Source organism: Streptomyces similanensis, from assembly GCF_039543625.1.
GTDB lineage: Bacteria > Actinomycetota > Actinomycetes > Streptomycetales > Streptomycetaceae > Streptomyces > Streptomyces similanensis.
Genome location: NZ_BAABKC010000014.1, coordinates 1 through 54,374, shown reverse-complemented (window position 1 = coordinate 54,374; position 54,374 = coordinate 1). Strand labels below are relative to the sequence as shown.

Below are 54,374 nucleotides of genomic sequence, written 5' to 3'. Positions count from 1 at the left end.
GAGCGCACACGCGGCACCCGGCGGCATGGCGGCACCCGGCGGAACGTACGACGCGGTGATCGTCGGCGGCGGGCACAACGGACTGGTCGCCGCCGCCTACCTGGCCCGGGCGGGACGGTCGGTGCTGGTGCTGGAACGGCTCGACCACACCGGCGGCGCGGCCGTCTCCACCCGCCCGTTCACCGGCGTCGACGCCCGCCTCTCCCGCTACTCCTACCTGGTCAGCCTGCTGCCCCACAAGATCGTCCGGGATCTCGGCCTGGACGTCCGGCTGCGCACCCGCACCATCTCCTCCTACACCCCCGTCGAACGGTCCGGCCGGCCCACCGGCCTGCTCGTCGGCGGCGGCGAGGACCGCACCCGCCGCTCCTTCGCCCGGCTCACCGGCTCCGACCGCGAGTACGCGGCATGGCGGCGCTTCTACGCCCTGACCGGCCGCGTCGCCGCGCGCGTCTTCCCCACCCTCACCGAGCCGCTGCCCACCCGCGCGCGGCTGCGCCGCCGGGTCGACGACGAGGAGGCGTGGCGCGTCCTGTTCGAGGAGCCGATCGGCGTCGCCGTCGAGGACCGCTTCGCCGACGACCTGGTGCGCGGCGTCGTCCTCACCGACGCCCTGATCGGCACCTTCGCCGACGCCCACGACCCGTCCCTGGCGCAGAACCGCTGCTTCCTGTACCACGTGATCGGCGGCGGCACCGGCGCCTGGGACGTACCGGTCGGCGGCATGGGCGCCCTGACCGACGCGCTCGCCGACGCGGCCCGCGCGGCCGGCGCGCACCTCGCCACCGGCCACGAAGCGCTGCGGGTGACCTCCGACGGCCGCGCCGCCGAGGTCGCCTACCGCACCCGTGACGGCGGCGAACGCACGGTCGGCGCCCGGCACGTCCTGGTCAACGCCTCCCCGCAGACCCTGGCCGCGCTGACCGGCGACGCACCGCCGCCGCCGGCCGAGGGCGCGCAGCTCAAGGTGAACATGCTGCTCAAGCGGCTGCCCCGGCTCCGCGACACCGCCGTCGACCCGCGCGAGGCGTTCGCCGGCACCTTCCACATCGCCGAGGGCTACCGCCAGCTGGCCGCCGCCCACGCCGAGGCCACCGCCGGCCGCCCGCCCAGCGCGCCGCCCTCCGAGATCTACTGCCACTCCCTGACCGACCCCACCATCCTCGGCCCCGACCTGGCCCGGCGCGGCTACCAGACGCTCACCCTGTTCGGCCTGCACACCCCCGCCCGCCTCTTCACCGCCGACCACGACGCCGTACGCGAGGAGCTGCTGAAGGCCACGCTCGCCCAGCTCGACGCCCACCTCGCCGAACCGCTCGCCGACTGCCTGGCCACCGACGCCGAGGGCCGGCCCTGCATCGAGGCGAGGAGCCCGCTGGACCTGGAACGCGACCTCCGGCTGCCCGGCGGCAACATCTTCCACCGCGCGCTGAGCTGGCCCTACGCCCAGGAGGGCGCCGGCCGCTGGGGCGTGGCGACCGGGCGGCCGAACGTGCTGCTGTGCGGCGCGGGCGCGGTGCGCGGCGGCGGGGTCAGCGGAGTGCCCGGGCACAACGCGGCCATGGCGGTGCTGGAGGAAGGGCGGCCCTCGGCTGACTGAATGCCTCCGCCGTCGCTGGGCACTCCGACAGGCGAAGGACAACCCGCACGACCCGGCCGCCCGCGCGGCGGCCGCACCACCCCCCACGGGAGGTTCCCATGGCCGACCTCAGCCCCATCGACCTCCAGAAGGCGCTCAGCGGCGCCGACTATCCCACGGACAAGCAGCACCTGGTGGACCGGGCCCGCGAGAACAAGGCCAACGACAAGATCGTCAGCCGGCTCGACGGCCTCAAGCAGGACCACTTCGACGGACCGAACGAGGTGCAGAAGGCCGTCTTCAACGAGTGACGCCCCCGCTCGCCGCCGCAGGCCCGCCGCCCCGCCCGGGAAGCGGGCCTGCGCCGCGTTCCCGGCCCCTTCCGACTCCTTGACCTCGCCCCGCCGCGGGCCGAGGATCAGCTGCCATGACCCCTGGACACGGCAGCACGGTCGGCGCGATCCTGCGGCGCAGCGCCCGCCGCACCCCGGCGCGCGTCGCCGTCGAGTACGGCGAGCGCTCCTGGACGTACGCCGGACTCGACGACGCCGTCTCCCGCGCGGCGGCCGTCCTGCTCGGCGCGGGCCTCGCCCCCGGCGACCGGGTCGCGGCCTATGGACACAACTCCGACGCCTATCTGATCGCCTTCCTCGCCTGCGCCCGCGCGGGCCTGGTGCACGTGCCGGTCAACCAGAACCTCACCGGCGCCGACCTCGCCTATCTCGTCGGCCAGTCCGGCAGCGCCCTCGTCCTCGCCGACCCCGACCTCGCCGGACGGCTGCCGGCGGGCGCCGCCTCGCTGCCCCTGCGCGACACCGGCGACTCGCTGCTCGCCCGGCTCGCGGACGCCGTGCCGTACGACGGCCCCGAGCCGCGCGCCGAGGACCTGGCGCAGCTCCTGTACACCTCGGGCACCACCGCCCTGCCCAAGGGCGCGATGATGACCCACCGCGCGCTGGTCCACGAGTACCTGAGCGCGATCACCGCCCTGGACCTGCGGGCGGGGGACCGGCCGGTGCACGCGCTGCCGCTCTACCACTCGGCGCAGCTGCACGTCTTCCTGCTGCCCTACCTCGCCGTCGGCGCGACCAACGTCATCCTCGACGCCCCGGACGGCGACCGCCTCCTCGACCTGGTCGAGGCGGGCCGCGCGGACAGCCTGTTCGCCCCGCCCACCGTCTGGATCGCCCTGGCCGGCCGCCCCGACCTCGCCGCCCGCGACCTCGGCGGACTGCGCAAGGCGTACTACGGCGCCTCGATCATGCCGGTGCCCGTGCTGGAGCGGCTGCGCGCCCGGCTGCCGGAACTGGCCTTCTACAACTGCTTCGGGCAGAGCGAGATCGGCCCGCTCGCCCTGGTCCTCGGCCCCGACGAGCACACCGGCCGGATGGACTCCTGCGGCCGGCCCGTGCTCTTCGTGGACGCCCGCGTGGTGGACGAGCGGGGCGAGGACGTGCCCGACGGCACGCCCGGCGAGATCGTCTACCGCTCGCCGCAGCTGTGCGAGGGCTACTGGGACAAGCCCGAGGAGACGGCCGCCGCCTTCCGCGACGGCTGGTTCCACTCGGGCGACCTCGCGGTGCGCGACGCCGACGGCTACCACACGATCGTCGACCGGGTGAAGGACGTCATCAACTCCGGCGGCGTGCTGGTCGCCTCGCGCCAGGTCGAGGACGCGCTGTACACCCACCCGCGGGTCGCCGAGGCCGCGGTGGTCGGCCTGCCCGACGAGCGCTGGATCGAGGCCGTCACCGCGTTCGTCGTCCCGCGCGGCGAGGTCACCGAGCAGGAACTGATCGGCCACGCCCGCGAGGCACTCGCCGCCTTCAAGGCGCCCAAGCGGGTGTTCTTCGTGCCGGAGCTGCCGCGCAACGCCAGCGGCAAGATCCTCAAGCGGGAACTGCGCGACCGGTTCGCCGCACGGTCCTGACCCGCGGGGACGGCGCGCGGGGACGCCGCTCAGGAGCGCAGGTCCACGATCCGCCTGATCTTGCCCACCGACCGCTCCAGGGACTCCGGTTCCACGATCTCCACCGTCACCGACACCCCGACGCCGTCCTTCACCGCGGCCGCGATGGACCGGGCGGCCGTCTCACGCGCCGCCGGCACCGCGCCGGGACGGGCTTCGGCCCGGACGGTGAGCGCGTCGAGCCGGCCCTCGCGGGTCAGCCGGAGCTGGAAGTGCGGCGCGACGCCCGGGGTGCGCAGCACGATCTCCTCGATCTGGGTCGGGAAGAGGTTCACCCCGCGCAGGATCACCATGTCGTCGCTGCGCCCGGTGATCCTCTCCATCCGCCGGAAGACCCGCGCCGTGCCCGGCAGCAGCCGGGTCAGGTCCCGCGTCCGGTAGCGGATCACCGGCATCGCCTCCTTGGTGAGCGAGGTGAACACCAGCTCCCCTTCCGCGCCCTCGGGCAGCACCTCCCCGGTGACCGGGTCGACCACCTCGGGGAAGAAGTGGTCCTCCCAGACGTGCAGGCCGTCCTTGGTCTCCACGCACTCCTGGGCGACGCCCGGTCCGATCACCTCGGAGAGGCCGTAGATGTCGACCGCGTCGATCCCGAACCGCTCCTCGATCTCCCGCCGCATCCCCTCGGTCCACGGCTCCGCCCCGAACACGCCCACCTCCAGCGAGGTGGAGCGCGGATCGACGCCCTGCCGCTCGAACTCGTCGAGCAGGGTGAGCATGTACGACGGCGTCACCATGATGATCCTCGGCCGCAGGTCCTGGATCAGCCGCACCTGGCGGGCGGTCATCCCGCCGGAGGCCGGGACGACCGTGCAGCCGAGCCGTTCGGCGCCGTAGTGCGCGCCCAGGCCGCCGGTGAACAGGCCGTAGCCGTAGGCCACGTGGACCACGTCGCCGGGCCGGGCGCCGGCCGCGCGCAGCGAGCGGGCCACCATGTCCGCCCACATCGACAGATCGCTCTCGGTGTAGCCGACGACCGTGGGGCGGCCGGTGGTGCCGCTGGAGGCGTGCAGGCGGCGCACCCGCTCGCGGGGCACCGCGAACATCCCGTACGGATAGTGCTCCCGCAGGTCCGCCTTGACGGTGAACGGGAAGCGGGCCAGATCGGCGAGGGAGCGGCAGTCGTCGGGGCGCACGCCCGCCTCGTCGAAGGACTCCCGGTAGAACGGCACGTTCTCGTACGTGTGCCGCAGCGAGGAGCGCAGCCGCTCCAGCTGGAGGGCTCGCAGCGCCCCGGCGTCGAGCCGTTCCCCCGAGTCCAGCAGCTCCGTCGTACCCGCCATCGGGACTCTCCCTCAACAAACATGACAATACGGTCGACCGATCATTCGGTCGAGATGCTGGGGACCCTAATCCAGGCCACCCCCCGGCGGGCAAGAGGCCGGCGGAGAAAAACCCGGCAGGCCACAGCTGTCCCAAGGTCCCCCTCACGTGGCCTGTCGGCGGCTCGGCACGATCGCTAGGCTGACCCGCGGACGACGGAATCGGGAGGAGCACGGACGTGGCCGAGAGCACTGTCCAGCAGCACCCGCTCGCGGGATGGGACAAGCCGGAGCTGGACCTGAGCAACGCCGAGTGGCAGTCCAGCAGCCGTGGCCTGGGGGATGTCCAGATCGCCTTTGTCGAGGGATTCATCGCGATGCGCAACAGCGAGCGCCCGGAGAGTCCCTCCCTGATCTTCACCCCGGCGGAATGGGGCGCGTTCGTGTCGGGCGCCCGGGAAGGGGAGTTCGACCTCACCTGAGCGGACGCCGATCCGGGGGTGTTCACCGCGCTTTCGGGGACACGCGATCAATCAAGCCCCACCGGGGCGCCCGCCTGAGCAAGGCTGGAGCCGGCCCCGGAAGGGGGACGGTCGCCATCCGAAGGTGAGGAACCCATGAGCACCCCACCGGTCGTCGTCGCGGTCGACGGCTCCGACGACAGCCTGCGCGCCCTGGACTGGGCCCTGGACGCCGCCCGGCGCCGCGAGGCGCCGCTGCGCGCGGTCCATGTGCGCCAGTACGCCGCCTGGTACCAGCCGGACGTCCTGGTCGCCGGACCACCGCAGGGCGAGGACGACGACCCGGTGCTCGACCAGGCGCGCGCCCGCCTGGCGGACCGCGACACGGGCGCGGTGTCCGTGGAATACCTCGGCCTGGACGGACTGCCCGGCGCCCTGCTGCCCGAACTGGGCTCCACCGCCCAGCTGTTGGTGCTCGGCTCCCGGGGCCGCGGCGGCTTCGCGAGCCTGCTGCTCGGCTCCAACGGACTCGCCGTCGCCCGCGACGCCGACTGCCCGGTCGTCGTGGTGCCCCGGACCGACCGCGCGACGCCCGGCGAGGCGCCGCACGCACCGGGAGCGCGGATCGTCGTCGGCGTCGACGCCGACGGCCCCGACGAGGCCGTGCTCGCCTTCGCGTTCACCGAGGCGGCGCTGCGCGGCGCCCGGCTCCAGGCGGTCGCCGCCTATCCGTGGCCCGTCCAGCCCTGGCTGGTGCCCGGCGAGGTCGCCCCGCCGGTCGTCGACCAGGACGCGGTGGAGCGCGACACCCGGGCCCTCGTCGAGGACTTCCTCGCCGCGCACCGCACCCGGCACCCGGACGTGGCCGCCGACGTCACCGTGACGCCCGGCGACGCGGCCGGCCAACTGGTCGCGGCCGCCCAGGGAGCCGATCTGGTCGTCGTCGGCCGCCACCGCCGGCGCCTGCTCTCCCCGGCCCGGATGCTGGGCTCGGTCACCCACGCCGTCCTGCTGCACGCGCCGAGCCCGATCGCGGTCGTCCCCCCGGCGCCCCCGCAGGAGTGAGCGCGACCGCCGCCCGGGCGACGCGGCCCGGCCGGGGCCCCGCGGGCGGCGGCGACCGCCCCCCGGTCGGGCGCCGCCCGCACGTCGCGCCGACCGCCCGGACACGTACCATGGCGGCATGTCGTTCCTCCGTCGCCGCAGCGCCACCCCCGCCGGGCCCGACTTCGACGTACTGGCCATGGACCCGGGCGACTGGCCCGGCAATCTCGGCGCCGGGCTGCTGCCCGCGCCCGACGGCACCTGCCAGGGCGTCTTCCTGCGCTACGACCTGTTCGGCGGCCGGGGCACCGCGATGATCATCGGGAACCTCCCCGAGGGCTCCCCGGCCCGTGAGGTCCCCGAGGGCGAGATCCCCTTCGAGGTCGCCCAACTGCTGCTGGCCCTGGAGAACGACGAGGAGGTCACCGTCGTCGGCACCGAGGACATGCCGGTGCTCCAGGGCGACAACCTGCTGATCGTGCGCCGCCTGAAGCTCTCGGAGAGCCGCGTCTCCTGCGTGCAGTTCGACCGCAGCGACGGCGTCCTGGTCACCATCGCCGCCTGGGACCGGCCCATCACCGACGACCTGTACGCCCTCCTCAAGCCGCTGCCGGCCGAGCTGTTCCAGCAGGGCTGACCGGACGACCACGACCACGACCGCGCGGGGCCGGCCTCCCACCGAGGCCGGCCCCGCGCGCCGTCACATCCCCGACGGCTCCACGCGCACGTCCGCCGCCCGGACGAACGCCACCCGGTGGCCGAACTGGATCTCGTAGTAGAGGTCCTTGCCGACGACCACCTTGTGCGAGTCCTCGGTGAAGGTGACCGAGTAGTCGTACTCGCCCGGCACCATGTCGCCGATCACGTACTTCTGCCCGGCGAGCAGCTTGTACGGCAACGGGCTGACCGACTGCACCGGCACGCCCGCCGGATAGGCCTCCTTCTCCGGATACGCCCGCCCGTACACCGGCACGCTGTCCGCGCCGGCCTTCGGCGTCACCACCAGACCGGCCGCGTTCACCGCGGTGGCCTGCTTCGCCGGGTTCTGGAACCATGCCTTCTGGCCCAGGTACCAGATCGCCGTCCAGTCGCCCTGCCGCCCGGCGACCGCGTACTGCTGCCCGGTCTCCACCCGCGAGGCCACGTCGTTCACGTCGGCGGTGGAGTCACCGCCGTCCGGCCGCAGGCCGATGTCCTTGATCAGCGGCGCGGAGACGTCGGGCTGCGAGTACAGCCGCACCTCGTTGGAGCCGTGCGCGGCGCACGGCTGTCCGGGCGCGTCGCAGCCGGTGTAGTCCGGCTGGTTGACGGCGTAGTCCGGACGGATGGTCACCAGACCGCCGTTCTTGCCGGCGGTCGCCGCGAACGGGCGGCCCAGCAGCTCGAAGTAGTGCCGCCAGTCCCAGTAGGGACCAGGGTCGGTGTGCATGCCGGGGATCGTGGAGGTGGTCGGGCCCGGCACCGTGTCGTGGCCGAGGATGTGCTGCCGGTCCAGCGGAATGCCGTACTTCGCGCCGAGGTACTTCACCAGCCGCGCCGAGGAGCGGTACATCGCCTCCGTGTACCAGGCGTCCGGCGCGGCCAGGAAGCCCTCGTGCTCCAGGCCGATCGAGGTGGCGTTGACGTACCAGTTGCCCGCGTGCCAGGCCACGTCCTTGGCCTTCACGTGCTGGGCGATGTGCCCGTCGGTGGAGCGCAGCGTGTAGTTCCACGACACGTAGGTCGGGTCTTGCACCAGGTTGATCACACCGTCCCAGGTGCCCTCGGTGTCGTGGATGACGATGTACCGGATGCGCTGCGACTTCGGCCGCTGCCCCAGGTCGTGGTTGCCGTAGTCGTCGGTACCGAACTCCTGGTACGGCGCCGGGATCCACTCGCAGGACACCGTGTCCGGGCACTCCGTGCCGGCCGCCGAGACCCGCCTCAGGCCGGTCCGGGCCAGCTGGGCGGCGGCCGGGGCGAGCCGCGGCCGGGCGGTCAGCACGACGCGCTGCCCGGTGTCCGTGGTGCGCTGCTCGCCGGAGCGGATCACCCCGTACACGTCGTTCGCGTACGCCGCCGCCGTGGCGCTGTCGTCCGCGCCCGAGTACCGGGCCACGGCGCCGTACCAGTCGGCCGGGTCCGCGCTCAGCGGTTCGCCGGCCTTCTTCTGGGCGGCGGCCAGCAGCGCCGCGCCGCCCTCGATGTTCGCCGCCTCGTCGGTGCGCAGCCGCTCGGCGGGCAGACCGGTCAGCCGGGCCGCCTCGGTGAGGGTCTTCAGCCGGGCGGGCAGCTGCGCGTTGGCGGGCACGCTCCGGGTCGGGTGCAGGGCCGGGCGGGCGCTGTCGCCGCGCGCGTCCTCGGCGCCCTCGCTGTGGTGCGGGGCGCGGGCCAGGGCGGTGCGCGCGTCGGTCAGGTGCATCGGGCCGTAGCCGCCGGTCACGCTCGGGGCGCCGCCGTGCCCGTCCCACCGCGACTGGAGGTAGGAGACGCCCAGCAGCACACTGAGCGGCACGTGGTACTCGGCGGCGGCGGAGACGAACGCCCGCTGGAGCCGGCCGGTGTCGTCCCCGGCGGCCGGCGCGGTCGCGCCGGCGGACGGGGCCGCGCCCAGCAGCGGCAGCAGCAGCGCGGCCGAGGCGACGGCGGCGGCCGCCGTCCGGCGGGTACGTCCGCCCACGCCGGGCGCGGGTCCGCGCTCCGGCGCGGATCTGCGGCCGGGGACGGGACCGGGGTCGGTGGCGGATCCTCGCAATGCAGCCTCCAGGGGCGCTCGGGCGGGGCGGGGCGTGCGGGGCCGGCGTGGATCAGTGGTACCGGCTGGCCGACGATCCGTCAATCATGCGCGCGAGAAGGCGATTTCCCATGTCAAGCGGGGTCCCGGCGAGTTTCCGGGCGGCGATGCGCGGGCCTGCGGGGCGTCAGTGGCGTACACCAATGGGCGCGTCAGGAGGGCCCCGCGAGAGAATTCCGTCCGGGAGGCCGAGGCCGGGCGTGACAAAGGTCCGCGGTGCGCCGCCGGGGGCGGGCGCGCCACGGACCTCCGTCACGCCTCAGCGGGTGCCGACCGCCGCGCGCACCGCCCGGCGGGCCATCTGGCAGTCGTCGTGCAGCCGCCGCAGCAGCAGCCGCTGCTCCTCCCCGGCCGACAGGGCGCCGGGGTGGGCGCCGGTCGGGGCGGTGTCGCTCATCGAGCGCTGCACGGCCGTCTCGTAGGCACGGATCTCGCGGGTCAGCACGAGCATCAGGTTCACCAGGAACGCGTCCCGGATCGCCGGGCCGCCCGCCTGGGCGAACTGGCTGATCTGCCGCCGCGCGCCCGGCGCGCCCCCGAGCACCGACCACAGCGTCGCCAGGTCGTAGCCCGGCAGGTACCAGCCCGCGTGCTCCCAGTCCACCAGCACGGGACCGGCCGGTGAGAGCAGGATGTTGGAGAGCAGGGCGTCGCCGTGGCAGAACTGGCCCATGCCCTGCCGGCCGGACGCCTGCGCGATGCCGTGCAGCAGCTTCTGCAGGTCGCCCAGGTCGCGGTCGGTGAGCAGCCCCGACTCGTGGTCGCGGGCGATGCGGTCGGCGTAGTCCAGCGGGGCGTCGAAGGTGCCCGCCGGCGGGCGCCAGGCGTTCAGCCGGCAGATCGCGCCGAGGGCCGCCCGGATGTCCGCCCGCGGCGGGGCCTCCACCGGATGCCGCTGGAGGGCGGCCACCCGGCCCGGCGCGCGCTCGACGACCAGGGTGCAGTTGTCCGGATCCGCCGCGATCAGCCGGGGCACACGGACCGGAGGCCGGTGCCGGACGAACGAGCGGTATGCCGCTATCTCGTGCCGGTACCGCTCGGCCCATTTGGGTGAGTGGTCCACTAAGCACTTGGCCACGGCCGTACTGCGCCCGGTGGTGCCGACCAGGAGGACGGACCGCCCGCTGCGGCGCAGCACCTGCACCGGCGCGAACTCCGGACAGATCCGCTGCACCGAGACCAGCGCCGCGCGCAGCTGGGCGCCCTGCGGGCCGGACAGGTCGAGCCGGCCGCTGAGCGGTCCGGCGCCGGGTCCCGGGGCGCGTCGTGGCCGGGCCACGCCGACACCGAGTGCGGGGGCCGCCGCCGGACGCGCGGGGTCGAGGTAGGGGACGCCGACGCCCTGGCGGGGGCGCAGCGGCCGGGGCGGGGCGGACACGGAGGACGATGCTGCGTACATGGGCGAGACAGATCCCTTCGTGTGCCTGCTGCTGACGCGCGCCGCCCGGCCCGGCTGCCCGGGTGCACCCTGGGGAATGTCCCTCGGCGACCGGGTCGGGGTGGCGCGTTCCTACCTGACACCCGTAGCCCAGTGGCACACCATCTGGCGCACCCTGGCGAACCCTGGCGAATAGTCGCCCGGCAACTCTCACCGGGTCTACTGTCAACTCAGCCGAGTACCTGGGGGCTTGACGTGACAGGACAACCCAACACCCGTCTCGCGGACCTGTTCGGCCTGGCCGGCTGGTCCAAGGGAGAGCTCGCGAGACTGGTCAACCGGCAGGCGGCGGCCATGGGCCACCCGCAGCTGGCGACCGACACCTCACGGGTCCGGCGTTGGATCGACATGGGAGAGATCCCGCGCGATCCCGTGCCCCGGGTGCTGGCGGCCCTGTTCACCGAGCGTCTCGGCCGTGTCGTGACCATCGAGGACCTCGGTCTGGTACGGCACGGGCGCACGGGGAAACGGCAGGGCGCCGGGGACGTGGAACATCCCGACGGCATGCCGTGGGCGCCCGAGCAGACCGCCGCGGTCCTCACCGAATTCACGGGAATGGACCTCATGCTCAACCGACGCGGCTTGGTGGGCGCGGGCGCCGCGCTCACCGCGGGCTCCGCACTCAGCGCGGCCATGCACGACTGGCTGCACACCGATCCGACCCTGAAGGCCGACGCCCCCCGACCGAACAGCCCCCTGTACGCGGACCCCGCCGGGTTCGACCGCTACGACGCCGCACCCGTCGGGGCGCAGGAGGTCGAGGAACTGGAACACTCGGTGGACGTGTTCCGGGCGTGGGACGCGGCCCGCGGCGGCGGGCTCCAGCGCAAGGCGGTGGTCGGCCAGCTCAACGAGGTGGGCGGCATGCTCGCCTACCACCACCCGCCCCACCTCCAGCGGCGCCTGTGGGGCGTCGCGGCCAACCTCGCCGTCCTGGCGGGCTGGATGTCGCACGACGTGGGCCTGGAGCCGACCGCCCAGAAGTACTTCGTCATCGCCGCGCACGCCGCGCGGGAGGGCGGCGACCGGCCGCGGGCCGGCGAGGCGCTGTCCCGCGCGGCGCGCCAGATGGTCCACCTGGGCCGGCCCGACGAGGCGATGGACCTGATGAAGCTCGCCCAGTCCGGCTCGGGCGACCGGCTCCAGCCGCGCACCAAGGCGATGTTCCACACCATCGAGGCCTGGGCGCAGGCGTCGATGGGCAAGGGGCAGGCCATGCGCCGCACCCTCGGCCAGGCGGAGGACCTCTTCGTCTCCGTCCGGGGCGAGGCGGAACCGCTCGACTGGATGCAGACCTTCAAGGACGAGGACCTCTACGGCATGCAGGCGCTCGCCTACCGCACGCTGGCGGAGTTCGACCCGGCCGCGGCCCCGCACGCCCGGCACTTCGCGGAGAAGGCCCTCGCGCTGCGGATCGACGGCCGTGAGCGGTCGAAGATCTTCGACCATCTGTCCATGGCCTCGGCGTGCTTCATCGCGGACGATCCCGAACAGGCGGTCGGCTACGCCCGCCTCGCCCTGATGGCGATGGGCTCGAACTCCTCCCAGCGCACCTGGGACCGGCTGCGGCAGATGTACCGGCTCACCGCCCAGTACGCGACCTATCCGAAGATCCACGAACTGCGGGAGGAGATCCGGCAGGTCATGCCCAAGCCGCGCACCAAGGGCGCGGGCAGCGCACCGGCGTAACGGCGCCCCGCCCGGGCGGAGCACGTCCGCCGACGCACCGCTCTACGGCAGCACCCTGGCGACCAGCACATCGAGGCCGTCGGCGTGCCCGCTCCCGCCGAACTCCGCCAGGACCACCCGCAGACAGTCCCGCGCGCTGCGCGCCGACCCGAGGCGGGGGGCCAGCGCGAGCAGGCGTCGTACGGTGTCCGCCTCGTCGTGTCCGGACGCCGGCCGGCCGGTGCGCAGCACGAGGACGTCGCCGACGCCCAGGGCCGTTCCGGCCTGCCCGGCGCCCGGCGGGGCGCTCTGCGGCGCGTCCAGCACCCGGCCCGTCCCGGCGCGGAACAACAGGGGAGCGGGGCCGCCCGCCCGCGCCCACTCCAGGGTGCGCGGGTCCGGGCGGTAGCGGCAGCAGACGGCGCCGGCGAGGGACGGCCCGGGGGCGGCGGTCAGCAACTGGCCGAGGCAGGCCAGTTGCCGGGCCGGGTCCGCGCCCGCCAGCGCCATGCCGCGCAGCGCCCCCAGCGGCATCGCGGGGTCCGCGGCGCCGCCCGGACCCGGGTCGGCGAGGGCGCCGGCGGTGAGCACGGTGGTGCCGTCGGACAGCTCCAGCGCGTCGCACCAGCCGCCCGCGACCGGGCCGCCGGGTGCGGCCGCCAGGTCGAGGGCGGGGCCGCCGGGGTGCGGGAGCCGGGGGAAGCCGCGCCACGGGGGGAGCGCGACCTCCTCCGGCTCGACCGCGAGCCGGTGCCCGTCGTGCGCCGGACGCCGGTCGCGGTGCAGCGAGTCACGGGTCTCGCGCACCGCCGACTGGCTCCGGCGCAGTTCGCTGACGTCCCGCAGCACCGCCCACATGGCGGCGGTGGCGCCGTCGGCGTCGAGCACGGGCTCGCCCATCAAATGCACCGTGCGGACCGCTCCGTCCGGCCGGACGACACGGAACTCGCCCTCCACCGGCCGGGCGTCGACCAGGCAGTCGGTGACCAGGGCGGTCAGCAGGGGGCGGTCCTCGTCGAGCACCAGGGAGGGCAGCTCGTCGAGGGTGCGGGCGGGTCCGGCCGGGTCAAGACCGAGGATCCGGTACAGCTCGGCGGACCAGCCGGCCTCGTCCGTGAGCAGGTTCCACTCCGCGCTGCCGACCCGGCTCAGCAGTGAACCGTGCGGCGCACCGGACGGCTCCGGGGCAGCGTCGGCCCCGGGGCCGTCGGGAGCGGCCGCGGCCGGCGAGAGCGGCGGACCGTCTCGCAGCTGCGCCAAGTGCGCGTCCAGATCGGCGAGCTGGTGCAGCGCCAGATCGCACAGGGCGCGCTCCCAGCGGCCCTGCGGGTCGGCGGTGTCGCCCGGCGCCTCCCGCCGTACGGCGACCACCTCGCCCTTCAGCCGGCGCGCCTGAGTGATCAGGGCGTCCACCGCGCCGCGCCCCGACGGCAGGGCCGACGAGGGGTCCGCGGACAGTGGGGACGGCATGACGCACTCCGATGCGGGGACGGTGGGCCGGGGCGGCGGGAGGGACCGTCACGACTGTCGCACAGCGGGCGACGGCCCGTAAGGGATTTGGCGACACCCGCGCCGGTGGTGCCTCTGGCATATGCCAGCGTCTTCCCGGCGTGGCTCCCCGGTCTCTTCGGCGTACGCGCCCGGACGGGCGGGACGTAGCGCCGGTACGTGATGCGACGGTCCGCGGGGGCGTCGGGGCGGACGCTCATGTAGGTGTTCGACGGCAACGTGTTCCGTCTCGACCGGTTCGCGGCGTCCCTCGACGGGAGGGTGACGCAGGTCACATCAATTGGACCCGGATCGGGCGTACTGCGAACGGCCCCTGCGGACTCCTAAGGAGACACGGCGAAACCGGCCGACCCATGACCCGTAGGGGGACCGAGCATGGACATCACCCTCGAACAGACAGCCGAAGCCCGTCTGATCACCCTGGACGAGCGGGAACTCGTCGCGTCCGCCACGCTGCGCTACGCCGCCGCCGACCCGCTGGCCGTGCACGTGGACTTCCCGCCCGAGGCGTCCGTCGACGGTGCGGAGGTCTCCTGGACGTTCGCCCGGTCCCTGCTGGAGGAGGGCCTCGCCCGCCCGGCCGGCACGGGGGACGTGCACCTGTGGCCCTGCGGCGCGGCCCGGACGGTGCTCGAACTGCACGCGCCGGCCGGCATGGCCCTCCTGCAGTTCGACACCGCGGCACTGCGCCGTTTCCTGTTGCGCAGCTACGCCGTGGTCGCCCCCGGCCAGGAGGACGTGGGCGCGGCCGTCGAACAAGGGCTCGACGCCCTGTTCGGCACGGTCTGAACGGCACGAGCGCCGCTCGGGGGAGGGGGTCGGCCGGGGGCCCGGACGGCTCGCGGCGGCGCGCAGCGGCGTACGACGGCTCACGGCGGTCCGCGGCGCGCACTCCGGGGGCGCACAGGGCCGGGCGCCCGGAGGGCGACTCCGCACGGCGTCGCCCGCCGGCCGCTCTCAGCGGCCGGCCGGTGCGTACAGGTCCGGCCGGGCGGCCAGGTCGATCGGCACCCGGCCGCCGTCCGTCAAGGAGCGGACCCCGGCCTCCGCGACCACCGAGGCGGCGTAGCCGTCCCACGCGCTCGGCCCGGTGACCCGCCCGCGCCGGGTGGCGTCCACCCATGCCTGGACCTCGCGGTCGTAGGCGTCGGCGAAGCGCACCAGGTAGTCCTGCGGCACCTCCTCGCGCGCGCCGCCCCGCGCGGTCACGACCATGCCGTGCTCCTCGCCGATCCGGGCGCTGCCCGTCTCGCCCACGGCCTCGCAGCGCACCTGGTAGCCGAAGCCGCAGTTGACGAAGACCTCCACGTCCACCAACGCGCCCCGCTCGGTCTCGAACAGCACGAACTGAGGGTCCACCAGCCCCGCGGGCGCGCCGGCGGAGGACGCCGGACGCAGCACGGTCACCGCGGTCAGCTCCTGGCCCAGCAGCCAGCGCGCCGCGTCGATCTCGTGCGCGACCGAGCTGTTGATCAGCATGGCGCTGGTGAAGTGCGGCGGCGAGGAGACGTTGCGGTGCACGCAGTGCAGCATCAGCGCGCGCCCCAACTCCCCGCTGTCCAGCAGCGACTTCAGCCGCAGGTACCCGGCGTCGTAGCGCCGCATGAAACCGATCTGGGCGAGCCGGCGCCCGAGTCGCGCCTCGGCCCGCGCCACCCGCAGCGCGCCCGCCGAGTCGGGCACCATGGGCTTCTCGCACAGCACCGGCAGGCCGCGCGCGAAGGCGGCGAGCAGCGCCTCCTCGTGCGCGGGCCCGGGCGAGGCGATCAGCACCGCCTGGACGCCGGGGGCGGCCAGCGCGGCCGCCGCCTCGGCGTGCACGGACGCCCCCTCGATCCCGGCGACGGCCGCGGCCGCCCGCGCGGTGTCGGGGTCCGCCACCGCGGCCACCCGGGCGCCGCTCACCACCCGGTCGAGGCGCCGTACGTGATCGGCCCCCATGTGCCCGGCACCCAGCACGGCCACGCCCAGCAGGTCAGCCATCCGCCGCTCCCTCCTCGCCGACGATCACCACGCCGTAGCGTAGACGCCGGACGGCGGGCGGCGGGAGCGGCCGTCAGTAGCGCAGCACGCCGGCGATGCCCTGCTCGTCGCCGAGCATGCCGTCCGGGACGAAGCGCACCTCGGCCCCGGTCTCCAGGCACCGTTCGACGATCTCGTCCACGATGTCCTCGCGGGCGTCGAGGTCGCCGCCCTCGGCCGGCACCAGGTGGGCGCCGGCGTCGTCGCGCACCGTCACCCGGTAGTTCTCCTCGACGGCCAGCAGCCGTACCCGGCCCTCCTGGGCCGTGCGCCACAGCTCGTCGACGCCGGCCGCGAACTCCTTGCGTCCCCGGGCCGCCTCCAGCTCCCGGGCCACGGCCTCCGTCCGCCGGCGGTTCTGCTCCTCACGCACCGGCGCGATCGCCCGCCACACGGCGTCGGGGGAGCCGTGCGCCAGGCCGCCGTGCGGCACGTGCACCGCCTGCCGGGCGACGCCGCCCAGCTCGTCCAGGACCGCCAGCGCCCCCGGCTCACCCGTGACGTACAGCGGGCGCGGGTAGCGGCGCAGCAGCGTGCTCATCGCGGCGTCCGCCTCGCGCAGGAAGCGGTACGTGCGCTCGTCGCGGAAGGCGCTCGGCGCGTCGCCGACCTGCTCCTGCCGTTCGGCGTCGAAGTTCTCCGCGAGGTCACGGGTGCGCGGGAAGCCGCCGACGCGATCCTCGGTGACCCGGCCGCCGCCGCCGCTCCACAGGGTCACGCGGTCGGCGGCGAGGGAGAGCACCCAGAAGGGGCGCTCGGCGGCGTGCGCGGAGACCAGGTTGCGGGTGAGGAAGGTGTCCGAGAGCACCACCCGCTCCGGAACGGTGCGGCCCAGCGACCACACCTGGTGCTCACCGGGGGCGGCGAAGATCAGCAGGCCGTCCTCGGCGTAGGTCAGGTCCACCTCGGAGAGTGCCTGGTCGAGTTGGCGTTCGACGTCGTAACGCCGTTCCCGGGTGACCGCCGGGTCGCTCTCCAGCTGCTTCTTGGCCTCGGCCACGGCGTTGCGCAGCCGGACCCGGTCCTGGTTGTTGTCGGGTTCCCGGCGGTGCGTCGGCGTCAGCACGGACACCGCGGGATAGCTGCGCGGGCGCCGCAGCTCGGCCAGGGTCGCGGGACTCAGATCGTGCTCCATGACAGCACCATAGGGCCGATTCGCATATCGGGCATTTGGAGTAATCGGGGCGGCCGTGCGGGGTAGTTGGTTGCGGTGGCCGCCTTGTCGCCCGAAGGCCGCGGCGAGGGCCGGATCGTAGGCGATCGGGGATGTTGGGTGAATCTTTGCCAATGGCCGAATTCTGGCGGCCCCTGCCTGGTGGGCGGCCGGATCGCGGGTGTCGCGGGAGCAAAGGGCGGCCGAAAGTGCGAGGCGCGCACGGGCGTTCCTGTTACGGCCGCGTTGACCGCCGGCCGCCGGAGGCACACGCTCGTCATATAGGTGCAGGATGCAACTGGTTCTCGCCAGGAGGTTGGACATGTGCGGCATCACCGGCTGGATCTCCTTCGACCGCGACCTGAGCGCCGAGGCCGCCACACTGAACGCGATGACCGAGACGATGGCCTGCCGCGGTCCGGACGACCGCGGCACCTGGACCGAGGGCCCCGCCGCCCTCGGACACCGCCGGCTCGCCATCATCGACCTGCCCGGCGGCCGCCAGCCCATGACCGCCGCCACCCCGGACGGCACGGTCGCGCTCGTCTACTCCGGGGAGGCGTACAACTTCACCGAACTGCGCGCCGACCTCGCCGGGCGCGGCCACCGCTTCACCACCGACTCCGACACCGAGGTCGTGCTGCGCGGCTACCTCGAGTGGGGCGACGCCGTCGCCGAGCGGCTCAACGGCATGTACGCCTTCGCCGTCTGGGACGGCCGGCACGACAAGCTCGTGATGATCCGCGACCGCATGGGCATCAAGCCGTTCTACTACCACCCGACCCCCGACGGCGTCCTGTTCGGCTCCGAGCCCAAGGCGATCCTCGCCAACCCGCTGGCCCGCCGCCGGGTCACCCTCGACGGCCTGCGCGAGCTGTTCACCTTCGTGAAGACCCCCGGACACGCCGTGTGGGACGGCATGCGCGAGGTCGAGCCCGGCACCGTCGTCACCGTCGACCGCACCGGCCCGCGCACCCGCGCCTACTGGACGCTTCGGACCCGTCCGCACCCCGACGACCGCGACACCACCGTCGCCACCGTCCGCACCCTGCTGGACGACATCGTGCGCCGCCAGCTCGTCGCCGACGTGCCCCGCTGCACCCTGCTCTCCGGCGGTCTCGACTCCTCCGCCATGACCGCGCTGGCCGCCCGGCAGCTGGCCGAGCGCGGCGAGAAGGTGCGCAGCTTCGCCGTCGACTTCGTCGGCCAGAGCGACCGCTTCGTCGCCGACGAACTGCGGGCCACCCCCGACACCCCGTTCGTCCACGACGTGGCCGAGGCATCCCACACCGACCACCAGGACATCGTGCTGGACTCGCAGACCCTCGCCGACCCGGAGGTGCGGGCCAGGGTGCTGCGCGCCCGCGACCTGCCGCTGGGCTTCGGCGACATGGACGCCTCGCTCTACCTGCTGTTCCGCAGCATCCGCGACCACTCCACCGTCGCCCTGTCCGGCGAGTCCGCCGACGAGGTGTTCGGCGGCTACCTCCAGTTCTTCGACGAGGAGGCGCGCCGCGCCGACACCTTCCCCTGGCTGGTCCGCTTCCACCGCGACTTCGGCGACGACGGCGACGTGCTGCGCCCGGACCTCGCGGCCGCCCTCGACCTGCCCCGCTACGTCGACGACAGCTACCGCGCCGCCGTCGCCGGCATCGAGCGCCTCGACGGCGAGAGCGACTTCGAGTACCGGATGCGGCGGATCTGCAACCTGCACCTGACCCGCTTCGTCCGCGTCCTGCTGGACCGCAAGGACCGGATGAGCATGGCGGTCGGCCTGGAGGTCCGCGTGCCCTTCTGCGACCACCGGCTCGTCGAGTACGTCTACAACGCGCCCTGGTCCCTGAAGTCGTACGACGGCCGGGAGAAGACCCTGCTCAGGGAGGCCACCGCGGACCTGCTGCCCAAGTCCGTGTACGACAGGGTCAAGAGCCCCTACCCCTCCACCCAGGACCCCGCGTACGCGCAGGCCCTCCAGGGCCACGTCAAGGAGCTGCTCGCCCGGCCGGGTCACCCGGTGTTCGACCTGGTCGACCGCGAGCGGGTGCGCGAGGCGGCCTACCGCGACGCCCCCGTCAGCACGCAGGCGGCCCGGCGCGGCCTGGAGAAGACCCTCGACCTCGCGCTGTGGCTGGACCTGTACCGCCCGGAGATCGTCACCGGCTGACCCGCCCGTCCGGCGCGCCCGCCCGTCCGGCGCGCCCGCCCGTCCGGCGCGCCCGCCCGTCCGGCGCGCCCGCCCGCCCGGCGCGCCTGTCCGCCCGGCTCGGCTCGCTGTCCGGCTCACCCGCCGTCGTCCGGCTCCGCGTCCGGTGGGCAGGAGCTGCCGTCGGGCGGCAGGGAGCCGTAGAGGAGGAAGTCGTCCACCTTCCGGTGCACGCACGTGGAGGACGCGTAGCCGGTGTGGCCGTCGCCCCGGTTGTCGAGCACCACGGCCGACGAGCCCAGCCGCCGCGCGGTCTCCACGGTCCAGCGGTACGGCGTCGCCGGGTCGCCGCGCGTGCCCACGAGCAGCATCTTCGCCGTGTGCACGTCCTTGACCTTCTCGCGGATGTACTCGGTGCCCCTGGGCCGGCCGTAGCACATCAGCAGCTCGTTGAGCCGGTACCGGCCGAAGACCGGCGAGGCCTGCCGGTAGTCGGCGGCCAGCCGGCCGAGGTCCGCGGTGAGCTGCGCGGCGGCTGGCCGGTCCGGGTCGTCCGCGCAGTTGATCGCCATGTTCGCGGCCGCCATGTTGTCCGGCGGCACCGCACCGCCGTCCGTCAGTCCGCCGCCCGCCCGGACCGCGTCCCGCTGCCGGACCGCCGGGCCCGGGGGAGCGGCGCCGAGCGGGGAGAAGGCCTGCACGCCCCTGGTGTCCCCGTCCTCGACCAGCGAGGCGATCGCCCGCTCCAGGGACGGCCACAGCGATCTGCTGTAGAGCGCCTGGCCGATCGCGCCCACCAGGTCCTGGCCGGACAGCTTGCCGCCGGAACCCGTGGGCACCGGGTTCTCGTCGAGCGACCGGACGAGTTGCAGCACCTGGTCGCCGGCCCGGCGCCGGTCCTGTCCGAACGGGCACGCGAGGTCCCGCACGCACCAGTCGAGGAAGTCGTCCAGCGCCGTCTGCTGGCCCTCGGCGGCGACCCGGCCCTGCTCGGCCAGGGGTTCGGTCAGCGTGTCCACCCCGTCCAGGGCCATGCGGCCCACCTTGCCGGGGAACTCGGCGGCGTACACCGCGCCGAGCCGGGTGCCGTAGGAGAAGCCGAGGTAGTTCAGCTTGTCGTCGCCGAGGGTCTGGCGTATGACGTCCAGGTCGCGGGCCGCGTCGACGGTGCCGATGTGCGGCAGGACCGGGCCGGAGTCGCGGGCGCACTCGGCCGCCACCTTCTTCCACTCGTCCAGCACCTTGCGCGCGGCCTGCGCGTCCGCGAGATCGGCGTCGTTCGTGCCGCCGCTGTCCGAGGCGGCCCCGCCGGCGTCCACCCCGCAGCTGACGGGGGAGGAGCGGCCGACGCCCCGGGGGTCGAAGGAGACCACGTCGTAGCCGTTGGTCAGGTCCATGAACTGCTTGCCGTCCGAGCCGAGCGAGGCGACGCCCGAGCCGCCCGGGCCGCCGAAGTTCAGCACCACCGAGCCCCGCCTGGCCGGGCCGGTCGCACGGTAGCGGGCCAGGGCCAGGTCGAGGGTGCCCGCGCCCGGGCGGGCGTAGTCGACGGGGACGGTCACTTTCCCGCACTGCATGTCCTCGGGCGCGCCGCCCTCGCACGCCGACCAGGCCACCTTCTGGCGGTAGAAGCGCTCCAGGCCCGGCTGTCCGCCGCTCGCGGCCGCCGCCGGGGCGAGCAGGGAGGATCCGAGAAGGGTGAGCGCGACGGCTCCGGCGCCCGCGCAACGCCGGGCCGCGCATCGCGACGACAGCTTCGCCCGCATCGTTGCCTCCAGGGACGCGCCGCCGCGGACCGGGACAACGCCCTCGCTCACCATAAGAGGACTCGGCACGGACCGCCTCCCGGCGAGACCTCGCCGGACCGGGGCACCTCCGCGTCGGCCGCCCGTGCGAGGTTCCACGCGGCATTCGAAATCCGGGACGCCCGAAAGGGTGAATGGCCGGGCGGCCATAACCCCGATCGTTCACCAGCGTTTTACCCGGTGCGGGCGAGCGCCCGCGACCAAGTCTGGAAGGCACAGAACCTATGAAACGGGTTACCCGAAACGGTGTGCTCGCCGTCGCCGCCGCCGCATCAGGCGCGATGGTGATGACGGTGCCGGTGTCCGCGGCGTTCGCCGCCGACGGCGGTGCCGCGGCGGACGGCGCGGCGGTGGGCTCGCCGGGAGTGCTCTCGGGCAACACCCTTCAGCTCCCGGTGCACATCCCGGTCAACGTGTGCGGCAACACGGTCAACGTGGTGGGGCTGCTCAACCCCGCCGCCGGCAACCACTGCGCCAACGCGTCCGCCGGGAGGGATCGGGCGCCCTCGGCCGACGGTGCGACCGCCCAGGCGAGCGGAAAGGATTCGCCCGGGGTGCTCTCGGGCAACGTCGTCCAGCTCCCGGTGCACGTCCCGGTGAACGTCACCGGCAACAGCGTGAACGTCGTGGGCGTGGGCAACCCGGCCACCGGCAACACCTCCACCAACGGCTCGGTGGACGAGCCGGCGCCCGCGCCGGTCACGCCGCCGGAGCGGACCGCGCCGAAGCCGAAGCCGCTGCCGCACCCGGTGGCCGCGCCGAAGACGGAGCCGTCCCTCGCCCACACCGGCGCGGACGCCACCCTGCCGGCCGCCGCGGCCAGCGCGGCGCTGCTGCTCGGCGGCGCCGTCCTGTACCGGCGCTCCCGTGCCGGGGCCAACCGCTGAGGCGGACCCCGGCCCCGGCATCGGCCCCACCGCACGCGTGACATGACCGGTGGGGCCCGCCCAGCCCCGGCCCGGCCTCCGGCCCAGGTCCCCGACAGGACCCGGACCGGAGGCCGGTCCCATGCCCGGCCAAGGCCCCCGTCCCCTTAATCCCGTTGCCCCCGGCACCCCCGTTTGCTGAAGTGGCCGTATGGATCACGCCGCCGTGCTCGCCCGCTATGACCAGGAACTGCGCGAAGGCGCCCGGCCCGACGGGCCCGGGGCGCGGATCGAGCGCGTCGGCGGTGTGGTGCGCCACGTCGGCGCCGGCGCCCGGGACTGGAACGGCGTGCTGTGGTCGGCGCTGGACGAGCAGGACGCCGACGCGGCGATCGCCGGGCAGATCGCCCGGTTCGGGGCCCTGGGCCGCGCCTTCGAGTGGAAGCTGTACGGGCACGACCGCCCCGCGGACCTCGGACAGCGGCTCTCGGCAGCGGGTTTCACACCCGAGCCGACCGAGACGCTGATGGTCGCCGAGATCGCGGACCTCGCTCTCGACGTCCCCCCGCCCGAAGGGGTCCGGCTGCGCGCCGTCACCGACGCGGCCGGCGTCGACGCGCTGGTCGCCGTGCACGAGCGGGCCTTCGGCGCCGACGGCTCCCGGCTGCGCCACCGCGTCCTCGCCCAACTCGCCGCCGCGCCGGAGACGTTGGTCGCCGTGGTCGCCCTGGCCGGTGACGAGCCGGTGAGCGCCGCCCGCACGGACCTGCCGCCCGGCACGGACTTCGCCGGACTGTGGGGCGGCGGCACCGTGGCGGCGTGGCGGGGCAGGGGCCTCTACCGCGCCCTGGTCGCCCACCGCGCCCGCGTCGCCGCCGAGCGCGGCTACCGCCACCTGCACGTCGACGCCTCCGACCTCAGCCGCCCCATCCTGGAACGGCTCGGCTTCGCCCCGCTGACCACGACGACGCCGTACACGTACGAGCCGTAGCCGCGGCCTGGTGAGCGCGCGGCCGCGGGCGCGGGGGCGTGCGGGCGGCCGTGGACGCGATGAGGGGCCGGTGGAACCGTTCGTGAACGGTTCCACCGGCCCCACGGGCCTTCGAACAGGGGCGCGGCCGGACGGGCGTCACCGTCTCTTCGCGTGCCGCGCCTCCTGCGACCGGTTCAGCGGCTGCCCGCCTTCGCCCGGTCCAGCGCGATCACGCCGACCGCGGCGAGAGCGATCTGGATGAGCCACTCGATCCAGTCGACGCCCTTGGTGTCGTCCACGCCGAGCGCGCTCGCGATGGCCGCTCCGATGAGCGCCGCCACGATGCCGATGAGGATCGTCCAGAGGATGCCGATGTGCTGTCGGCCCGGGACGACGAGCCGTCCCAGGGCACCGATGATGATGCCGATGACGATGGCACTGATGATGCCGCTGATCTCCATCTTCGCCCCTCTTCGTCGCACGCCCTTGCGGTGTTCGCATGCCCACTGGGGACACGGGCAATCCGTTCGTGTCATTGCCGGGACTTTCTGTTCACCGTTCAGCTATGCCATGTACCTTTCAATCAGTCGACGCGTGTAGAACACTCGACCCGCTCGGCCGGGTCTACGCGCGCAGATGCCGCACCCGCACCGCTCCCCGCCTCACCCCACTCGGAGGTTCGCCGGATGCTCGGATTCAGCAGGTCCCCCCACAGGCTCCCCACCGCCCTGGCCGCTCTCGGCCTGCTCGCAGCCTCGGCCGCCGTGCAGGCGTCCGCCGGCGCCGCGCCCGCCCACGCGGCCGCCGCCACCACCCACCGCGTTCTGTTCGACAACGCCCACGCCGAGACCGCGGGCAACGCCGACTGGATCATCTCCACCAGCCAGCCCGACCCGCTCGGCCAGGACCCCTCCCCGTCCGCCGAGACCGACTGGACCGGCGCCCTCTCCTCCTGGGGCGTGGCCCTCCAGAAGACCGGCGGCTACAGCCTCAAGACGCTGTCGTCCGGTTCGAGCCTCGCCTACGGCGGCTCGTCGGCGACCGACCTGGCGAACTTCGACACCCTGGTCCTGCCCGAGCCGAACACGGCGTTCACGGCGGCCGAGAAGACCGCGATCATGAACTTCGTGAAGAACGGCGGCGGGCTGTTCATGATCTCCGACCACAACGCGTCCGACCGCAACAACGACGGCAAGGACTCGGTGCAGATCCTCAACGATCTGATGAGCAACAACAGCGTCGACGCCACCGACCCGTTCGGCTTCTCCATCGACGCGCTCAACATCGACTCCGGCTACCCGGCGGCCGTGAACGACAGCGCCGACCCGGTTCTGCACGGCTCCTTCGGCACCGTCACCAAGAGCCTGTTCGCCAACGGCACCACGGCCACCCTCAAGCCGGCCGACAACTCCGCCGTCAAGGGCCTGGTCTACCGCAGCGGTTACTCCGGGAACACCGGGGCGTTCTTCGTCACCAGCGCCTTCGGCAAGGGCCGCGTCGCCTTCTGGGGCGACAGCTCGCCCATCGACGACGGCACCGGCCAGTCCGGCAACACCCTCTACGACGGCTGGAACGACCCCGGCGCCACCAACGCCGCCCTCGCCCTCAACGCCACCGCCTGGCTGGCCGGTTCGGGCACCACCACCGGCGGTGGCGGCGGCACCGGTTCCTGCACGGCCGCGCAACTGCTCGGCAACAGCGGGTTCGAGTCGGGTGCCTCCACCTGGAGCGCCAGCAGCGGCGTCATCACCAACTCGACCGCACAGAAGGCGCGTTCGGGCTCGTACTACGCCTGGCTCGACGGCAACGGCACCGCCACCACCGACACCCTCTCCCAGTCGGCGACCATCCCGGCCGGCTGCGGCGCGACGCTGAGCTTCTACCTCCACGTCGACACCGCGGAGACCACCGCCACCGCCTACGACACCCTCAAGGCGCAGGTCCTCAACAGCTCCGGCGCCGTCCTGGCCACCCTGGCGACGTACTCCAACCTCGACGCCGCCACCGGATACACCCGGCGCGTCCTCGACCTCGGCGGCTACGCCGGGCAGAAGATCACCGTGAAGTTCACCGGCACCGAGGGCTCCAAGCTCCAGACGTCGTTCGTCCTCGACGACACGGCGCTCGACGTCGGCTGACGCGCGACACGCAGAGGAACACCCGCCTGCCGGTCCGGCGCGGCGGGGCCGGGGGAGACTGCACCGACCTGGCCCCGCCGCCGAGGAAGCCATGACCGACCAGCCGAGCTATGTGTACGTCAGCTACGTCGAGAGCACACCCGAGGCGGTCTGGGACGCGTTGACGGACGCCGACCTCACCGCCGTCTACTGGGGCCACGGCAACGTCTCGGACTGGGCGCCGGGCTCCCGCTGGGCACACGTGCGCACTGACGGCTCCGGGATCGCCGACGTCGTCGGGACCGTCGTCACGGCCGACCGCCCGACCCTGCTGGTGACCACCTGGGCGCCGCCCGGGGACGAGGAGAACCGGCCCTCGCGGGTGACCTTCGCCGTCCGGCCCCACGGCGACATCGTCCGGCTCACCGTCACCCACGAGGACCTGCGGGACGCGGCGGACCGGGCGGCGGCGGCCCGGGGCTGGCCCGCGGTGCTGTCCAACCTGAAGTCCCTGATCGAGACCGGCACTCCACTGCCTCAGGACCCCTGGCTCGTCCCGCCGGACTGACCCCGCGCGGACGCGCGCACATGCTCTCGTCTTCTGCGGGCAGGCGGATTGTACGAGTCGCTCCGGTTCAGGGCAGCGGACGAGGACATGCGGAGGTGTCTGCCGGTATGGGTGCGAAGGTGTTGGAACGGTTTCCCGCAGGTTGTCCGCGCGGGTCGTGGCCGGCCGAGGAGTACGCGGCGCGGCGCCGCGCGGAGGGACAGCCCGCCACGGTGGTGATGGACCTGGAGGACGACGCCTTCCTGGTCGTGGTGCCCGCCGCGGAGGCGGACTGAAGGAGAGCGACGGCCCGCGCCCGGAGGCATGAGCCCTTCCTGAGGAGCCGCCGGGGGGATGAACCAGAGGTGGCCCTGCTCGTCCTCGGTGGCCGGGTCGAGCGTGGTGGACAGCTGGATTCCCTTGTCGTGGCTCTCCGCCTTCAGTTCGGCGGGTCGCAGGTAGCCGCCGTTGAAGGCGTGGACGAGCATGACCGGCCGGTTCGGAGTTCCCTTCCGCCGGCCCGCCGACCCTGATGCCCTGCGGTCGCTTCGACCGCAGGGCATCCGCCGTCCGGGTCGGAGACACGACCTGCCGGCCAGGGTGCCGCCGGTTCCCCAGGACCGGAGACCACCTGATCCGACCCCGAGTGACCCGCGGGAGCGGGGACACGTTGACCGCTCATGCGAAAGATCATCACTTGCGGCCTGTTGGCCGCCGCGGTCCTCTCCGCCGTCACACCCGCCTCCGCCGCTGACGACGACGGCGATCTCGGCCGTGGGGTCGACGCGCCGGACACCTGGAACTTCACCGCCGCCGACGTGTGCGTCCAGGAACTCGCCGTGGTCCCCGCCCTGAGCGACTGGACCGGAAACCACAAGAACAACTGCTCCGAATCCCATACCTGACGGGGTGTCGCGTACTACCTCTGGGACGTAGCACCGAGAAGATCACCGTCGGTGGCGCCCGGCCACCGTACGAACGCGTCTTCTTTCGCGAGTTCGCACTCGGGCGTCTGATCACCGGGACGTACACCCTCGCCTTCGCCGACGCGTTCAAGGCGGACGGCATGTGGGCCGACAAGGGTCAGGACCGGGTCGGGCCCGAGGGCCGCGCCGTCACTTCGCCGTCGGCGGCCGACCGGCCGCGCACTGCACCGCCCGCTGACCGTCAGGGCGGTGCGGACGTACGGCCCGGCCCCTCGGACCTCTGCGGCGCACGTCCGACGGGGACCGGCGGCCGGTCCGGTGCCGTGCCTCGTCAACGTGCTGTGCGCGGTACACCCGGAAGGTGATCTTGCCAACCCAACGCCTCTGTGACTTTCTGGAGTCATGCAGCGACCACTCGTAGTGGCCGCCCGGTGGACGGCGAAGGGATGACGATGAGCACTGCCCACGAGACCACCACAGGTGGCGAGCACGCGGATCCTCCGATTCGTACGGTCGCGGGTACGGGGGAGTCGGGGGCCAAAGGGGATGGCGAGTCCGCGCTTTCGGCCCAGTTGAACCGCCCGTGCGGGGTCGCCGTGGACGGCGCCGGCGCCCTTTATGTCTGCGACTACAGCAACCACCGGATCCGGAGGATCACGACCGACGGCAAGATCAGCACGATCGCGGGGAGCGGCACCGCGGGGACCAAGGGAGACAACGGCCCGGCCCTTTCCGTCCAGTTGAACTATCCGCGCGGCGTGGCGGTGGACGCCGAGGGCGCCGTCTACATCGCGGACGCCGAGAACCACCGGGTCCGGAAGGTGACGGCGGACGGGAAGATCAGCACGGTCGCCGGCACGGGCGCCAAGGGCTTCCTCGGTGACGGCGGGCCTGCCACCGCCGCCCGGTTGGACCGCCCGTTCGGGGTGGCGGTGGACAGTGACGGTGTCCTCTACATCGCCGATTACAACAACCACCGGGTCCGGAAGGTGACGGCGGACGGGAAGATCAGCACGGTCGCCGGCACGGGCGCCAAGGACTTCAGCGGCGACGGCGGCCCGGCCGTCTCGGCCCGGCTGAGAGGCCCGTACGGAGTGGCGGTGGACGGCGAGGGCAACCTGTACATCGCCGACGCCGAGAACCACCGGGTCCGGAAGGTGACGGCGGACGGGAAGATCAGCACGGTCGCCGGCACGGGCGCCAAGGACTTCGGCGGCGACGGCGGCCCGGCGGCCTCGGCCCGGCTGAACACCCCTGTGGGAGTGGTGGTCGACAGCGCGGGCACCCTCTACGTCTCCGACTACCACAACCACCGGATCCGGAAGGTGACGGCGGACGGGAAGATCAGCACGGTCGCCGGCACAGGCGCCGCGGACTTCGGCGGTGACGGCGGCCCGGCGGCCTCGGCCCGGTTGAACAGCCCGTACGGGATCGCCGTGGACTGCGTCGACACCCTCTACATCGCCGACCACGCCAACCACCGGATCCGGAAGGTCGCGTCGGCGAGGATGGCCGGGCTGCCCGATTCGGGCACCGTGGTCTCCTGGGCCAACGTCCGCAGCAGGCTGCGGATGGGAGTCCTGCGCGAGTCCGTCAAGGACGGGGCCGAAATCCACCAGTCGCTCGCCGCTCCCCGGGACCACCAGCGATGGCGGCTGGTCGTGGCGGGCCAGGACGAGGGTGACGTCCTCTACACGATCGAGAACGTGCGCAGCGGCAAGGTCCTGGAGGTCGTCGGGGCGCGGGAGGCGACCGGCGCGGCGGTCGCGCAGCGCGCCTACGAGGGCGGCGACGCACGCCACCAGCACTGGAGGCTGATCCCCGTGGGCTCCGTGAACGGCACCCCCGCGACGTACGAGATCGCGAACCGGAACAGCGGTCTGCTCCTGCGGACCGACACCAACGCCCGCGCGGCGATCACACAGGACGGGGCGGAGGGCGACCACCGGAACCGGCAGTGGCACCTGCTCCCCGTGTGACGCGCGAGGGGCCGGAGGGCGACTTCGCCCTCCGGCCCCTCGGGGGCCGGGTCCCTACTGGGAGGCGGACGGGTCCTCGGCGGTCGGCTTGGAGGCCTTGGGGGTCTCCGGGGCCTTGGGCGGCTTGCTGTAGTCGCTCTTCTTCGGCCTGCTCTCCAGGTCCTCGTCCTTCTGGAGGTCGCCGTGCTGCTTCACCGTCGCACTGGACTCCCGCATGCCGGCGGACGCCGCCGCGGACACCGAGCCGGGATCCTGGGCGTACCGGTCCTGTGCACCGGCCGACGCCTGCGTGGTCTGGATCAAGGAGCCGAGGAAGCCCAGAACGGCCCGCGCTTCGGGGGACTGCTCCTGCACGATCTTCGCCCGGGAGGAAGCCCCGTGGATCGCGCTGTCGAACAGGCTCGTGCTCGTGTCGTCGTACGTGTCGTCATCGGCGTCCTCGAAGTCGACGCCCGCCCCCGGCTGGGGCTTCGTGCTGTCGGTGGTCACGGAGAAGAGCCCCGCTCCCCTGCCCGCGAAGCCGAAGATGTTGTCGAACACCATGGTCATCACCCCTGGTCGTCGTTGTGGCGGCGCCGTCCGCCCGCCCGGTCAAGGCTGCTTGTGCAGCTCTCGTTCGCTGCCGGCCAGGCTCTCGGCGTCGAACATCGTGTGGTGGACGTCCAAGGCGGAGACGACCTCGGCCCACCCCTTCATACGGAAGCCGCCGCCCGCCAGGTTGATGTCGCCGATGTCGCGGGCGACCAGCCGTTCGAGGCCCGGGTGGTCCCCGGGCTGCGGGGGAGAGAGGACCGCCACCGGCACGTCGTACATCACCGCGAGCAGCCCGGAGAAGGTCACCGGGATCTCGTAGGAGTACTGCCTGCGGCAACGCCGCTGCGTGACCATGGTCTCCACGCGGCAGCCTGCCGGGACCTCGCCGGAGATCTGCGAGTGCGAGGCCCAGCTGGTGGTCAGGGAGCCGCCGACGGAAGCCGTGATCCCCAGCATCAACTGGGCGTTGAGCTCCGCGCTGCCGGTGGCGCTGCCCTGGGTCGTGAACGCCACCGAGTTCGTGACCGAGTTCGCCGCGGAGTTCGCCGCCGAGTTCTTCATGTTCGTCTCGGTGGCGTCCGCGATGTCCGTGCCGATGTCGTCCTTGCTGTTCTCCTTGGTCACCGTGTTCGTGTTCTTGTTCTCCTGGTCGTTCTGGACCTGTGTCTGGAGCTGCGACTGGAGGTCCAACTGCAGGTGGTTCTGGAGCATCAGCTGGAGCTCCGCGCCCACGCTGCCGCCGAAGGTGAACTGGGCTTCTCCGCCGAGCGACCACGTGACCTCGTTCGACACGGTGAAGTCGACCGAGTCGGTGAAGGTCATCGAGGACTTCTCGCTGCGGTTGACGTAGGTGCGCGAGGAGAACGTGTCGGGCGGGGGCTGGTCGACGTCACGCCGCTCCTCGATCAGCGGCTCCCCGAGGTTCATGTAGGCGAGCCAGCCCAGTTTGGACGCGGAGCCGGGGAAGGAGCCGAAGCTCGACTTGTTCACGGAGAACCCGACGGGCTTGTGCCGCACACCGTAGTCGTCGACGTAGACCAGGTCGGGGTGGTCCAGGACGGACTGCCAGTTCTGCTCGATGTCGAGTTCCCGCAGGTTCTTCTTCGTCAGCGGCCGGCGCTTGGCCCGTTCCAGGTTGTACGCGTTGGAAGGCATACCTCGTCCTCGACTGATCCGGTCGAACCGCGTTCGGTGAAGTGGGAATGGGAATCTGCGCACGTTCCGGAAAGGGAAGCTATCACGGCCGTCATGGGGCGAGAAGTTTTTTCTCTGAGCACGCTCAATCGGGTGACCAGGTTTCATCGATTGCCTTCGAGGGCGCGGTAGGGAAATTCGTGAGCGCTGCCGATCATCTGATCGGCAGCTTTTCTTCGTCCTGCTCACGAGTAATCTGACCTGCGGCGTTGACGAAGCGATGGATATTCATTTCGGCCATTCGCCAGTTTTCTGGCCATTTCTTCCGGGATCGGTTGCGTCCTCGGTAATGCCGCGTGATAGATCACTGGACTGAGCGCCCGACGCGTTGTCCTCCATATCCAGAACAGGTGAGGTTTCCGCGATGTACACCCAAGAACGCACGGCGATGGCGAATTTGGTGGTCGGCGGCCCGGTGGCGGTGAACAGTTATGACAACGCGATCGTGGCCGCACTGGTCGAGAACCGGCCGGTCATGCTCGTCCACGCCTTCAACGGCGGCTACCTGCGACCCGCCGAGCTGAAGGCGGAGAGCCACGACAAGGGGATCCAGCTGTCCACCACGCTCGATCCGGCCACCAAGGACGAGCAGGGCCACCTCTGGTACATCACCCCCGGCGGCTTCTTCGGTCAGCGACCGCTGTACTTCCTGGAGAGCGCCGCGGGCCAGGCGAAGCCCAAGCCCGCCGACGCGGCCGAGACCGAGGCCGGGCGCGGCGACGACGGCACGCCGAAGCCGCAGCGCAGGCGCGTCACCGCCCACCAGGAGGCCCCGAAGAGCACGGCCGACACCGTCCAGGTCGGCCTCCCCGGCAAGGTCGGCGACAAGTGGCGCGGGAAGAACGGCGCGGCCGAGGACACCCAGCTCTGGGTCGTCACGGTGACGCCGTGGGGCGGGATCACCTTCGTGCCCATCACCCACCCCGACGCCATCCTCGGGTTCAAGGACCACGCGGTGACGGCCGGCAGTGAGGCGCGCCTCACCTACAACTGGGGCGGGGACTTCACCGGGACGGTCATCAACACGTTCTACCCCCGGCTGCCCAGCGAGTGGAACGTCCCGTACCACCACGTCTTCACGTGATCCGCGGCCACCGCCGAGCCGTTCCCGTCCCGAGCCAACGTCCGCACCGCCTGGAAGAGGCACCACGATGCCCGTGCCCACGGAAGAACTGAAGCTGGAGATCGTCAACGCCGCCACGGGGAAGACCCTCGGCGGCAGGGCCGCGCCGGGCGCGGACGGGGCGCTCGTCGTCCGCGACTTCCCCGACGACGGCCCGTGCCCCGAGCGGTGGCGGCTCACCCCTGTGCAGGGCGCGCAGGACGATCAGGGATACGTGATCCTCAACGCGGTCAGCGGCAAGGCGCTCGACGATCCCGCCGCCGCGGACGGCGGTGTCCGCCAGTGGGACGCCGCCGACGGCAAGAAGGGCCAGCAATGGCACGTCGTTCCCGTCGAGGGCGAGGCGGGCCTCTACTTCATCGAGGGCGTGGCCCACGGCGCCGTCCTCGACCTCGCCGACCCCGGTGAGGACGACACCCGGGTCGTCCTGCGCGAGTACGACGACGGCGCGGAGAGCCAGCGGTGGCGGTTCGTCCCGGCCGGGCCCGAGCGCGTCAGCGACCCGGTCCTGCGCTGGGGGGCGCTGGATCACTGGAACGGCCGCCGGTCCTGGCGACTGGTCCGCTCGGCCTCGCTGCGGCCCGTTCCCGACGCGGCGCCCTCCTTCAGCGACGTGCTGCTGGTCCTGGAGCGGTTCGGCAGCGACCAGGCCGCCGGCGGGTGGAGGAGCGAGGGGGGCAACCGCTCTCCCGACGGGCGGCCGGGCTGGTGGGCCGGGCCCGGCGCGCGGTTCCTCGCCGACACCACGGGAGCGGGACGAGAGGACATCGTGGGCCTCAAGCCCGCGAAGGGGGCCGTGACGTCGTCCTCCAGGGGGGACGGGACGTTCGACGACGAACGTGTCCTGCACGAGGCCGCGCCCTCCTCGCATCCCACGGACCTGTGGACCCTCGCGGACACGACCGGCGAAGGCAGGACCGACGTCGTCGTGCTCGCCGACGACGGTGTTCGGGTCTCCTCCTCGGGCGAGGACGGGACGTTCGCGCCCCCGGGTGGCGAACTGGCGCTCAAGGCGTTCGGGCGCGGCGGGAAAGCGGGTGGCTGGCTCGTGGACAAGCATCCCCGTTTCCTGGTCGACACCACCGGGGACGGCCGGCTCGACGTCGTCGGCTGCCACGACGACGGCGTCTGGGTGTCGCTCCAGGACGAGGAAGGAAAGTTCGCCCCGCTCGCCGAGGAACCCGCCCTCAAGGCGTTCGGGCACGGCGAGAAGGCGGGTGGCTGGCTCGTGGACAAGCATCCCCGTTTCCTCGTGGACACCACCGGGGACGGCCGGCTCGACATCGTCGGCTGCCACGACGACGGCGTCTGGGTGTCGCTCCAGGACGAGGAAGGCACGTTCGCCGAACCTCTCTACGTCCTGGACGACTTCGGAGTCGACCAGGGGTGGAGCTCGGTCGAGGAGCACCCCCGGTTCCTGGTCGCGGCCACCGGCGGCGGGGCGCTGGACATCGTCGGGTTCGGCCCCCAGGGCGTCGTCGTGGCGCACGGGCGCGGCGACGGCACGTTCGAGCCCTCGAAGCTCGTCCTGAACGACTTCGGGACCTCCCAGGGATGGTCGAGCGGGAAGCACCTCCGGTTCCTCGCCGACGTCACCGGTGACGGCGCCCCGGACATCGTCGGCTTCGGCGACGAGGGGGTCTGGGTGTCGCACAGCCGTGGCGACGGCCGGTTCGAGCAGGCTCAACTGGTGTGCCGGGGCTTCGGATACGGCGACGCCGCGGGCGCCTGGAGGGTCGACCGCCACCCTCGGTTCCTCGCCGACGTCACCGGCGACGGACGCGTCGACATCGTCGGCTTCGGCGGTCCGGGGGTGTACGTGGCCCGGAACCTGTACCGCCGGTTCAGGACCCGGTGACCCCGGACGGACCTCCACCGCCGCACCACGGCCCGCCCGTCGGTCGCCGCGCCGAGCGGCACCGGCATGATCCTCGATTCGGCGGACCGGCCGGTCGGGACGGCGGCTTCGAAGGCTTCCGTCGCCCGGCGGACGACATGAGCTGCGTCGAGACACGTGAGCGATGCGTGAGCGGACGCCGACACGGCCCGGCTCCGTCCGGATCGCGCGGCGACGGACAGTCCGTCCGGCCCGGCTGTTCCGGACGGAACCACATCGGCCGACATCACCCGCCCGGCCCTGGCCAGGACGTGAAAACCGGTGGTCCGCGATGCGAGACCGGTCGGGTTCTTCTTGACTGTGTTCGGCGGTGGCTGCCACGATCGGCGACATGATGATGCGACTGGACCTCACGCGGCGACGCCATGTCGACCTCGCGCGCGTCTCCAGCGCCTCCTGTTGCCTCGCGGTCTGATCCGCCGCCCCTTCTCCCGCCCGGCGGCCACGGCCCTCGCCCGAAGGGCCGTCCTCCCGCCGCGCGTTCACCGTACCGCGCCTCTTCGCCGCACCGCCTGAATCCCGCGCCGTCCCGCGCGCTCGTCGCCCGGGGCCGGCCGCCGGGTCCGGCGGGTGCGGGAAAGCCGCGTCGTCCCGGGCGCCCTCGATTCCCCGTCGTTCTCCGCGAGCAGGAGTCCGCCGCCGTGCCCGCCCGCCCCGGCCTCACCGACGACGCCGGCCGGCGCGCCGCGCCCGGCCTGCCGGAACCGCCCCGCACCTCTCAGAAAGAGGATCACCATGGCCACGGTCCTGTCCGTCTCCGGCAGCCCCTCCGTCTCCTCGCGCACCCATCGCCTGCTGCGCCACCTCGACCAGCGGCTGACCGCACAGGGCCACGAGGTCATACCGCTCGACGTACGCACCGTCCCGGCCGAGGCGCTGCTCGGCGCCGACTTCCGGCACCCGGCGATCGTCGAGGCCACCGAACTGTTCGCCCGCGCCGACGGCGTCGTCGTCGGCACGCCCGTCTACAAGGCGTCCTACTCCGGGGTCCTCAAGGCCTTGCTCGACCTGCTCCCGCAGTACGCCCTCGCCGGGAAGACGGTGCTGCCGCTGGCCACCGGCGGCTCCGTCGCGCACGTCCTCGCCATCGACTACGCCCTGCGGCCCGTCCTGAACTCCATGGGCGCGGCGCACATCGTGCAGGGCTGGTTCACCCTGGACACGGACATCACCGTGCACGAGGACGGCGCGCTGACCGTCGCGCCCGCGGCCCACGAGGCGCTCGCCCAGGTGGTCGACCAGTTCTCGGCCGCCCTCGGCCGCACACCGCTGCTGGCCGCGGCGAGCTGAGCGACATGGCCGTACGGGTGCTCGCCGACGACGAGGAGGCTCGGCCGTCGCCGCCGGGCCGGCAGCCGGGTTCCGTCCGGACGCCGACTGCCGCGACCGCCGACGGCGGCTGCCGCGCGCCGAGTTCCCGAACCCGCACCCCCCGCTCCTCAGAAGTCGCGCGATCGGAGACCCCCGTGTCCCTCACCTTCCACTGGTTCCTGCCCACCAACGGCGACAGCCGTCACGTGGTCGGCGGCGGCCACGGCACCCCGGCCACCGCCTCGGGCCGCGACCGGCCGCCGACCGTCGCCTATCTGAGCCAGATCGCCCAGGCCGCCGAGGACCTCGGCTTCGTCGGCGCGCTCACCCCCACCGGCGCCTGGTGCGAGGACGCCTGGCTGACCACGGCGATGGTCAGCCGGCACACCGAGCGGCTGAAGTTCCTGGTCGCCTTCCGGCCCGGCTTCGTCTCCCCGACCCTGGCGGCCCAGATGGCCGCCACCTTCCAGCGGCACAGCGGCGGCCGGCTGCTGCTGAACGTGGTCACCGGCGGCGAGAGCCACGAGCAGCGGGCCTACGGCGACTTCCTCGACAAGGACGACCGCTACCGCCGCACCGGCGAATTCCTGGAGATCGTACGGAAGTTGTGGGACGGCAAGAGCGTCGACCTGGACGGTGAGCACCTGCGGGTCGAGGACGCGAGGCTCGCCCGGGTGCCCGACCCGGTGCCCGAGATCTACTTCGGCGGGTCCTCGCCGATCGCGGGCGAGATCGCCGCCCGCCACGTCGACGTGTACCTCACCTGGGGCGAACCGCCCGCGCAGGTCGCCGAGAAGATCGCCCGGCTCCGCGGGCTCGCCGCTGAGCGGGGCCGCACCCTGCGCTTCGGCATCCGGCTGCACGTCATCACCCGGGACACCGCCGCACAGGCGTGGGCGGAGGCCGACCGGCTGCTGGCGGGCTTCGACCCCGAGACGGTGCGGTCCGTGCAGGCCGGACTCGCCCGCAGCGAGTCCGAGGGGCAGCGGCGGATGCTGGCGCTGCACGGCGGCGGTCGCGACGGCCTGGAGATCCACCCCAACCTGTGGGCCGGCATCGGACTCGTGCGCGGCGGCGCCGGCACCGCCCTGGTCGGTGGCCACGACGAGGTCGCCGAGCGGATCAAGGAGTACCACGCCCTCGGCATCGACGAGTTCGTGCTCTCCGGATACCCGCACCTGGAGGAGGCGTACTGGTTCGGCGAGGGCGTGCTGCCGCGCCTGGCCGCCCAGGGCCTGTGGCGCCACCCGGCGGACCGGGAGGCGGCGCGGGCGGCGCCCGTGCCGTTCGCCGGCTGAGGACCGGTCCGCGGACGGTCGGGCGCGCGGACGCGCCCCGGCCCGCGACCGCCGGCGCGCCCGCGGCGGGCGGTGTGCGACACTCCGCCGATGACCTCGCAAACGATCACCGCGGACGCCGCGGGCACCTGGAAACTCGGCGACCACTCCGTCCACCGCATAGGGCTCGGCGCCATGCGCCTGACCGGCTCCGCCGCCTTCCACCTCGGCGTCCCGAGCGACCGCACGCGCTCGATCGCCGTGCTGCGCAAGGCGGTCGAACTCGGGGTGAACCACATCGACACGGCGGCCTTCTACTTCTCCGCGCTGCGCTCCGCCAACGAACTGATCAACAGCGCGCTGGCCCCGTACCCCGACGACCTGCTCATCGCCACCAAGGTCGGCCCGCACCGCGAGTACGACGGCGAGTGGGGCACCGCCGCCCGGCCCGAGCAGCTGCGCGGCCATGTCGAGGAGAACCTGCGCCAGCTCGGCCGCGACCACCTGGACCTGGTCTATCTGCGCCGGATGCGCCAGGACTCCGTCGCCGAGCACTTCGGCGCGCTCGCCGAACTGCGCGAGGCGGGGCTGATCCGGCACCTCGGCCTCTCCGACGTGCACCCCCGGCACCTGGCCGAGGCGCAGGCCATCGCGCCGGTGGTGAGCGTGCAGAACCGTCTCGGGCTCGGACTGCGCACCCCCGCCGCCGACGAACTCCTGCGCCGGTGCGGGGAGCAGGGGATCGCCTTCGTGCCGTTCTACGCGATCGCCGGGGAGCGCGGGGAGCTGGGCGCGGCCGAGAGCGGCGACGAGGTGATCGCGGCCGTGGCACGGGCGCACGGGGTGACGCCCGTGCAGATCAGGACCGCCTGGACCCTGCACCGGGGGCCGCACGTGCTGGCCATCCCGGGCACCGGCAACCCCGACCACCTGGTCGCGAACGTCGCCACCGGCGCCATCCGTCTCACCGACGCGGAGCTGGCCCGGCTGGACGCGCTGCACGCCGCGGCCGCCTGAGCCTTGCCCGCTGCCGGCTGTCCGCTGCCCGCTGTCCGCCGGGGCCCGGTCAGCCGAGCCGTTCGTGCAGGAAGGCGACGGTGTCGCGCCAGGCGCGGTCGGCGGAGCCGGGCTCGTAGGCGGGCCTGCGGTCGTTGAAGAAGGCGTGGCCGGCCGGGTAGCGGCGCAGGTCCGGGGCCGTCCCGGTCTGCTCCCGGATCGTCTCGCGCAGCTCCTCCACCTTCTCCGGGGGCACGCTCGCGTCCTGTTCGCCGTAGTGGCCCAGGACGCGGGCGCGCAGACCGGAGAAGTCCGGCAGCTCGCCCTGGATCACGCCGTAGAACGGCACGGCGGCGCTCACCCGCGGGTCGACGGCCGCCAGGTACAGCACGAAGCCGCCGCCCATGCAGAAGCCGACCGCGCCGACCGTGTCCGAGGTGACCTCGGGTCGGGACAGCAGGTGGTCCACCGCGCCGGCGAGGAGGTCGACGCCGCGGGCGACCGGGAGGGCCTTCATCATCCGCCCCGCCTCCTCGCTGTCGTGCGCCACGCTGCCGCCGTACAGGTCGGGGGCCAGGGCGACGAAACCCTCGGCGGCGAGCCGGTCGGCGACGTCGGCGATGTGGCCGGTCAGGCCCCACCACTCCTGGATGACGAGGACGCCCGGGCCGCGGCCGGAGGGCGGCAGCGCCACATAGCCGTGAGCGGTGGCCCCGGCGCTCGGGAAGGTGACGTTCTGGCGGGCCGGCGTCTCGGTGGTCGTGGGCCGCTCGGGCATCGTGCTCAGCTCCTGTGCGTTCTCGCGGCGGCGCGTGCGCCATGGGTGACGGACGGAATTCCCTCCCGGGAGTATCCCTACCGCGCCACGCCCGCCGCGCCACGCCCCCGCGCGCGAGGCGGCGAAGAGGCTCCGCGTCACCGTGCGGCCGCACGCCCGCGGGAACGAACTGGCGTCCGACAAGTTTTACGTATAACCTCACCCGTCAATCGCCCCTCCCGAAAGGCCCCGATGAGACGCGTCGCCCTGGTCACCCTCGTCGTCGACGACTACGACGAGGCCATCCGCTTCTACACCGAGGCCCTCGGATTCCGGCTCGTCGAGGACACCGGCCGCCCGGACGGCTCCCGCTGGGTCGTCGTCGCCCCCGGCCCCGCCGAGGACGGCCGGGACACCGGCACCGCACTGCTGCTCGCCCGCGCCAAGGGGGAGCGGCAGCGGACCCGGATCGGCGACCAGACCGGCGGACGGGTCGGGTTCTTCCTGCACACCGACGACTTCGCCCGCGACCACGCCCGGATGCGCGCGGCGGGCGTGACCTTCCTGGAGGAGCCGCGGCACGAGCCGTACGGCACCGTCGCCGTCTTCCAGGACCTCTACGGCAACCGCTGGGACCTGCTCCAGCCGGCCGCCGGCTGACCCGCCCCGCACCGCCCGCCACCACCCGACCCACCCACCTGCCCGAGGAAACACCCATGACCGCGCCCCGCGTCGAGACCGAAACCCTCCGCCGCCTCCCCAAGGCGGTCCTGCACGACCACCTCGACGGCGGCCTGCGCCCCGCCACCGTCGTGGAGCTCGCGGCCGCGGTCGGCCACCGGCTGCCCACCACCGACCCCGACGAGCTGGCCGCCTGGTACTACGAGGCCGCCAACTCCGGCGACCTGGTCCGCTACATCGCCACCTTCGAGCACACCCTCGCCGTCATGCAGACCCGCGAGGGCCTGCTGCGCACCGCCGAGGAGTACGTCCTCGACCTCGCCGCCGACGGCGTCGTCTACGCCGAGGTGCGCTACGCCCCCGAGCTGAACACCGACGGCGGGCTGTCGCTCGCCGAGGTCGTCGAGACCGTGCAGGAGGGTCTCGCCGCCGGCATGGCCAAGGCGGCGGCCGCCGGGACGCCCGTCCGGGTCGGCACCCTGCTGTGCGGCATGCGGATGTTCGACCGGGTCCGCGAGGCCGCCGACCTGGCCGTCGCCTACCGCGACGCGGGCGTGGTCGGCTTCGACATCGCCGGCGCCGAGGACGGTTTCCCGCCCGCCGACCACCTGGCCGCCTTCGAGCACCTGCGCCGCGAGAGCGTGCCGTTCACCATCCACGCCGGCGAGGCGCACGGCCTGCCCAGCATCCACCAGGCCCTCCAGGTGTGCGGTGCCCAGCGCCTCGGGCACGGGGTGCGCATCACCGACGACATCGTGGACGGCAAGCTCGGCCGGCTGGCCGGCTGGGTGCGCGACCGCCGGATCGCCCTGGAGATGTGCCCGACCTCCAACCTCCAGACCGGCGCCGCCACGTCGATCGCCGACCACCCGATCACCGCGCTCAAGGACCTCGGCTTCCGGGTCACCCTCAACACCGACAACCGCCTGGTCTCCGGCACCACGATGACCCGCGAGATGTCCCTGCTGGTCGAGCAGGCCGGCTGGGGCGTCGAGGACCTGCGCACCGTCACGGTGAACGCCGTCAAGAGCGCGTTCCTCCCGTTCGACGAGCGCAGGGCCCTCATCGACGACGTGATCCTGCCGGGTTACGCCGCCGCGCTCTGAAGCAGCCCCCTGAGGAAGGCGGCCTGTCCGACGTGCTGGAGATCGTCGGACAGGACGCTGACCAGGCGCGCGCCCAGGGTCACCGGCGGGTCCCAGTTCTCGTCCACGACGCGTTCGAGATCCTTGGCGGCCAGGCCGCGCAGCGCCCGCAGGCTCTGCTCGTGCACGGCGTCGTAGTACCCGGTCAGCAGGTCGCCGGAGTCGACCCGCACCTTGGCGACCTCGGCCGGGGTCTGCCCGTACCCGGTCTCCTCGCGGCCCAGGCCGAGCCCGAAGCGCTGCTCCCAGTCCTGCGCCAGCCACACCTGTTCGAGGTCGAACGCGTCCGCGAAGTGGTCGTCCTGGACCCGGGTGAGGTGCCACAGGAGCCAGGCCACGGAGTTGGCGTCCTCGGCGGGGCGCGCGTTCAGCAGGGTCGCGGACAGACCGTCGACCACGGCGTGGACTTCTTCCTGGATACGGCCGTAGCCGTCGATGAGGATGTCCTTTGCATGCATGCGTCCACCATCGCGCATCGCGGCCGCCCGCGCGTCCCGGATCCCGATCCCGATCCCGTCCCCGACCCCGATCCCGGCCGCCGTCGGGCCCGCCCACCGGACGGCGGGGTCAGGTAACGCCCACTGGGCGGCGGGTCAGGGAACGCTCACCGGACGACGGGTCAAGGCAGCGGGAACTCGCGGGCGAACGAGCCCTCGGCCTCCAGCAGCTCGATCAGCGCCCGGGCCGCGGGGCTGGTGGCCTGCTCGGCGGGCAGCAGCGCCACCGTCTCGTACGCCGTCTCGCCGACGCCCTTGAACGGCAGCGCGGTCAGCGCGGGCCGCTTGTGCCGGAAGTGCCGGGGGACCACGGCGATGCCCAGGTTCTCGTCCACCAGGTCGAGCAGGCTGTGCACGTCGTTGACCTCCAGGGCCACCGTGCGCCGGACGCCCGCCGCGGCGAAGGCCGCGTCCGTGGTGCGGCGCGGGCCCCAGTCCGGGTGGAAGTCCACGAAGACCTCGCCGCTCACGTCCTCGGGCCCCAGCGCCGCGCCCGCCGCCGCGAACCGGTGCCCCGGATGGCACAGCACGGTCGGCGGCTCGCCCGCCAGGGCCACCGAGCGCAACTGGTCGGTGTCCGGGCGGGTCCGGTAGGCGAACGCCAGATCGAGCCGTCCGGCCGCGACCCCCTCCGCCAGCGCCCCGGACCCGGCCTGCCGCAGCCGCACCTCCACGTCCGGGTGCCGCCGCCGGAAGGCAGCCAGCAGCCCGGCCACGTGCACCCCGGCGATGCACTGCTCGGTGCCCAGCGAGAGCGTGCCGCGCAGCACGCCCTGCACCGCGGCCACCGCCTCGTGCGCCGCCCGCACCTGCGCCAGGATCCGCTCCGCCTCGCCGAGCAGCGCCCGCCCGGCCTCCGTCAGCGTCACCCGGCGGGTGGTGCGCACGAACAGCGTGGTCTGCAACTCGCGCTCCAGGGCCCGGATCGACGCCGACAGACCCGACTGCGACACCATCAGGCGCTCCGCCGCCCGGGTGAAGTGCTGGTCCTCGGCGACGGCGACGAAGTGGTGCAGATGGCGCAGTTCCATGATTGAGAACTGTATCCGCTCAGTTCCATCGGATTCTTCTGTTGGACCACTGCCCGCAGGTCGCGCGAGAGTGGGACACCGGAACCGGCCCCGCCGGAACCGGTCATCTCTGTGCCGAACCCCTCATGGAGTCGCGTTGTACACCGCCCACCCCGACCGTTACGCCGACATGCCCTACCGGCGCACCGGACGCAGCGGCCTCAAGCTCCCCGCGCTGTCGCTCGGCCTGTGGCACAACTTCGGCCCGGACCGCCCGGTCGAGACCCAGCGCGCCATCCTGCGCCGCGCCTTCGACCTCGGCGTCACCCACTTCGACCTGGCCAACAACTACGGTCCGCCGCCCGGCGCCGCCGAGAGCGCGCTCGGCGAGGCGCTGCGCGCCGACTTCGCGCTGTACCGCGACGAGCTGGTGATCTCCACCAAGGCCGGCTACCTGATGTGGCCCGGCCCGTACGGCGAATGGGGCTCGCGCAAGTACGTGCTGTCCTCGCTGGACCAGAGCCTGAAGCGGATGGGCCTGGAGTACGTCGACGTCTTCTACTCGCACCGCCCCGACCCGGACACTCCGCTGGAGGAGACGATGGGCGCGCTGCACACCGCGGTGCGGCAGGGCAAGGCGCTTTACGTCGGCGTGTCCAACTACTCCGCCGCGCAGACCCGCGAGGCCGCCCGGATCCTCGCCGACCTGGGCACCCCGCTGCTCATCCACCAGCCGCGCTACTCGATGCTCGACCGGCGGCCCGAGCGGGAGGGCCTGCTCGACACGCTGGACGAGCTGGAGATCGGCTCCATCGCCTACTCCCCGCTGGAGCAGGGCCTGCTCACCGGCCGCTACCTCGACGGCATCCCCGAGGACTCCCGCGCGGCGAGCGACAGCCCCTTCCTCAACTCCGACGCGGTGACCGGGGAGCTGGTCGGACGGCTGCGGGCACTGGCCGAGGTCGCCGAGTCCCGCGGCCAGTCGCTGGCCCAGCTGGCGCTGGCCTGGGTGCTGCGCGGCGGCCGGGTGACCTCGGCCCTGGTCGGCGCGAGCAGCCCGCGGCAGCTGGAGGACAGCGTCGCCGCCATCGGCAACCTGGACTTCGACGCGGAGGAACTGGCCCGCATCGACGCCCTCGTACGTCCGTAGCGAGGGCCGACCGGTCCGCCGTCCGTAGCCAGGACGCACCGGTCCGCGCCGCCGGGCCCGAGTGACCCGGTTCCGCGCCGACGGCGAACGGCCGTCCACCCCCCGTGGGGTGGACGGCCGTTTCCGTGTCGCCGGCTCGGTTCACGCCCCGGCCGGCACCCGGTCCAGGAAGCCGAGCACGGACCGGATGCGGCCCTCCTCGTCCAGGGTGATCACGTCGAACCCGGCGACCGGCGCCGAACCGTCCGCCGCGCTCACCAGCTCCCAGGAGAAGCGCGCGGTGTCGTGGTGGCCGTCGACGCCGCCGCTGAGCCGGAAGGCGAAGCCGGGGAACTGGCCCTGCGCCGCGGTGATCAGCGCCGCGATCTGCTCGTGGCCGCTGACGTCGGCGAGCGGGTCGGTGTAGCCGCCGTCGGGCGTCCAGGCGGCGGCGACCGCCTTCTCCAGCGTCTCGGGCCCGCTCGCGTTCCAGGCCTCCAGGTAGCGGGCGACGGCGGTCTCGTAGCGGTCGGTCTGTGCGGACATGGGGAATCAGCCTCCATCGAGGGGGTCGGTTCTGGTCGGTGCCCGGACCTCCGTGACCGGCGATCCGATGGCTCCACCATGCCCGGGCAGCTGGGAGGGGGTCGATTACCGCCGGGGTAATGCCCGGTCGGCGGCGGGTCCGTGCGGTTCTGGCCAAGAAGCCCACGGAATATGCCAAGAGACTGGCCAAAAAGTCATGGTGACACTGTTTCAGGAGTCAACATACTCGAACGTCAGGGACGTTCAACCGCACAGGAGCCGCACCGAGAACGAGGCACGACCAGCAGGCGAACCCTGCCACGGGGGAGGAGCAGTGCACGACGAATTCCTGTGCCATGTGACCGGGTACGGCGTGTGCGACGGCCGTCGCATCGGCGTACCGCTCGGCACCTACCGGGCGCCCACCCTGGCCCTGGCCCTGTGGTGGCTGCGCGACCGGGCGTCCTGGATCGCCGAGCGGCTCGACCCCGGCCCCGACACCCCCTACGTCCCCTCGGGCGCCCTCATGCCGGTGGCGGACACCGTGCCCGACGTGCCCGGCATCCTGCGCTCCTGGTGCGCCGACCCGGTCCGCCAGGAACTCGTGGCCGACGAGCTGGCCGGCGGCCGGCTGGTGCGGATCGCCGCCGGCGACGAGACCACCGAGTACGAGCTGCTGGCGGAGTCGGTGGACGCGCTGCGCATGCAGCGGACCATCCCGGCCCTGCTGCTGCCGATGGCCTGACGGCCCCGCCGCGGTGACCGCCCAGGGTCCCGCCACCGCCCGTGCGGCGCCGGCGGGGCCCGGGAGACGGGCGTCAGGTTCTGCCCGTGCCCCGGTGCCGGCGGGGGACCAGGCGGGCCGGCAGGGCGCCCAGGAGGCCGGTGGCCAGGCCCCACAGCGCGGCCAGGCCCAGCGCCGACCACAGCCGGGGCCGCAGCAGCAGCTCACCGGACAGCCCGCCGCCCACGTCGCCGATGCCGAGCAGGGACAGCCCGTAGTGCGCGGAGATCCGGCCCGTCAGACAGATCAGCAGCACCGTCAGCACCAGCGCCGCCGCCATCCGCACGGCGTGCTCCCACAGGCGCAGCCGGGCCGGGGAGCGGGTCGCCGCCAGGAAGGCCGCGGCGAGCAGCAGCACCGCGTCGACGGTCACCAGCCACCACACCCGGTGGTCGTGCTCGGCCAGCGTGCGCAGGTTGAGCGTGGAGACGTCCGGCGTGCGCAGCACCTCGTCGAGCAGGTGCGGCGCCGGCAGTCCGAAGGGGCCGTCCACCCTGCCGTTCCAGGTGGCGCCGAGACCGATGGTCAGGGCGAGCCAGGTCAGGTTCGGCAGCCCGAGCAGGATCAGGGCGAACGTCTGGGCCGGGTGCCCGCGGGTGGCCGCCGTCACCAGCGCGACGACCAGCCCCACGGCGACGTACGCCAGCAGCAGCACCACCATGGCGTACGCCACCGGACGCGCCGACGCCTGCGGGCGGCGCAGCCGGGCCGGCAGCGGAGCCCCGCGCGCCACCAGCAGGGCGATCGCCAGGACGCCCAGCAGCCACAGCAGACCGAAGCCGGCCGTCAGCGGCACATCGGTGGTGAAGCCGACCCGCGGCCGCGCGCCGAACAGCTCGCCGATCGCCCCCAGCACCCCGTCGCCCAGGTCCACGGCGAAGGTCTGGCGGGCGGCGAACGCCAGCGCGACCAGCGCCGCCAGCCACAGCACGGCGATCCGGGCGGCCCACCGGGCCAGCTGCCCCGCCCCCGCCACCGCCCGGTGCCGGCACGGCCACAGGAACCCGGCGCCGACCAGCAGCGCCCCGGTGAGCGTGACCGACAGCGGCAGCACCGTGACCCCGGCGTGCGTCCGCGCCAGCGCTCCCGCGTCGCCCGACAGCTCCATGCTCCCGCCGACCGCCGTGACCATCGTCGCCGCGACCACCCGCCAGAAGGCGTCGTCGGGCAGGTCTGCGGCGCCGGCCGCCCACAGCCCGAGCGCCGCCACCACGCCCATGGCGGCCATCGCGCCGACCACGGTGACCAGGGCGGGCGCCCAGCCGGGGCGGACGGTGACCGGTGCGGCCGAGGCGGGCGGGCGCGGGGCGGGGGAGGCCGGTGGGACGGCGGGGCGGTTCGGTGGGCGGCTCACGCTGTCACGCTAAGCAGCGCCCCGTCCGCACGCCCGCCGGGAGGTCCGTCCGCGCCGACCGGGACGCCGGGGAGTGCCGGGCGCGGCTGTGGGTAACAGGACAGGTGCAGTAGCGTCCGGTCGGACCGGCTTCCGAGAGAGAAACGCATGATCGAGCAACCGGGCGGGGCAGTGATCCCCACTGGCTTCGACATACCCGTGGAACCGCTCCGGCGGGCGACGCACTACACCGGCGAACCCGGGTGCATCGCCGAGGCGCGTTCCTTCGCCGCGCGCTTCCTGGAGGAACTGAGGACCGAGTGGTGCGCGCCGATCGGCCGCGGCTCGGGCGAGGCGCTGCTGCTGGTGGTGAGCGAGCTGGTGACCAACGCGGACCGGCACAGCGAGGGCCCCTACATCCTGGAGCTGGAGGGCACGGACAGCTCGGTGAGCGTGTGCGTGTACGACAGCAGCGCCGCGCTGCCCCGGCGCTACCCGCGCGACCCCGAGCGGATCGGCCGGCACGGTCTGGAGATCGTGCACGCGCTGGCGGCCGAGGTCACCGCCGACCGGGTCCCGGTCGGCAAACGTGTGCGCGCCCTGGTGCGGTTCGGCCGCGACTGAGTCCGCCGCTGAGTCCGCGACCGGGTCGCGGCGCGGGGCCGGTCCTCAGGCACTGTTCAGGTCGCCCAGCATGCCCTGGCGCAGCTGGGTGATGATCCGCTTGATCAGCCGCGAGACGTGCATCTGCGAACAGCCGAGCTGCTCGCCGATCTCCGCCTGGGTGGCCTCCTCGACGAACCGCAGATGAATGATCCGCCGGTCCCGCTCGCTGAGATCGGCGACCAGCGGCGCGAGCGCGTGGAAGTCCTCGACGAGTCTGATCCCGTCCTCCTCGACGCCGATGAAGTCGGCGAGCACCGCTTCACCGCCCTCGGGGCCGTCCCCGGTCAGGGCGGCGTCCAGGGAGGAGGAGTTGTAGCCGTTGGAGGCGATCTGCGCCTCGATCACCTCGTTCTCGGAGAGGTTCATCAAGGTGGCCAGCTCGGCGACGGTCGGGTCGCGGTCGAGCCGGCTGGACAGCTCCTCGCGGGCTCTGGCCAGTTCCACGCGCAGCTCCTGGAGCCGGCGCGGCACGTGCACCGCCCAGGTGGTGTCGCGGAAGAAGCGCTTGATCTCGCCGACGATGTACGGCAGCGCGAACGAGGTGAACTCGACCTCGCGGGACAGCTCGAACCGGTCGATGGCCTTGATCAGGCCGATCATCCCGGTCTGGACGATGTCCTCCATGTCGTCGCTGCGGTTGCGGAACCGGCCGGCGGCGAACCGCACCAGCGACATGTTCATCTCGATGAGGGTGTTGCGCGCGTACTGGTGCTCGTGCGTGCCCTCGTCCAGTTCCGTCAGGCGACGGAAGAAGTGCCGGGACAGTTCGCGGGCGTCGCGCGGGGCGACCGCGCGCGGGTCCGCGACCGTCGGCAGAGGCGCACCGTCCGTCCGGTTCTCCCGGGTCTTCGCGACCATGACGTCGGACCGGGTCTTGGCGGTGTCCATTGCCTCTCCTGCGAAAGTCACGGGTCGGCCCCTGCCTCTTCGGCCTTCATTCACCTGTTCATCTGTCTGTCCAGCGGCTCCCGCTCCGGTTCCAACCGGTCCGGGACCCCCGGGTACCCGCCTCGCGGGAGAACATGCCCGTTCCGCGCCGTGCGACGACGCGTGTCCTGCGCATACCCCGAGTGACCCGTCCCATGCGGAACGTGCGGTGTCGCGGCGGTGTCCCGCGGCACCGCGTCCGCCCTGCCCCGCGCCGGTGATTCACCCAGGGCGCAATGCCGTCCCCTTCCGCGGGCGTCCAGGACTCCTAGTCTGAGGAGGTGACCAACCAAGCGCCGAACCAAGCCCGAGTCGTCCCCCCGCGCCCGTCGGCCACCCGCCCGGGAGCCGTCCGCCCGGCGCGGGAGACCCCGCCCGCCGAGCACCTGCCCACCGTCCGCCAGGGCGGCTTCCGCCCGGCGGCCGAGCGCCCGGCCGCCGTCCGCCCGGTTCCGGGCCGTCCGGCCGGCGAACCGTTCGGCGGCGGACGGCCCGTGTCCGGTGGGCCGGCCGTCGGTGGGGCCGGTGGCCGGGGTGTGCGGGAGCCGCTCTGGCGGGACCTCGTCGGCGACGTGCTGCGGCGGGAGCGGCTCGCTCAGGAGCGGACGCTCAAGGACGTGGCCGACGCGGCGCGGATCTCCATGCCGTACCTCTCGGAGGTCGAGCGCGGCCGCAAGGAGGCGTCCTCGGAGGTGCTGGCCGCCGCCGCCCAGGCCCTCGGACTCGGCCTCGGCGATCTGCTCGCGCTCGCCCACGGCGAGCTGGTGCGGATCACCAGCCGCGTCGCGGACCGCGGCCGCGGCTCCGCCGCTGCCCGCGTCGACGGGCTCTGCCTGGCGGCCTGACGCCGGCCCGCCCCCGCACCGCCTGCCGGGCAAAGCGGGGGCGGGCGCGGACGGCCGGGCTCCGTGTGCTCGCGCACCGGACCGGGAGCCGGGTGCGGGCGGCCCGGCTCCGTGCGTCCGGGCACCGGGCGTGCGCGGGGCGGCCGGTGTGCCCGGCCTGCGGGTCGGGGTCCGGGCCTCAGGCCATCGCGAGGCGTCGGCTCAGTACCTCGTCGGCGAGCCCGTACGCCACCGCCTCGTGCGCGGTGAACACCTTGTCGCGGTCCATGTCGGCGCGCAGCGTCGCCGCGTCGTGCCCGGTGTGCCGGGACAGCACCTCCTCGACCTGCGCCCGGACCCGCACCATCTCCTTGGCCTGGAGCGCGAGGTCGGAGATCGTCCCCTGCCGGCCGCCGCTGGCCGGCTGCCCGAGCAGCACCCGCGCGTGGTCCAGCACGAACCGCCGCCCCGCGTCGCCGCCCGCCAGCAGCACCGCCGCCGTGGAGGCCGCCTGCCCCACGCAGAACGTGGAGATCGGCGACTGCACGAACGTCATCGTGTCGTAGATCGCCATGAGCGAGGTGAACGAGCCGCCGGGCGAGTTGAGGTAGATCGAGATCTCCTGCTCGGGATGGGCCGACTCCAGGTGCAGGAGCTGCGCGATGACGACGTTGGCGACGCCGTCGTCGATCTCCGTGCCGAGGAAGATGATCCGCTCGTTCAGCAGCCGGCTGAACACGTCGTAGGACCGCTCGCCCTGCGCGGTGCGCTCGATCACGTACGGAACCGGGTAGGACCCCATGTCACAGCCCCATCCGCCGGCGCGACGTGGCCGGGCGGACGTCGGCCAGCGACTCCACCACCCGGTCCACTATCCCGTACTCCCTGGCCTCGTCGGCGGTGAACCAGCGGTCCCGGTCGCCGTCGCGCGAGATCGTCTCCTCGCTCTGCCCGGTGTGCCGCGCCGTGAGCCGTTCCATGGTCCGCTTGACGTACTCCAGGTTCTCCGCCTGGATCTCGATGTCGGCGGCGGTGCCGCCGATCCCCGCCGACGGCTGGTGCATCATGATCCGCGCGTGCGGCAGCGCGAACCGCTTGCCGGGCGCCCCCACCGTCAGCAGGAACTGGCCCATGCTCGCCGCGAAGCCCATCGCCAGCGTGGACACGTCGTTCGGGATGAGCCGCATCGTGTCGTAGATGGCGAGCCCGGCCGTGACCGAGCCGCCGGGGCTGTTGATGTACAGGCCGATGTCGGTGCGCGGGTCCTCGGCGGACAGCAGGAGCAACTGCGCGCACACCCGGTTGGCCGACACCTCGTCGACCTGGGTGCCCAGGAACACGATGCGCTGGGCGAGCAGTTGGGCGGCGAGGTGGTCGTCGAAGCGGCTGGGCGGGGTGTCGCCCTCCTCGGCCCGCGGGGCGAGTGCGGTCGGTGCGGTCATCGGGTCTCCTCCGTCGTGGCGTGGCTGCCGTCACGACCACTGTCGACCGCGGAGCGGGCGCCGGGGGCGGTTCTCTGCCCCCGGCAGATTCGCCCCGGGCAGAACGCCCGGACCGGCGTCCGGAAGAACGCCCGGACCGGCGTCCGGAAGAACGCCCGGACCGGCGTCCGGATGAATTCCGCGACCGGGCGATGAGTTTCGGGCGGCGCGCCGGTCAACAGTGATGACGGCGTCCCGCACCCCCCACAGAACCCCACAAACGCCCGCAGGAGGCACCCATGGCCGGCGAAGGATTCACCACCTGTCTCTGGTTCGACGGACAGGCCGAGGAGGCCGCGCGCTTCTACGTCTCGGTGTTCGAGAAGTCCGCCATCGGCCGGATCACCCGCTCCACCGAGGCCGGCCCTGGCCCGGCCGGCTCCGTGGTCGTCGTCGACTTCACGGCCAACGGCCAGCGGTTCATCGCGCTGAACGGCGGCCCGCAGTTCGCGTTCAACGAGGCGGTCTCCTTCCAGATCCACTGCGCCGACCAGGCCGAGGTCGACCACTACTGGACCAGGCTCACCGAGGACGGCGGCGAACCCGGCCCGTGCGGCTGGCTCAAGGACAAGTACGGCGTGTCCTGGCAGGTCGTCCCGGACGCGCTGACCGACATGATCTCCGACCCCGACACCGCGAGAGCGGCCCGCACCACCCGGGCGATGCTTGCCATGGGCAAGCTCGACATCGCCGCCCTGAAGAGGGCCTACGCGGGCGAGTAGCGGGCGACCGCGCGGCCGGCCCACCCGATCGGGGGAGTGGGCCGGCCGCCGTGGGCCCCGTCCGGACCGTGGCCGGGGCACCCGGACGGGCGTGGCATCATCGAGCCCATGCTTGAACGAGTGGTGGCCGCGTGCGACGGGGCGTCGAAGGGAAATCCGGGACCGGCCGGCTGGGCATGGGTGGTCTCCGACGACGCCGAGACGGCGGCCCGCTGGGAGGCCGGCGCCCTGGGCACCGCCACCAACAACGTCGCCGAACTCACCGCGCTGGAACGCCTGCTGGCGGCGACCGACCCGGACGTGGCACTCGAGGTGCGGATGGACTCGCAGTACGCGATGAAGGCCGTCACCACCTGGCTGCCCGGCTGGAAGCGCAACGGCTGGAAGACGGCCGCGGGCAAGCCGGTCGCCAACCGGGAGCTGGTCGTGCGGATCGACGAACTGCTCGGCGGCCGCACCGTGGACTTCCGTTACGTCCCCGCCCACCAGGTCGACGGCGACCCGCTCAACGACTTCGCCGACCGCGCCGCCAGCCAGGCCGCCGTCGCGCAGACGGCCGCCGGCAGTGCCCTCGGCTCGCCCGAGCCGCCGGCCTCGCCCACCGCCCCGGCCGCCGCGCCGCGCCGCCGCTCCGGTGGCGGCAGCGGCAGCGCCGCCAAGGGGGCGCGGACCCGCACCGCCGGTTCCGGGTCCGCGCGCACCATCAAGGCGAAGTTCCCCGGCCGCTGCGTGTGCGGCCGCCCCTACGCCGCCGGTGAGTCCATCGCCAAGAACGACCAGGGCTGGGGCCACCCCGAGTGCCGTACGGCGGCGGCCGCCGGCTAGCGGAACGCTCCGGCGCACTCCGTCCGGGCGCCTGGCGCCGGCCAACGGGCGTTGGTGAACAGCCATTCACCCGATAAGGTGAATGGCTGTTCACCTCATCTCAATACCGCGCCGTCCGCTGGAGTGCCGATGGAACAGCCCGCACCGATATCCGACCCGGCCGGCGCGCCCGACGGCGGCACCCGCCTACGGGACCGGCTCACCATCCCGGTGCTGGCGTTCGGCGGCATCCTCATGGCCGTCATGCAGACGGTCGTCGTGCCCCTGCTGCCCGACCTTCCCCGGCTGACCGGCGCGTCACCGGGCGCCGTCTCCTGGACGGTCACCGCGACCCTGCTCGCCGGCGCGGTCCTCACTCCCGTGCTCGGCCGGGCCGGCGACATGTACGGCAAGCGGCGGGTGCTGACCGCCGCCCTCGCGCTGATGACCGTCGGCTCGGTGATGTGCGCGCTCTCCTCCGACATCGCCGTGCTCATCACCGCCCGCGCCCTCCAGGGCGCCGCGGCCTCCGTCGTGCCGCTCTCGATCAGCATCCTGCGCGACGAACTCCCGCCGGAGCGCCGGGGATCGGCGGTCGCGCTGATGAGCTCCACCGTCGGCATCGGCGCCGCGCTCGGTCTGCCGCTGGCCGCTCTGGTCGTCCAGTACGCCGACTGGCACACCATGTTCTGGCTGACCAGCGCGCTCGGCGCGCTGGGCGTGGCCGGGGTGTGGTGGGCGGTGCGCGAGTCGCCGGTGCGCGAGCCCGGCCGGTTCGACGTGCTCGGCGCGCTCGGCCTGGCGGCCGGTCTGGTGTGCCTGCTGCTCGGCGTCTCCCAGGGCAGCCAGTGGGGCTGGACCGGGCAGCGGGTGCTGGGACTGTTCCTCGCCGCCGTCGTCGTGCTCGCCCTGTGGTGGTGGCAGCAGCTGCGCACGCCCCGGCCGCTGGTCGACCTGCGGCTGGTGACCCGGCCCAGGGTCGGCCTGTCGCACGTGGCCGCTCTGCTGACCGGCTTCGCGTTCTACGCCAACTCCCTCGTCACGGCGCAGCTGGTGCAGGCGCCGAAGGCCACCGGGTACGGGCTCGGCCTCTCCCTCGTCGCCACCGGCCTGTGCCTGCTGCCGGGCGGTGTCACCATGCTGCTGTTCTCGCCGCTGTCGGCACGCATCTCGGCGGCCCGCGGCCCCCGGATCACGCTGGCGCTCGGAGCCGCGGTCATCGCCTGCGGCTATGTGCTGCGGATCGCCGACAGCCGCCACCTGTGGATGATCATCCTCGGCGCGACCGTCGTGGCGACCGGCACCACCCTCGCCTACTCCGCGCTGCCCACCCTGATCCTGCGGGCCGTCCCGGCCGCCCAGACCGCCTCCGCCAACGGCGTCAACGTGCTGATGCGCACCATCGGCCAGGCCGTCTCCAGCGCCGCCGTCGCCGCGGTCCTCGTGCACCACAGCAGCCTCCTCGGCAAAACGTCCGTGCCCACCCTGCACGGCTATCTGCTCGCCTTCGCGATGGCCGCCGCCGTGGCCCTCGCCGCGTGCGCCGCGGCCCTCACCATCCCGGGCGACCAGGAGCGGGCCGGCACCCGCCGCGCCGCCGGCCGCACCCCGGAACCCCGCGAGCAGGCGCTGGAGGAGGCATGACCACCCCGCCGGCCGCCTCCACCCCGCCGGCCGCCTCCACCCCGCCGACCGCCTTCCCCCGACCGGCCGCCTCGCCGACGGCTTCCGCGCCGCCCACCGACTCACCCACCGACCCGCCCGCCGACTCAGCCGCCGACTCAGCCGCGCCGCACCCGGCCGGGCCCGGCCGCCGGGACGCCGAGGCGACCAGGACGGCCATCCTCACCGCCGCCCGGTACTTCCTCGCCCGGCAGGGCCACACCGGCATCACGCTCAGGGCGATCGCCGAACGCGCCGGTGTCAGCCCGCCGTTGATCCTCAAGTACTTCGGCTCCAAGGACGCCCTCTTCGCCCGCGTCATGTCCTTCGAGGCCGACGCGGCCGGCCTGTTCGACGCACCCCTGGACGAGCTGGGCGCCCACATGGTCCGCCACGTCCTGTCCGGTCAGCGCGACAGGGGCGCCGATCCGATCCTGCGCATCGTCTTCGCGCCCCTGCACGGCGAGCGCGGCGACGTCCTGCGCGCCAACTTCCGTACCCAGGTCACCGAACGCCTCGCCGAGCGGCTCACCGGCCCGGACGCCGCGCTGCGCGCCGAACTCGCCGTCGGCGTCCTGCTCGGGCTGAGCGCGATGTACGGCATCGCGCGCGGGCCCCGGCTGCGCGCGAGCGCGCTCGACGACCTCGTGGCGCGGTACGCGCCCGCCGTGCAGTCCCAGTTGACGCCCCTGCCCGGGTGACGCCCCTGCCCGGGTGAGCTGCCGCCCCGGTCCGGGCCGCCGAGGGGGTCGTACGGCCCCCGGGTGCCAGACTGGCCCCATGGACGAACGTGAATTCGGCAGGTCGCACCAGCACGCGTCGGTCGTCGGGCTCGGCACCTGGCAGTTGGGCGCCGACTGGGGCGACGTGGACGACAAGGAAGCCCTCGCCGTACTGGAGGCCGCCGCCGAGTCCGGCGTGACCTTCCTCGACACCGCCGACGTGTACGGCGACGGCCGCAGCGAGCAGACCATCGCCACCTTCCTCAGCTCCCGGCCGGACCTGCACGTGCTGGTCGCCACCAAGATGGGCCGCCGGCTGGAACAGATCCCGCAGAACTACGTGCTGGACAACTTCCGCGCCTGGAACGACCGCTCCCGGCGCAACCTCGGCGTCGACCGGATCGACCTGGTGCAGCTGCACTGCCCGCCGACGCCGGTGTACTCCAGCGACGAGGTGTTCGACGCCCTGGACACCCTGGTGGCAGAGGAGCGCGTCGCCGCCTACGGCGTCAGCGTGGAGACCTGCGCCGAGGCGCTGACCGCGATCGCCCGGCCGGGCGTGGCCAGTGTGCAGATCATCCTCAACCCGTTCCGGATGAAGCCGCTGCGCGAGGTGCTGCCCGCCGCGCGCGAGGCGGGCGTCGGCGTCATCGCGCGGGTCCCGCTGGCCTCCGGGCTGCTGTCGGGCAAGTACACCAAGGACACCGTCTTCGCCGCCGACGACCACCGCACCTACAACCGGCACGGCGAGGCGTTCGACCAGGGCGAGACCTTCTCCGGCGTCGACTACGAGACGGGTGTGGAGGCCGCGGCGGAGTTCGCCGCGCTGGCCCCCGAGGGGTGCACGCCGGCCCAGCTGGCGCTGCGCTGGATCATCCAGCAGCCCGGCGTCACCACCGTCATCCCCGGCGCGCGCTCCCCGGAGCAGGCCCGCGCCAACGCGGCCGCCGGGAAGATGCCCCCGCTCAGCGAGGAGACCCTGACGGCGATCCGGGACCTGTACGAGCGCCGCGTCAAGGACCAGGTCGAGCCTCGCTGGTAGCCGGCCCGCCGGCCGGCGGGCGCCCGGCCGCGCTCACGGCTCCAGGCGCAGCTGCCGCTCCTGCTCCTGGTCGCCGGCCGCCGCGCCCTCGTCGTGCGCGGTGAAGGCGCGGGCCAGGGTGTCGCTGGCCCGCGCCACGGCCTCCGGCGTGCCCTGGACGGTGACGGTGACGGGCGCGGAGAGCCGTCCGGCCCCGTGCGTGCCGCCGGACTCCGCCGTCGCGGGCCGGCCGGTCGCCCCCTCGGCCGCCGCGGAAAAGGTGGCCGTGCGGACGGTCGCCTTGTCGTCGCCGGGCAGGTCGTCGGGCGCTCCGAAGGAATCCTCCAGAGCCCTGACGATCGCCTGGGCGTCGGCGGCTTCGCCGCCGCTGAGTGTCACCGTGAGTTGCGTGCCGGGCATCGGCCAGGACCTCCTCGACTGGGCTGCCGTTGTCACCGGACCGTGTAACCGGCGGCCGATCGCTCAAACAGGCACCGACCAGGCAGGATTCGCCGTCCTCGGGGAATGCGCGAGGACGACGGAACGAATCTGCGGCAACGGGAGAGCGGAGTGACGGTGGCCGGATCGGGTGCGGACGAGGCGCGGCGGCGGGGGCGCGACGAGAGCGAGGAGGAGCGGGCCGACCGGATGTGGGGGGAGCTCATCCAGGAGGTGCGGGTGGCCCAGACGGGCGTGCAGATCCTCTTCGGCTTCCTGCTCACCGTGGTCTTCCAGCCCAAGTACGAGACGCTGAGCCACACCGACCAGACGATATACCTCGTCACGGTCGTCCTGGGCGCGACCGCGACCGGCGCCCTCATCGGCCCGGTCTCCCTGCACCGGCTCGTGTCCGGGCGGCGGGTCAAGCCGCAGGCGGTGCGCTGGGCGTCCCGGCTGACCTTCGTCGGCCTCGTCCTGCTGCTGGCCACCATGACTTCGGCGCTGCTGCTGATCATGCGGGTGGCGACCCACGACGACTTCGTGCCCTGGCTGCTCGCGCCGGTGGTCGCCTGGTATCTGCTGTGCTGGTTCGTGCTGCCGCTGTGGACGCGGCGCCGCTACACGTCCCGGTGAGGCGCCGCCGAACGTCCCGGTGAGCCGGCGCGGGGCGCGGGGCG

At 73.5% G+C, this 54,374-nt stretch carries 54 protein-coding genes (1 of these 54 running past the window's edge); 35 read left to right on the top strand and 19 right to left on the bottom strand.

Going from position 1 to position 54,374, the window contains the following annotated elements; all coding sequences use genetic code 11:
* The 3 genes from ABEB07_RS06080 to ABEB07_RS06070 form a co-directional block, all read left to right on the top strand.
* Nucleotides 1-1,600 carry the 3' portion of a phytoene desaturase family protein gene (locus ABEB07_RS06080; RefSeq protein ID WP_345667345.1) on the top strand. It extends 2 nt beyond the left edge of the window, so only the last 1,600 of its 1,602 coding nucleotides appear in the window; only part of the start codon is in view: it crosses the left edge, with 1 base visible at nt 1; it ends in the stop codon at nt 1,598-1,600.
* A 98-nt stretch (nt 1,601-1,698) separates the two neighbouring features.
* Nucleotides 1,699-1,890: a DUF2795 domain-containing protein gene (locus ABEB07_RS06075; protein WP_164583983.1), complete on the top strand. Its 192-nt coding sequence runs from the start codon at nt 1,699-1,701 to the stop codon at nt 1,888-1,890.
* 116 nt (nt 1,891-2,006) lie between these two features.
* A complete protein-coding gene (locus tag ABEB07_RS06070; protein ID WP_345667344.1) occupies nt 2,007-3,509 on the top strand; it encodes an acyl-CoA synthetase in 1,503 nt (500 codons plus the stop codon).
* 29 nt (nt 3,510-3,538) lie between these two features.
* On the opposite strand, the gene paaK is transcribed toward ABEB07_RS06070, so the two are convergent.
* Nucleotides 3,539-4,831 carry a phenylacetate--CoA ligase PaaK gene (gene paaK, locus ABEB07_RS06065; RefSeq protein ID WP_345667343.1) on the bottom strand — a complete coding sequence of 431 codons (1,293 nt, stop codon included), beginning with the start codon at nt 4,829-4,831 and terminating at the stop codon, nt 3,539-3,541.
* Nucleotides 4,832-5,049: 218 nt separating this feature from the next.
* On the opposite strand from paaK, the gene ABEB07_RS06060 reads away from it, so the two are divergent.
* The 3 genes from ABEB07_RS06060 to ABEB07_RS06050 all read left to right on the top strand — a co-directional run bounded on the left by ABEB07_RS06060 (nt 5,050) and on the right by ABEB07_RS06050 (nt 6,952).
* Nucleotides 5,050-5,292: a DUF397 domain-containing protein gene (locus ABEB07_RS06060; RefSeq protein ID WP_164583980.1), complete on the top strand. Its 243-nt coding sequence runs from the start codon at nt 5,050-5,052 to the stop codon at nt 5,290-5,292.
* 135 nt (nt 5,293-5,427) lie between these two features.
* Entirely contained in the window at nt 5,428-6,336 is a 909-nt protein-coding gene (locus ABEB07_RS06055; protein ID WP_345667342.1) for a universal stress protein, read from the top strand.
* A gap of 118 nt (nt 6,337-6,454) precedes the next feature.
* The gene (locus tag ABEB07_RS06050; protein ID WP_164588275.1) at nt 6,455-6,952 is read left to right on the top strand and encodes a hypothetical protein; all 498 of its coding nucleotides are present in this window, start codon (nt 6,455-6,457) and stop codon (nt 6,950-6,952) included.
* A 63-nt stretch (nt 6,953-7,015) separates the two neighbouring features.
* Here ABEB07_RS06050 and ABEB07_RS06045 read toward each other — a convergent pair whose 3' ends face one another.
* Nucleotides 7,016-9,049 carry an N-acetylmuramoyl-L-alanine amidase gene (locus ABEB07_RS06045; protein WP_425588961.1) on the bottom strand — a complete coding sequence of 678 codons (2,034 nt, stop codon included), beginning with the start codon at nt 9,047-9,049 and terminating at the stop codon, nt 7,016-7,018.
* A gap of 298 nt (nt 9,050-9,347) precedes the next feature.
* Nucleotides 9,348-10,487, bottom strand: coding sequence for an aminoglycoside phosphotransferase family protein (locus tag ABEB07_RS06040; protein WP_345667340.1), 1,140 nt, complete (start codon nt 10,485-10,487; stop codon nt 9,348-9,350).
* On the opposite strand from ABEB07_RS06040, the gene ABEB07_RS06035 reads away from it, so the two are divergent.
* Together ABEB07_RS06035 and ABEB07_RS06030 are read left to right on the top strand one after the other, a co-directional pair.
* Complete coding sequence (locus tag ABEB07_RS06035) at nt 10,486-10,662, top strand: hypothetical protein (RefSeq protein ID WP_345667339.1); 177 nt, start codon at nt 10,486-10,488, stop codon at nt 10,660-10,662. The two genes, ABEB07_RS06040 and ABEB07_RS06035, sit on opposite strands and share 2 nt — an antisense overlap.
* Nucleotides 10,663-10,721: 59 nt before the next feature.
* Nucleotides 10,722-12,215, top strand: a complete 1,494-nt coding sequence (locus ABEB07_RS06030; protein ID WP_345667338.1) for a DNA-binding protein NsdB — start codon at nt 10,722-10,724, stop codon at nt 12,213-12,215.
* A gap of 42 nt (nt 12,216-12,257) precedes the next feature.
* On the opposite strand, the gene ABEB07_RS06025 is transcribed toward ABEB07_RS06030, so the two are convergent.
* Nucleotides 12,258-13,664, bottom strand: coding sequence for a SpoIIE family protein phosphatase (locus tag ABEB07_RS06025; protein ID WP_176147934.1), 1,407 nt, complete (start codon nt 13,662-13,664; stop codon nt 12,258-12,260).
* Nucleotides 13,665-14,078: 414 nt separating this feature from the next.
* On the opposite strand from ABEB07_RS06025, the gene ABEB07_RS06020 reads away from it, so the two are divergent.
* Complete coding sequence (locus ABEB07_RS06020) at nt 14,079-14,492, top strand: SsgA family sporulation/cell division regulator (protein WP_345667337.1); 414 nt, start codon at nt 14,079-14,081, stop codon at nt 14,490-14,492.
* A 168-nt stretch (nt 14,493-14,660) separates the two neighbouring features.
* Here ABEB07_RS06020 and ABEB07_RS06015 read toward each other — a convergent pair whose 3' ends face one another.
* Together ABEB07_RS06015 and ABEB07_RS06010 are read right to left on the bottom strand one after the other, a co-directional pair.
* Nucleotides 14,661-15,686, bottom strand: coding sequence for a Gfo/Idh/MocA family protein (locus tag ABEB07_RS06015; protein WP_345667336.1), 1,026 nt, complete (start codon nt 15,684-15,686; stop codon nt 14,661-14,663).
* 73 nt (nt 15,687-15,759) lie between these two features.
* A complete protein-coding gene (locus tag ABEB07_RS06010; RefSeq protein ID WP_345667335.1) occupies nt 15,760-16,860 on the bottom strand; it encodes a baeRF3 domain-containing protein in 1,101 nt (366 codons plus the stop codon).
* 340 nt (nt 16,861-17,200) lie between these two features.
* Here ABEB07_RS06010 and asnB point away from each other — a divergent pair, with 340 nt between their 5' ends.
* The gene (asnB, locus tag ABEB07_RS06005; protein ID WP_345667334.1) at nt 17,201-19,042 is read left to right on the top strand and encodes an asparagine synthase (glutamine-hydrolyzing); all 1,842 of its coding nucleotides are present in this window, start codon (nt 17,201-17,203) and stop codon (nt 19,040-19,042) included.
* Between the two features lie 116 nt (nt 19,043-19,158).
* Here asnB and ABEB07_RS06000 read toward each other — a convergent pair whose 3' ends face one another.
* Complete coding sequence (locus tag ABEB07_RS06000; RefSeq protein ID WP_176147930.1) at nt 19,159-20,787, bottom strand: alpha/beta hydrolase; 1,629 nt, start codon at nt 20,785-20,787, stop codon at nt 19,159-19,161.
* A gap of 263 nt (nt 20,788-21,050) precedes the next feature.
* Here ABEB07_RS06000 and ABEB07_RS05995 point away from each other — a divergent pair, with 263 nt between their 5' ends.
* Entirely contained in the window at nt 21,051-21,713 is a 663-nt protein-coding gene (locus ABEB07_RS05995; RefSeq protein WP_345667333.1) for a chaplin, read from the top strand.
* A gap of 190 nt (nt 21,714-21,903) precedes the next feature.
* The gene (locus ABEB07_RS05990) at nt 21,904-22,683 is read left to right on the top strand and encodes a GNAT family N-acetyltransferase (RefSeq protein ID WP_345667332.1); all 780 of its coding nucleotides are present in this window, start codon (nt 21,904-21,906) and stop codon (nt 22,681-22,683) included.
* Between the two features lie 176 nt (nt 22,684-22,859).
* On the opposite strand, the gene ABEB07_RS05985 is transcribed toward ABEB07_RS05990, so the two are convergent.
* Nucleotides 22,860-23,126 (bottom strand): GlsB/YeaQ/YmgE family stress response membrane protein, encoded by a 267-nt coding sequence (locus ABEB07_RS05985; RefSeq protein ID WP_345667331.1) that lies wholly within the window; start codon nt 23,124-23,126, stop codon nt 22,860-22,862.
* Between the two features lie 225 nt (nt 23,127-23,351).
* Here ABEB07_RS05985 and ABEB07_RS05980 point away from each other — a divergent pair, with 225 nt between their 5' ends.
* The 5 genes from ABEB07_RS05980 (at nt 23,352) to ABEB07_RS05960 (ending at nt 28,234) form a co-directional block, all read left to right on the top strand.
* On the top strand, nt 23,352-24,803 hold the full coding sequence (locus ABEB07_RS05980) for a hydrolase (RefSeq protein ID WP_345667330.1): 1,452 nt from the start codon (nt 23,352-23,354) through the stop codon (nt 24,801-24,803).
* A gap of 91 nt (nt 24,804-24,894) precedes the next feature.
* The gene (locus ABEB07_RS05975) at nt 24,895-25,350 is read left to right on the top strand and encodes an SRPBCC family protein (protein ID WP_425588960.1); all 456 of its coding nucleotides are present in this window, start codon (nt 24,895-24,897) and stop codon (nt 25,348-25,350) included.
* Nucleotides 25,351-25,457: 107 nt separating this feature from the next.
* Nucleotides 25,458-25,625 (top strand): hypothetical protein, encoded by a 168-nt coding sequence (locus ABEB07_RS05970; RefSeq protein ID WP_176147924.1) that lies wholly within the window; start codon nt 25,458-25,460, stop codon nt 25,623-25,625.
* A 384-nt stretch (nt 25,626-26,009) separates the two neighbouring features.
* The gene (locus tag ABEB07_RS05965) at nt 26,010-26,234 is read left to right on the top strand and encodes a hypothetical protein (protein WP_345667329.1); all 225 of its coding nucleotides are present in this window, start codon (nt 26,010-26,012) and stop codon (nt 26,232-26,234) included.
* A 473-nt stretch (nt 26,235-26,707) separates the two neighbouring features.
* Entirely contained in the window at nt 26,708-28,234 is a 1,527-nt protein-coding gene (locus ABEB07_RS05960) for an NHL domain-containing protein (protein ID WP_345667328.1), read from the top strand.
* Between the two features lie 54 nt (nt 28,235-28,288).
* On the opposite strand, the gene ABEB07_RS05955 is transcribed toward ABEB07_RS05960, so the two are convergent.
* Together ABEB07_RS05955 and ABEB07_RS05950 are read right to left on the bottom strand one after the other, a co-directional pair.
* Nucleotides 28,289-28,777 (bottom strand): hypothetical protein, encoded by a 489-nt coding sequence (locus tag ABEB07_RS05955; protein WP_345667327.1) that lies wholly within the window; start codon nt 28,775-28,777, stop codon nt 28,289-28,291.
* A 48-nt stretch (nt 28,778-28,825) separates the two neighbouring features.
* Nucleotides 28,826-29,923: a hypothetical protein gene (locus ABEB07_RS05950; RefSeq protein ID WP_345667326.1), complete on the bottom strand. Its 1,098-nt coding sequence runs from the start codon at nt 29,921-29,923 to the stop codon at nt 28,826-28,828.
* 403 nt (nt 29,924-30,326) lie between these two features.
* On the opposite strand from ABEB07_RS05950, the gene ABEB07_RS05945 reads away from it, so the two are divergent.
* The 6 genes from ABEB07_RS05945 (at nt 30,327) to ABEB07_RS05925 (ending at nt 36,587) form a co-directional block, all read left to right on the top strand.
* Complete coding sequence (locus tag ABEB07_RS05945; protein WP_345667325.1) at nt 30,327-31,046, top strand: hypothetical protein; 720 nt, start codon at nt 30,327-30,329, stop codon at nt 31,044-31,046.
* Nucleotides 31,047-31,113: 67 nt separating this feature from the next.
* A complete protein-coding gene (locus ABEB07_RS05940) occupies nt 31,114-32,943 on the top strand; it encodes an FG-GAP-like repeat-containing protein (RefSeq protein ID WP_345667323.1) in 1,830 nt (609 codons plus the stop codon).
* A gap of 370 nt (nt 32,944-33,313) precedes the next feature.
* Nucleotides 33,314-33,397 (top strand): putative leader peptide, encoded by an 84-nt coding sequence (locus ABEB07_RS39160; protein ID WP_425588963.1) that lies wholly within the window; start codon nt 33,314-33,316, stop codon nt 33,395-33,397.
* A gap of 320 nt (nt 33,398-33,717) precedes the next feature.
* Nucleotides 33,718-34,272 (top strand): NADPH-dependent FMN reductase, encoded by a 555-nt coding sequence (ssuE, locus tag ABEB07_RS05935; protein WP_345667322.1) that lies wholly within the window; start codon nt 33,718-33,720, stop codon nt 34,270-34,272.
* 176 nt (nt 34,273-34,448) lie between these two features.
* The gene (locus ABEB07_RS05930; RefSeq protein WP_164589452.1) at nt 34,449-35,591 is read left to right on the top strand and encodes an LLM class flavin-dependent oxidoreductase; all 1,143 of its coding nucleotides are present in this window, start codon (nt 34,449-34,451) and stop codon (nt 35,589-35,591) included.
* Between the two features lie 90 nt (nt 35,592-35,681).
* A complete protein-coding gene (locus ABEB07_RS05925; RefSeq protein ID WP_345667321.1) occupies nt 35,682-36,587 on the top strand; it encodes an aldo/keto reductase in 906 nt (301 codons plus the stop codon).
* Nucleotides 36,588-36,636: 49 nt separating this feature from the next.
* On the opposite strand, the gene ABEB07_RS05920 is transcribed toward ABEB07_RS05925, so the two are convergent.
* On the bottom strand, nt 36,637-37,344 hold the full coding sequence (locus ABEB07_RS05920) for a dienelactone hydrolase family protein (protein WP_345667320.1): 708 nt from the start codon (nt 37,342-37,344) through the stop codon (nt 36,637-36,639).
* Between the two features lie 231 nt (nt 37,345-37,575).
* Here ABEB07_RS05920 and ABEB07_RS05915 point away from each other — a divergent pair, with 231 nt between their 5' ends.
* Nucleotides 37,576-37,983, top strand: coding sequence for a VOC family protein (locus tag ABEB07_RS05915; RefSeq protein ID WP_164588506.1), 408 nt, complete (start codon nt 37,576-37,578; stop codon nt 37,981-37,983).
* A gap of 56 nt (nt 37,984-38,039) precedes the next feature.
* Nucleotides 38,040-39,110 carry an adenosine deaminase gene (locus ABEB07_RS05910; RefSeq protein ID WP_176147918.1) on the top strand — a complete coding sequence of 357 codons (1,071 nt, stop codon included), beginning with the start codon at nt 38,040-38,042 and terminating at the stop codon, nt 39,108-39,110.
* Here ABEB07_RS05910 and ABEB07_RS05905 read toward each other — a convergent pair.
* Both ABEB07_RS05905 and ABEB07_RS05900 read right to left on the bottom strand, forming a co-directional pair.
* Complete coding sequence (locus ABEB07_RS05905) at nt 39,092-39,607, bottom strand: mycothiol transferase (protein WP_176147917.1); 516 nt, start codon at nt 39,605-39,607, stop codon at nt 39,092-39,094. The genes ABEB07_RS05910 and ABEB07_RS05905 overlap by 19 nt on opposite strands.
* A 161-nt stretch (nt 39,608-39,768) precedes the next feature.
* The gene (locus ABEB07_RS05900; protein ID WP_176147916.1) at nt 39,769-40,677 is read right to left on the bottom strand and encodes a LysR family transcriptional regulator; all 909 of its coding nucleotides are present in this window, start codon (nt 40,675-40,677) and stop codon (nt 39,769-39,771) included.
* A 136-nt stretch (nt 40,678-40,813) separates the two neighbouring features.
* Here ABEB07_RS05900 and mgrA point away from each other — a divergent pair, with 136 nt between their 5' ends.
* A complete protein-coding gene (gene mgrA / locus ABEB07_RS05895; RefSeq protein WP_345667319.1) occupies nt 40,814-41,806 on the top strand; it encodes an L-glyceraldehyde 3-phosphate reductase in 993 nt (330 codons plus the stop codon).
* A gap of 141 nt (nt 41,807-41,947) precedes the next feature.
* On the opposite strand, the gene ABEB07_RS05890 is transcribed toward mgrA, so the two are convergent.
* Complete coding sequence (locus ABEB07_RS05890; RefSeq protein WP_345667318.1) at nt 41,948-42,331, bottom strand: nuclear transport factor 2 family protein; 384 nt, start codon at nt 42,329-42,331, stop codon at nt 41,948-41,950.
* A gap of 313 nt (nt 42,332-42,644) precedes the next feature.
* On the opposite strand from ABEB07_RS05890, the gene ABEB07_RS05885 reads away from it, so the two are divergent.
* The gene (locus tag ABEB07_RS05885) at nt 42,645-43,055 is read left to right on the top strand and encodes a hypothetical protein (protein ID WP_164588500.1); all 411 of its coding nucleotides are present in this window, start codon (nt 42,645-42,647) and stop codon (nt 43,053-43,055) included.
* 73 nt (nt 43,056-43,128) lie between these two features.
* On the opposite strand, the gene ABEB07_RS05880 is transcribed toward ABEB07_RS05885, so the two are convergent.
* Nucleotides 43,129-44,448: a streptophobe family protein gene (locus ABEB07_RS05880; RefSeq protein ID WP_425588959.1), complete on the bottom strand. Its 1,320-nt coding sequence runs from the start codon at nt 44,446-44,448 to the stop codon at nt 43,129-43,131.
* A 147-nt stretch (nt 44,449-44,595) separates the two neighbouring features.
* On the opposite strand from ABEB07_RS05880, the gene ABEB07_RS05875 reads away from it, so the two are divergent.
* Nucleotides 44,596-45,051, top strand: a complete 456-nt coding sequence (locus tag ABEB07_RS05875) for an ATP-binding protein (protein WP_345667317.1) — start codon at nt 44,596-44,598, stop codon at nt 45,049-45,051.
* 45 nt (nt 45,052-45,096) lie between these two features.
* Here ABEB07_RS05875 and ABEB07_RS05870 read toward each other — a convergent pair whose 3' ends face one another.
* On the bottom strand, nt 45,097-45,981 hold the full coding sequence (locus ABEB07_RS05870; protein ID WP_176147914.1) for an RNA polymerase sigma factor SigF: 885 nt from the start codon (nt 45,979-45,981) through the stop codon (nt 45,097-45,099).
* 320 nt (nt 45,982-46,301) lie between these two features.
* Here ABEB07_RS05870 and ABEB07_RS05865 point away from each other — a divergent pair, with 320 nt between their 5' ends.
* Nucleotides 46,302-46,865: a helix-turn-helix domain-containing protein gene (locus ABEB07_RS05865; RefSeq protein ID WP_345667316.1), complete on the top strand. Its 564-nt coding sequence runs from the start codon at nt 46,302-46,304 to the stop codon at nt 46,863-46,865.
* A 178-nt stretch (nt 46,866-47,043) separates the two neighbouring features.
* Here the strand turns inward: ABEB07_RS05865 and ABEB07_RS05860 are convergent, their stop codons facing one another.
* Both ABEB07_RS05860 and ABEB07_RS05855 read right to left on the bottom strand, forming a co-directional pair.
* Complete coding sequence (locus ABEB07_RS05860) at nt 47,044-47,646, bottom strand: ClpP family protease (protein ID WP_176147913.1); 603 nt, start codon at nt 47,644-47,646, stop codon at nt 47,044-47,046.
* A 1-nt stretch (nt 47,647) separates the two neighbouring features.
* Complete coding sequence (locus ABEB07_RS05855; protein WP_345667315.1) at nt 47,648-48,286, bottom strand: ClpP family protease; 639 nt, start codon at nt 48,284-48,286, stop codon at nt 47,648-47,650.
* Nucleotides 48,287-48,564: 278 nt separating this feature from the next.
* On the opposite strand from ABEB07_RS05855, the gene ABEB07_RS05850 reads away from it, so the two are divergent.
* The 5 genes from ABEB07_RS05850 to ABEB07_RS05830 all read left to right on the top strand — a co-directional run bounded on the left by ABEB07_RS05850 (nt 48,565) and on the right by ABEB07_RS05830 (nt 53,277).
* Nucleotides 48,565-49,047 carry a VOC family protein gene (locus ABEB07_RS05850; protein ID WP_176147911.1) on the top strand — a complete coding sequence of 161 codons (483 nt, stop codon included), beginning with the start codon at nt 48,565-48,567 and terminating at the stop codon, nt 49,045-49,047.
* A 108-nt stretch (nt 49,048-49,155) separates the two neighbouring features.
* Nucleotides 49,156-49,872, top strand: a complete 717-nt coding sequence (locus tag ABEB07_RS05845; protein WP_176147910.1) for a ribonuclease H family protein — start codon at nt 49,156-49,158, stop codon at nt 49,870-49,872.
* A gap of 129 nt (nt 49,873-50,001) precedes the next feature.
* The gene (locus ABEB07_RS05840; protein WP_345667314.1) at nt 50,002-51,495 is read left to right on the top strand and encodes an MFS transporter; all 1,494 of its coding nucleotides are present in this window, start codon (nt 50,002-50,004) and stop codon (nt 51,493-51,495) included.
* The gene (locus ABEB07_RS05835) at nt 51,492-52,214 is read left to right on the top strand and encodes a TetR/AcrR family transcriptional regulator (RefSeq protein ID WP_345667313.1); all 723 of its coding nucleotides are present in this window, start codon (nt 51,492-51,494) and stop codon (nt 52,212-52,214) included. The genes ABEB07_RS05840 and ABEB07_RS05835 overlap by 4 nt, the downstream gene beginning before the upstream one ends.
* Nucleotides 52,215-52,293: 79 nt before the next feature.
* The gene (locus tag ABEB07_RS05830) at nt 52,294-53,277 is read left to right on the top strand and encodes an aldo/keto reductase (RefSeq protein WP_345667311.1); all 984 of its coding nucleotides are present in this window, start codon (nt 52,294-52,296) and stop codon (nt 53,275-53,277) included.
* A gap of 33 nt (nt 53,278-53,310) precedes the next feature.
* On the opposite strand, the gene ABEB07_RS05825 is transcribed toward ABEB07_RS05830, so the two are convergent.
* Nucleotides 53,311-53,676: a hypothetical protein gene (locus ABEB07_RS05825; protein ID WP_345667310.1), complete on the bottom strand. Its 366-nt coding sequence runs from the start codon at nt 53,674-53,676 to the stop codon at nt 53,311-53,313.
* A 105-nt stretch (nt 53,677-53,781) separates the two neighbouring features.
* On the opposite strand from ABEB07_RS05825, the gene ABEB07_RS05820 reads away from it, so the two are divergent.
* The gene (locus ABEB07_RS05820) at nt 53,782-54,330 is read left to right on the top strand and encodes a DUF6328 family protein (RefSeq protein ID WP_425588958.1); all 549 of its coding nucleotides are present in this window, start codon (nt 53,782-53,784) and stop codon (nt 54,328-54,330) included.
* Nucleotides 54,331-54,374: the final 44 nt, after the last annotated feature.

Coding starts and splice junctions, on each gene's coding strand:
- ABEB07_RS06010 (WP_345667335.1), bottom strand. CDS start 16,860: ATGGAGCACGATCTGAGTCCCGCGACCCTGGCCGAGCTGCGGCGCCCG.
- ABEB07_RS05995 (WP_345667333.1), top strand. CDS start 21,051: ATGAAACGGGTTACCCGAAACGGTGTGCTCGCCGTCGCCGCCGCCGCA.
- ABEB07_RS05830 (WP_345667311.1), top strand. CDS start 52,294: ATGGACGAACGTGAATTCGGCAGGTCGCACCAGCACGCGTCGGTCGTC.
- ABEB07_RS06020 (WP_345667337.1), top strand. CDS start 14,079: ATGGACATCACCCTCGAACAGACAGCCGAAGCCCGTCTGATCACCCTG.
- ABEB07_RS06040 (WP_345667340.1), bottom strand. CDS start 10,487: ATGTACGCAGCATCGTCCTCCGTGTCCGCCCCGCCCCGGCCGCTGCGC.
- ABEB07_RS05980 (WP_345667330.1), top strand. CDS start 23,352: ATGCTCGGATTCAGCAGGTCCCCCCACAGGCTCCCCACCGCCCTGGCC.
- ABEB07_RS05910 (WP_176147918.1), top strand. CDS start 38,040: ATGACCGCGCCCCGCGTCGAGACCGAAACCCTCCGCCGCCTCCCCAAG.
- ABEB07_RS39160 (WP_425588963.1), top strand. CDS start 33,314: ATGATGATGCGACTGGACCTCACGCGGCGACGCCATGTCGACCTCGCG.
- ABEB07_RS05845 (WP_176147910.1), top strand. CDS start 49,156: ATGCTTGAACGAGTGGTGGCCGCGTGCGACGGGGCGTCGAAGGGAAAT.
- ABEB07_RS05955 (WP_345667327.1), bottom strand. CDS start 28,777: ATGGTGTTCGACAACATCTTCGGCTTCGCGGGCAGGGGAGCGGGGCTC.
- ABEB07_RS05855 (WP_345667315.1), bottom strand. CDS start 48,286: ATGACCGCACCGACCGCACTCGCCCCGCGGGCCGAGGAGGGCGACACC.
- ABEB07_RS05975 (WP_425588960.1), top strand. CDS start 24,895: ATGACCGACCAGCCGAGCTATGTGTACGTCAGCTACGTCGAGAGCACA.
- ABEB07_RS06055 (WP_345667342.1), top strand. CDS start 5,428: ATGAGCACCCCACCGGTCGTCGTCGCGGTCGACGGCTCCGACGACAGC.
- ABEB07_RS06070 (WP_345667344.1), top strand. CDS start 2,007: ATGACCCCTGGACACGGCAGCACGGTCGGCGCGATCCTGCGGCGCAGC.
- ABEB07_RS05925 (WP_345667321.1), top strand. CDS start 35,682: ATGACCTCGCAAACGATCACCGCGGACGCCGCGGGCACCTGGAAACTC.
- paaK (WP_345667343.1), bottom strand. CDS start 4,831: ATGGCGGGTACGACGGAGCTGCTGGACTCGGGGGAACGGCTCGACGCC.
- ABEB07_RS05900 (WP_176147916.1), bottom strand. CDS start 40,677: ATGGAACTGCGCCATCTGCACCACTTCGTCGCCGTCGCCGAGGACCAG.
- ABEB07_RS05945 (WP_345667325.1), top strand. CDS start 30,327: ATGTACACCCAAGAACGCACGGCGATGGCGAATTTGGTGGTCGGCGGC.
- ABEB07_RS05870 (WP_176147914.1), bottom strand. CDS start 45,981: ATGGACACCGCCAAGACCCGGTCCGACGTCATGGTCGCGAAGACCCGG.
- ABEB07_RS05890 (WP_345667318.1), bottom strand. CDS start 42,331: ATGTCCGCACAGACCGACCGCTACGAGACCGCCGTCGCCCGCTACCTG.
- ABEB07_RS05970 (WP_176147924.1), top strand. CDS start 25,458: ATGGGTGCGAAGGTGTTGGAACGGTTTCCCGCAGGTTGTCCGCGCGGG.
- ABEB07_RS06000 (WP_176147930.1), bottom strand. CDS start 20,787: ATGCGGGCGAAGCTGTCGTCGCGATGCGCGGCCCGGCGTTGCGCGGGC.
- ABEB07_RS06025 (WP_176147934.1), bottom strand. CDS start 13,664: ATGCCGTCCCCACTGTCCGCGGACCCCTCGTCGGCCCTGCCGTCGGGG.
- ABEB07_RS06015 (WP_345667336.1), bottom strand. CDS start 15,686: ATGGCTGACCTGCTGGGCGTGGCCGTGCTGGGTGCCGGGCACATGGGG.
- ABEB07_RS05905 (WP_176147917.1), bottom strand. CDS start 39,607: ATGCATGCAAAGGACATCCTCATCGACGGCTACGGCCGTATCCAGGAA.
- ABEB07_RS05875 (WP_345667317.1), top strand. CDS start 44,596: ATGATCGAGCAACCGGGCGGGGCAGTGATCCCCACTGGCTTCGACATA.
- ABEB07_RS05965 (WP_345667329.1), top strand. CDS start 26,010: ATGCGAAAGATCATCACTTGCGGCCTGTTGGCCGCCGCGGTCCTCTCC.
- ABEB07_RS05860 (WP_176147913.1), bottom strand. CDS start 47,646: ATGGGGTCCTACCCGGTTCCGTACGTGATCGAGCGCACCGCGCAGGGC.
- ABEB07_RS05915 (WP_164588506.1), top strand. CDS start 37,576: ATGAGACGCGTCGCCCTGGTCACCCTCGTCGTCGACGACTACGACGAG.
- ABEB07_RS05840 (WP_345667314.1), top strand. CDS start 50,002: ATGGAACAGCCCGCACCGATATCCGACCCGGCCGGCGCGCCCGACGGC.
- ABEB07_RS06050 (WP_164588275.1), top strand. CDS start 6,455: ATGTCGTTCCTCCGTCGCCGCAGCGCCACCCCCGCCGGGCCCGACTTC.
- ABEB07_RS05985 (WP_345667331.1), bottom strand. CDS start 23,126: ATGGAGATCAGCGGCATCATCAGTGCCATCGTCATCGGCATCATCATC.
- ABEB07_RS05950 (WP_345667326.1), bottom strand. CDS start 29,923: ATGCCTTCCAACGCGTACAACCTGGAACGGGCCAAGCGCCGGCCGCTG.
- ABEB07_RS05960 (WP_345667328.1), top strand. CDS start 26,708: ATGAGCACTGCCCACGAGACCACCACAGGTGGCGAGCACGCGGATCCT.
- ABEB07_RS05820 (WP_425588958.1), top strand. CDS start 53,782: ATGCGCGAGGACGACGGAACGAATCTGCGGCAACGGGAGAGCGGAGTG.
- ABEB07_RS06035 (WP_345667339.1), top strand. CDS start 10,486: ATGGGCGAGACAGATCCCTTCGTGTGCCTGCTGCTGACGCGCGCCGCC.
- ssuE (WP_345667322.1), top strand. CDS start 33,718: ATGGCCACGGTCCTGTCCGTCTCCGGCAGCCCCTCCGTCTCCTCGCGC.
- ABEB07_RS05825 (WP_345667310.1), bottom strand. CDS start 53,676: ATGCCCGGCACGCAACTCACGGTGACACTCAGCGGCGGCGAAGCCGCC.
- ABEB07_RS06075 (WP_164583983.1), top strand. CDS start 1,699: ATGGCCGACCTCAGCCCCATCGACCTCCAGAAGGCGCTCAGCGGCGCC.
- ABEB07_RS05850 (WP_176147911.1), top strand. CDS start 48,565: ATGGCCGGCGAAGGATTCACCACCTGTCTCTGGTTCGACGGACAGGCC.
- ABEB07_RS05990 (WP_345667332.1), top strand. CDS start 21,904: ATGGATCACGCCGCCGTGCTCGCCCGCTATGACCAGGAACTGCGCGAA.
- ABEB07_RS05835 (WP_345667313.1), top strand. CDS start 51,492: ATGACCACCCCGCCGGCCGCCTCCACCCCGCCGGCCGCCTCCACCCCG.
- ABEB07_RS05940 (WP_345667323.1), top strand. CDS start 31,114: ATGCCCGTGCCCACGGAAGAACTGAAGCTGGAGATCGTCAACGCCGCC.
- ABEB07_RS05920 (WP_345667320.1), bottom strand. CDS start 37,344: ATGCCCGAGCGGCCCACGACCACCGAGACGCCGGCCCGCCAGAACGTC.
- asnB (WP_345667334.1), top strand. CDS start 17,201: ATGTGCGGCATCACCGGCTGGATCTCCTTCGACCGCGACCTGAGCGCC.